The sequence below is a fragment of the Kitasatospora sp. NPDC001175 genome (assembly GCF_053598215.1).
This window is the reverse complement of record NZ_JBSFJU010000002.1, coordinates 1-56978: the sequence shown is the minus strand read 5'-3', so window position 1 is coordinate 56978 and position 56978 is coordinate 1. Positions and strand designations below refer to the sequence as shown.

Here is a 56978-nt window from a genome sequence, read left to right as displayed (position 1 = left end):
GCGAGCCGGTCGAGCTCTCCCCCGACGAGGTCATCATCACCGAGACCCCGCGCGAGGGTTGGGCCGTCGCCAACGAGTCCGGTGCCACCGTCGCCCTCGACCTGGCCATCACCCCGGAGCTCAAGCGGCTCGGCGTCGCCCGCGACGCCATCCGCCAGATCCAGGAGGCCCGGAAGAACTCCGGACTGGACGTCGCCGACCGGATCGTCCTCCGCTGGCGCGCGACCAGCGAGGAGACCGCCGAGGCCATCGCCGAGCACGGCCACCTCGTCGCCGAGGAGGTCCTCGCGACCGACTTCGCGGCCGGCGCCGCCGACTGGGAGTCCGAGACCTTCTCCGACGAGAACCTCGGCCTCGCCTTCCAGCTCCGCAAGGCCTGACTCTCCTGAACGGCCGGTGGTCGCCGCCCCCCGGGGTCCGGCGACCACCGGCCGTCCGCTTTCCCGGTTGCGTCACGGGCGTACGGCCCCGGAGGCGCACGGAAGCGCGCGCCTGCCTGTGCACCCGACCGAAGTGCCCAGGAGGCCCGAAATCGCGCTGCTCAGGGGCGTGAGAACCAGGCGGCAGGGCCTGCGGCTTGGCTGCGCGCCAGTCATCCCTCTCCCCGTGCCCCTAGGGTGGTGCGGCCGGTCGAACGGCTCCGCCGCAAGCCACGTCTGGTTGCTCGCCCCAGCTCCGCACGCCCCCGGCTGTCCACTCGCGCCCCGGGCGGACACACGAGGGCGCCCCCGCCGTGACCTGTCGTCACAGTGGGGGCGCCCTCGAAGTGGGTACTGCTCTTAGTTGTCGCCGTCCTCGTCGATGAGGAAGCCGCGCATCGGGGCCGGAGCCTGCTGCATCGGCTGCGGCGGCTGCGGACGGACCGCCGCCATCGGCTGGGTCATCCCGGCGGGCGCCATCTGCGCCGAGCCGGTCGGACCGCCGGCCTGCCCACCGAACGAGGGCTGGCTGCCACTGCCGCCGCCGAAGGAGCTCTGGCCGCCGAACGACTGGCCGTTACCGCCGAAGGACGGCTGGCTGCCGAAGCTCGGCGAGGAGCTGCTCATCGCCGGTGCCGGAGCCGGGGTCATCGACGACGCGGCCGGCGGCAGCGAGGCGGTGGCCGGGAGCCGCGGCGGGGCCAGCGAGTCGTCGGCCTGCGACTCCAGCTGACGCAGCTGGGTCTCCAGGTACGACTTCAGGCGGGTGCGGTACTCACGCTCGAAGGCCCGCAGGTCCTCGACCTTGCGCTCCAGCGTCGCGCGGGCGGACTCCAGCGAGCCCATCGCCACGCGGTGCTTCTCCTGCGCGTCCCGCTCCAGCGCGTCGGCCTTGGCGCGGGCGTCCCGCTCCAGACCCTCGGCCCGGCTGCGCGCCTCACCGACGATCTTGTTGGCCTCGGAACGGGCCTCGGAGATCGCCTGGTCGGCGGTCTGCTGGGCAAGCGCGAGCACACGGGCGGCGCTGTCGCCACCGGGCCCCTGCTGCTGACCCATCGGGCCGCCCAGCGGGCCGCCCAGCTGGGGCTGCTGCCCCATCGGAGCACCCATCGGCTGCACCAGCTGCTGCTGGCCGCCCATGGTCTGGCCCATCTGCTGCTGCGGGCCGCCGAGCTGGGGCTGCTGCCCCATCGGGGCACCCAGCGGCTGCAGCATCTGCCCGCCCATCGGCTGCACCAGCTGCTGCTGGCCGCCCATGGTCTGGCCCATCTGCTGCTGACCCATCTGCTGCTGACCCATGGGGGCACCCTGGCCGGCCGGGAGCTGCGGGGCACCGGACGGCAGGCCGAGCGGCTGGTTGCCCATCTGCTGCTGCGGGCCACCCAGCTGGGGCTGTCCGCCCATCGGCTGACCGCCCATCTGCGGGCCGCCGTTCTGCTGGCCAGGAACCGCCGGCGGGCCGGATATGGCGGCGGGCACGGGAGCACCGGGCCGGGCGTCCTGCGGCGGCGGCTCCTTGCGCATGTTCGCCTGGTTCTGCGCGGCGGCCCGAGTCGCAGCGGCCAGCTTGGCCCGCAGGTCCTCGTTCTCGCGGAGCAGACGGGTCAGTTCGGCTTCGACCTCGTCGAGGAAGGCATCGACCTCGTCCTCGTCATAGCCTTCACGCAGCCGGACGGTCGTGAACTGCTTGTTCCGAACGTCCTCGGGGGTCAATGGCATCTCTTCACCTCAACGTGATCGTCGGCACACCGGCATCCTGTCGCAGCGCTCAAGACGGCAGAGTCAGCACGAGCGATCTCAGGACAAACACAATGATCATCAGTACGAAGAAGGACAGGTCGAGCGCCACGCCCCCGAGACGCAACGGCGGGATGAATCGCCGAAGAAGCTTGAGTGGCGGATCCGTGACAGTGTACGTGGCCTCGAGGACCACGACCATGGCCTTCCCCGGCCGCCACGAGCGGGCGAACTGGAAGACCCAGTCCATGACGAGCCGGAACAGCAGGAACAGCAGGAAGACGGTCAGCACGTAGTAGAGCACCTCCCACACGATCCCCATCGCGTCTCCCTCTCCCCGACTGACCTGCCGTCAGTCACCACTCACTGTCGTTGAACCCACACATAAAGTCGTGGTCGGGTCAGCTCTGGTTGAAGAACCCACCCTCGGCGATCCGAGCCTTGTCCTCCGCCGTTACATCGACGTTAGCAGGAGACAGCAGGAACACCTTCTGCGTCACTCGCTCGATACTGCCGTGAAGACCGAAGACGAGTCCAGCCGCGAAGTCTACGAGCCGCTTGGCGTCGGTGTCGTCCATCTCGGTCAGATTCATGATCACCGGGGTGCCCCCGCGGAACTGCTCGCCGATTGTGCGGGCCTCGTTGTAGGTTCGCGGGTGGAGTGTGGTGATGCGGTACGGCTCTCGCTCGTTGACGACCTTGGGCATGATCACCGGGGCGCTCTTCTCCAGGTTGTGGCGGCGTTCGGGTGTGATGGACGACACGGGAGCCATCCTCGGGGCCTCCTGCCGGATCGGCACGGCGCCAGCCGGGACCGGCTGCGGCGCGATGTGCGCGACGGGCGCCGGGGTGGGCACCGAGGCCGGCCGTTGCAGATCCTCGGTCCGGTCCGCCCTGATCGGCTCGGGGTCCGCGTCGTAGTCGTCGTCGGGGTCGTACCCCTGGCCGTCATACGTCTCGTCCTCCACGAGGCCGAGGTAGACCGCCATTTTGCGCATTGCGCCGGCCATGCTCCTGTCTCCTCCGCTCTGTGGTGGATCGTCACCTGCCGGCCCGAGTCCTGACCTGTTGGTTTCCCGCCGGCCGCCGACGTAACGTCATATCGGTGACGACCCGTCAATGGTGTGATGGGGCGGCTGCGGGGGATGCGATCCACGGTTCGCTAGCGCTGTGGCAAGCTGCTAGGTTTTATGTCCTGTTTTGTCCTGCAGTCTGATCTACTTACTCGGTGACGTTACCGGAGCGGTGACCGCACTCCGAGTACCGCCGTACCGACGCGTACATGTGTCGCCCCGGCCGCCACGGCCTGCTCCAGGTCACCGCTCATCCCTGCGGACACCATGGTGGCAGCAGGATGGCTCGCCCGTACGGCGCTTGCGATTTCCGCCAGCCGCGCGAATGCCTCGTCCGGCTTTTCGGCCAGCGGTCCGGCCAGCGGTGCGACGGTCATCACACCGGCCAGGCGCAGCCCGGGCGTGTCGGCGATCTTGTCCGCCAGCGCCTCCACGTCGGCCGGCGCGACCCCGGCCCGGTGACCGACCTCGTCCCCCGCGGCGGAGCCGCCGACCGGCACGTCCCTGTCCAACGCAACCTGCACCAGGCAGTCCAGCGGGGCCCGTTCGGCCCTGAGGACGGCCGCGGAGAGCGAGTCCACCAGCCGCGCCCGGTCCACCGAGTGCACCACGTCCGCGTAACGGACCACCGAGCGGACCTTGTTCGTCTGTAGTTGGCCCACGAAGTGCCAGGCCAGCGGGAGTTGGACACAGGTCTCGGCCTTGGGCGCCGCGTCCTGGTCCCGGTTCTCGGCCACGTCCGTCACACCGAGCGCCGCCAACAGCGCGGTGTCCTCGGCCGGGTAGGTCTTGGTGACCACGATCAGGGTGACGTCCTCACGGGGGCGCCCGGCCGCCTCGCACGCGGCGGCGATCCGGCGCTCGACGACCTCCAGGTTGGTGCCGAGCTGCTCGTAGCGGGCGCGCTGCTGCTCCGTCAGGCGGGCAAGGAAGTCCGCCCGACCCGGGAACGGTCCGTAGATGTCATTCGTCATGAGAGTTCAGAGCCCAACCAGACATAGCTCGCGAGACGGCCGGTGCGCTGCTCACGACGGTAGGAGAAGTGATCTGCCGACTCAAGGGTGCAGACAGATGATCGCACTACTTTGGTGATCCCGGCCTCGGCGAGCTGTGCGGCGGCGCCCCCGGGTACGTCCAGTGCGGGCGTGCCCCAGGAGGTCTCGGCGTAGGCGGCGGGCACCTTGGCCGCGACCTCGGCGCGCAGTTCGGCCGGCACTTCGTAGCAGCGACCGCAGACCGCGGGCCCGATCGCGGCCACCATCCGCTCCGCTGACGCCCCCTTGGTGAGCATCGCCGCCACCAGCGCCGGGACGACCCCGGCAGCCAGACCCGGGCGGCCGGCGTGTGCGGCGCCGACGATCCCGGCGACCGGGTCGGCCAGCAGGACGGGCGTGCAGTCCGCGGTCAGCACCGCGAGGGCGAGTGGCCGGTCGGCGACCACCGCGTCCACCGCCGGCGCCTCACCCTGCCGCTGGCGTTCCGTCACCACGGCCACCTCGGCCCCGTGCACCTGGTTCATCCAGACCACATCGGCCGGGTCGATCCCCAGCTCACGGGCGGCGAGCTCGCGGTTCTCCCGGACGGCGGCCGGGTCGTCCCCCACCGCGCCGCCGAGGTTGAGCTCCCCGTACGGCGCGGTGCTCACCCCGCCCCACCGGTCGGTGAAGGCGAAGTGAGCACCGTTGCATTCAGTCGTATCGATCACTTAAGAGTGTTTACTTCAGGAAGTCCGGCACGTCGAGTTCCTCGGCCGGGCTCTCCACGAAGGGCTGCCGGACCGGCTGCACCTGCGGCGGGACCGGCGGAGCGGTCGTGGTGGCCGGAACGTCGGCCGTGCGGGACTCCTCGCGGGAGGTCACCGAGCCGATGGTCCCGTACACGGGCCGGGTGGCCGGCCGCTCGGGCGCGGCCGGCGGGGTGCTCGGCGGGGTCGCCTTGACCACCGGCTCGCGGACGATGGCCGGCGGCTGGCCGCCGTCGAAGCCAGCCGCGATCACGGTGACCCGGACCTCGTCGCCGAGCGCGTCGTCGATGACCGCACCGAAGATGATGTTGGCCTCGGGGTGGGCCGCCTCGCTGACCAGCTGGGCCGCCTCGTTGATCTCGAACAGGCCGAGGTCGGAGCCACCGGAGATGGAGAGCAGCACACCGCGGGCGCCGTCGATGGAGGCCTCAAGCAGCGGCGAGGAGATCGCCATCACGGCGGCGGCCTTGGCGCGGTCCTCGCCCCGGGCGGAGCCGATGCCCATCAGAGCCGAACCGGCGTCCGACATGACCGACTTGACGTCGGCGAAGTCGAGGTTGATCAGACCGGGGGTGGTGATCAGGTCGGTGATGCCCTGGACACCGGAGAGCAGCACCTGGTCGGCGGAGCGGAACGCGTCCAACACGCTGACCTGGCGGTCGGAGATGGACAGCAGCCGGTCGTTCGGGATCACGATCAGGGTGTCGACCTGCTCACGCAGCGACGCGATGCCATCCTCGGCCTGGTTGGCGCGGCGGCGGCCCTCGAAGGTGAACGGGCGGGTGACCACACCGATGGTCAGCGCGCCGAGCGAGCGGGCGATGTTGGCCACCACCGGCGCGCCGCCGGTGCCGGTGCCGCCGCCCTCGCCGGCCGTGACGAAGACCATGTCGGCCCCCTTGAGGACCTCCTCGATCTCCTCGCGGTGGTCCTCGGCGGCCTTTCGGCCGACCTCGGGGTTGGCGCCGGCGCCGAGGCCCCGGGTGAGTTCACGGCCCACATCGAGCTTGACGTCGGCGTCGCTCATCAGGAGGGCCTGCGCATCGGTGTTGATCGCGATGAACTCGACGCCCTTGAGACCGACCTCGATCATCCGGTTGATGGCGTTGACACCACCGCCGCCGATACCGACGACCTTGATGACTGCGAGGTAGTTCTGCGGTGCTGCCACGTCGAAGGCCTCTCGCCTCGAGTTCCGGGGTCGGCTTCCCCCTGTCGTGAAGGCCGACGGATGTCGATGGGTGGGAAGCAGGGTTTCAGCACTGAATGTCCGAAATGCCGACCACCGACCCGTACCCTAAACTTGAGGTTTAGGGTTACCGCTATGCCTGCGTCACATCACCGTGGGACACAGTCCGGTGACACAGGACAGTAGGTCGCATCTGGCCCGTGTTCAACGAACACGCCGAGCTTCCCGTTTTTCTTTTGAGCCTATGTGATCATCGACCGCCCGGTGAAACCGGGGGGTGGACCACCCAGGGTCGAGGCGGAGCTGTGACTGCGTCAACACCACCCTCGGGAAGAGAACTTACCGGATCAAGAGGACACCGCTGGGGCGTCTGGCGCACTCACGTCATAATTCGTCCCCTGCTGCCCGAGCAGCGCGGTGAGCACGACGGCCTTGCGAGCGGTGCGCTCCGGGCTCCCCCAACGGACCGCCGCACCCCCGCTGAGCTGCAGTCGGATGTCATCGTACGAGTGAATCTGAAGCGCGCCCGTCCGCTTGGCGACCTCCGGCGGCAACCCTGCGGCGACCGTCACCGCGGCCCTCAGCAGGGACGTACGGTCGATCACCGCGATGGAGTCGTTCGCCTGCTGACTGAGTGCCAGTTCCAGCAGCGGGATGCCCGCCGGGGGGCTCGGTTCGGTGGCGAAGCTCACTCCGTCGGCGTCCACCTGGGAGAAGCTGCCATTCGGGTTCTTGACCGCCGCGACCGGTTTGCGTTCCACCAGCTTGACCTGGAGGGTGTGCGGCCAGCCCCGCCAGATCTCGGCCCTGGCCACCCGGGGGAGCTTCTCCACCCGGTGCTCGGCCTCGGTCAGGTCGACCCGGGCCAGCGGCCCGTGCTGGAGCCCGCCGAGCGCCTCACGGACCTGGTCGTCGGTCAGCTTGCCGCTCTCCAGGCCCTGGACCGCGACCGAGCGCACGTCCAGGACCGAGGAGAAGAAGACCAGCCAGCCGAACGCCCCCAGCACCAGCACGCCGAGGACGCTCAGCACCACGATGCCCCGCCGGGAGAGCCGGAGTCCGGGGACGGACTCCGGCTCCTCGTCCAGCGGGTCGTGGACCGGGCCGTCAGCCACGGCGGCGGCCGCCCCGGGATGCCTCGATCGCCTCGTAGACCATGCCGACCAACAGCTCGTCCGCGTCCCGGCGGCCGAACTCGGCGGCGGCCCGGCTCATGTCCCAGAGCCGGCGCGGGTCGGTGAGCACCGGCAGGACGTTCTGCAGCACCCAGTCGGGGGTGAGCTCGGCGTCGTCCACCAGCAGGCCACCGCCGGCCTTGACCATCGGCTGGGCGTTCAGCCGCTGCTCGCCGTTGCCGATCGGCAGCGGGACGAAGGCAGCGGGCAGGCCGACCGCGGCCAGCTCGGCGACGGTCATCGCGCCGGCCCGGCAGAGCATCATGTCGGCGGCGGCATAGGCGAGGTCCATCCGGTCCAGGTACGGCACCGGCCGGTACGGCGGCATCCCGGGGATGTCGTCGACGTGCGGCAGCTCGTTCTTGGGGCCGACGGCGTGCAGGATCTGCACGCCGTACTGCTGCAGGCGCGGGGCGATCGCCTGCACGGTCTCGTTCAGGCGGCGGGCGCCCTGCGAGCCGCCTGAGACCAGCAGGGTGGGCAGCCGCTGGTCGAGGCCGAAGTAGTGCCGGGCCTCGGGACGGACTGCGTTGCGGTCCAGGGTGGCGATGGTGCGGCGCAGCGGGATGCCGATGTAGCGGGAGTCCCGGAGCTTGGAGTCGGGCGTGGAGACCGCGACGAAGTCCGTGTAGCGGGCGCCGATCTTGTTGGCCAGACCGGGGCGCGCGTTGGCCTCGTGCACCACGATCGGCACACCGGCTCGCTTGGCGGCCAGATAGGCGGGCATGGCGACATAGCCGCCGAAGCCGACCACCGCGTCGGCCTGGACCCTCTCGATGATGTCCTGGGCTGCGCGGACCGTCCCGCGCAGTCGGCCCGGGACGGTGATCAGCTCGGGGGTGGGCTTGCGTGGCAGCGGGACGGCCGGGATCAGCGCGAGCTCGTAGCCGCGTTCGGGGACCAGCCTGGTCTCCAGTCCGCGCTCGGTGCCCAGAGCGGTGATCCCGCAGGTCGGGTCGTGCCTGCGGAGGGCGTCCGCGAGGGCGAGGGCCGGCTCGATGTGACCGGCGGTCCCGCCGCCGGCGAGTACGACATGCACCGAAATTCACCGCTCCCTGCGCGCCGGCCGGGGAGCAGGGCGCGCTGTGGTTCGTCGTCGTGGCAGCACCCGGGCCAGGAGTGCCCTGGACCGGGAGTTCTTGCTCCGGGCGGCCAGAGCCGCCTTCGCCCCCGGGGTGTTGCGTGCGAAGCAGAGCAGCACCCCGATGGCGCACATGGCCGACAGCATGGCGGAGCCGCCGTAGGAGAACAGCGGGAGCGGGACGCCCGCGATGGGCAGGAGTCCCAGCGCCGACCCCAGGTTGATCATGGCCTGCGCCATGATCCACGTGGTGGCGGCACCCGCCGCGTACCTGACGAAGGGGTCCTTCGTACCGAGGGCCACACGGATACCCGCATACCCTAGTGCCGCGAAGAGGCCCAGTACTGACAGCGTCCCCACCAGGCCCAGCTCCTCACCGGTCGCGGCGAAGATGAAGTCGGTGTGCGCCTCGGGTAGTTGACCCCATTTTTCCACGCCCGCGCCCAGTCCGGATCCGAACGGGCCGCCGGCCGCGAAGGCGTACAGTCCGTGCAGCGCCTGGTAGCAGTCGACGTTTGAGTCCGGCGGCGGGCTGGTGACGCCGACGCAGGCCAGCCGGTCGAGCCGGTGCGGCACCGTGATCACCAGCGCGGTGCAGGCGACCACGGCGATGCCCAGGGTCGCGCCGAACAGCCGCAGCGGGGCCCCGACCATCCAGAGCAGGCCGAAGAGCATCGCGATAAGGATCATCGTGGTACCCATGTCGCCGCCGAGCATGATCAGCAGCATCAGCAGCACGGTACCGGGAACCAGCGGCACCAGCAGGTGCTTCCACTGGTCCAGCAGCTTGCCCTTCTGCTTGCGGGCGAGCAGGTCGGCGCCCCAGAGCACCAGCGCCAGCTTGGCGAACTCGGAGGGCTGGATCTGGAAGAAGCCCAGGTTGATCCAGTTCCGGTTGCCGTTGACCTCCATGCCGATGCCCGGGATGGCGACCAGCACCAGCGCCCCGATCACGCAGATCAGCAGCGGGTAGACCAACCTGCGCTGGAGCTTCGCCGGCATCCGGGCCAGCAGCACCGCCAGCACCACCCCGAGCAGGGCGGCGATCAGCTGCTTGCGGAAGAAGAAGGTGATCGGCAGGTGCCGCTGCATCACCAGGATCTGCGAGGAGGAGAACACCATCACCAGGCCGAGCACCATCAGCAGCAGCGTCGAGCCGAGGATCAGGTAGTACGGCGTCAGCGGCCGCCCCATGGTGTAGCGGAAGCGGTCCCTGAAGGCCCGCAGCCGGGCGATCGGGCCCGCAGACTTGAAGGTGGTGGTGGTCGCCGAGATCAGCCGCAGGCGGGAGCCCGTGCGCACGGGTGGAGCGGCTGTACCGGCCCTGCCCTCACCCGCCACGGCGGTTCCCCCTCACACCACCCGTGGGCGACGAGCCGCGGGTACCGTCAACGGCACCCGCGGCTCGCGCGCCCTACTTCCGCAGATCCTGTACGGCCGCGGCGAACAGATCGCCGCGCTCGCCGTAGTTGGTGAACATGTCCATCGAGGCGCAGGCCGGAGCCAGCAGGACGGTGTCACCTGATCGGGCGAGTTTGGCGGCCTCGCGGACCACCTCGGTCATCGCCACCGCGCCAGTCTGGCCCGTGGCCGCCTCGATCACCGGGACATCCGGCGCGTGTCGCGCCAGCGCCTCGCGGATCAGCCCCCGGTCGGCGCCCATCAGGACCACCGCGCGCAGCCGCGGTACCGCGCCCTGAACCAGCTCCTCGAAGGTCGCCCCCTTGGCCAGGCCGCCGGCGATCCAGACGATCGGCTCGTAGGCGGCCAGCGAGGCGGCTGCCGCGTGGGTGTTGGTGGCCTTGGAGTCGTCGATGTACGTGACCCCGTCCACCACCGCCACCTCGGCGATCCGGTGGGCGTCCGGACGGAAGGCCCGCAGGCCGTCCCGGACGGCCTTGGTGTCCACCCCGTAGGCCCGGGCCAGGGCCGCGGCCGCGAGGGCGTTGGCGACGTTGTGCGGGGCGGGCGGGTTGACGTCCCCGACCGAACCGATCTCGGCGGCGTTCTTCTGCCGGTCGGGCACGAAGGCCCGGTCCACCAGCAGGTCGTCCACCACGCCGAACTGCGACAGGCCCGGCGAGCCCAGCCCGAAGCCGATCGCCCGGCAGCCCTCCTCGACGTCGGCCTCGCGGACCAGCGCCTCGGTGGCGGGGTCCGCCAGGTTGTAGACGCAGGCGACCTGGTTGCCCCGGTAGATCCGGCCCTTGTCGGCGGCGTACGCCTCCATCGAGCCGTGCCAGTCCAGGTGGTCGGGTGCCAGGTTGAGCACGACGGCCGAGTGCGGGCGCAGCGAGGGCGCCCAGTGCAGCTGGTAGCTGGAGAGCTCCACCGCGAGGACGTCGTACGGCTCCTCGGCGAGCACCGCGTCCAGCACCGAGACGCCGACGTTGCCGACGGCGGCGGTGCGCTTCCCGGCCGCGGTCAGGATGGACGCCAGCATCTGGACGGTGGTGGTCTTGCCGTTGGTGCCGGTGACGGCCAGCCAGGGGGCGGGCTCTCCGGTGGACGGCAGCGGCCGGCGCAGGTGCCAGGCCAGCTCGACGTCGCCCCAGATCTCGACGCCCGCTTCGGCGGCGGCCAGGAACAGCGGGCTGTTGGGCGGCCAGCCGGGCGAGGTGACGATCAGCCGGGTCCCCTCGGGCAGGCTGCCGCCGTCGCCGAGCCGGACCCTGACGCCCAGCCGCTCCAGCTCGGCGGCGCGGGCGCGCAGGCCCTCGCCGTCGCCGCCGTCGACCACCGTGACCTCGGCGCCCAGGTCGCGCAGCACCCGGGCCGCGCTGATCCCGGAGACGCCCAGGCCGGCGACGGTGACCGGCAGGCCGTCCCAGACGTATTCGGTCATCCGGTCACCCATCCCGCGTAGAAGAGGCCGAGGCCGACCGCCACGCAGAGGCCCTGGATGATCCAGAACCGGACCACGATCAGCACCTCGCTCCAGCCCTTGAGCTCGAAGTGGTGCTGCAGCGGGGCCATCTTGAAGACACGCTTGCCGGTGAGCCGGAACGAGCCGACCTGGATGATCACCGACAGGGTGATGATCACGAAGAGGCCGCCGAGCAGCGCCAGCAGCATCTCGGTGCGGGAGCAGATCGCCAGACCGGCCAGCGCGCCACCCAGGGCCAGCGAGCCGGTGTCACCCATGAAGATCTTGGCGGGCGAGGTGTTCCACCACAGGAAGCCGAAGCAGGAACCCATCAGGGCGGCGGCCACCACGGCGAGGTCCAGTGGATCGCGGACGTCGTAGCAGTTGGCGGTGGCGGTGATCATCGAGGCGCAGCGCTGGCCGTACTGCCAGACGCCGATGAAGGTGTAGGCACCGAAGACCATCACCGAGGCACCGGTGGCCAGACCGTCCAAGCCGTCGGTGAGGTTCACGCCGTTGGACATCGCAGCGATCATGAAGTAGGCCCAGATGACGAACAGCACCGGGCCGACCGACCAGCTGAAGTCCCGGACGAAGGACAGGTGGGTCGAGGCCGGGGTGAGCCCCCGGTCGTCCTTGAACTGCAGCGCCAGGATCGCGAAGGCGAGACCCACGAAGGACTGGCCGAGCAGCTTCGCCTTGGCCCGCAGGCCCAGCGAACGGCGCTTGACCACCTTGATGTAGTCGTCCAGGAAGCCCACCACGCCGAGTCCCGCGGTCAGGAACAGCACCAGCAGACCGGAGTAGCTGGGCTTCTCGCCCGTTATCGCCTTGGTGGCGAAGTAGGCGATCAGCGTCGCCAGGATGAAGGCGATGCCGCCCATGGTGGGCGTGCCCTTCTTGCTGTGGTGCGCCTTGGGGCCGTCGTCGCGGATGTACTGCCCGTAGCCGTTCTTGGCCAGCAGTTTGATCAGCGCGGGGGTGCCGAGCAGGGACAGCACCAGGCCGATCATGCCCGCGAACAGGATCTGCTTCATCATCGGGCGTCACCGTCCGCGAGCAGCGCCTCGGCGACCCTCTCCAACCCCACCGAACGCGATGCCTTCACCAGCACCACGTCCCCTGGTTGCAGCCCCGCCCGCAGCAGCTCGATCGCCGCGTCCGCGTCGGACACCAGCACCGACTCCTCACCCCACGAACCTTCGTTCCTCGCGCCGAGTTCCATACACGCCGCGTCGCGTCCGCCGACCGCCACCAGCTTGGTGACGTCCAGCCGGACCGCGAGCCGCCCGATGGCGTCGTGCTCGTCGAGGCTGTCCTCGCCGAGCTCCCGCATCTCGCCGAGCACCGCCCAGGTACGGCGGCGCTCCGGGCCTCGGCCACCGATCGACACCAGAGCCCGCAGCGCGGCCCTCATGGACTCGGGGTTCGCGTTGTAGGCGTCGTTGACGACGGTGACTCCGTCGGCCCGGTCGACGACCTCCATGCGCCAGCGGGACAGCGCACCCGCCTCGCCCAGGGCGGCGGCGGTGTCGTCGACGGACATTCCGAGCGCCACCGCCACCGCAGCGGCGGCGAGGGCGTTCGAGACGTGGTGCTCACCGTACAGGCGCAGCTGAACACTTGCGGAACCGGCCGGGGTGATCAGCGTGAACGATGGACGCCCGGTGGAGTCCAGACGAACGTCCGCCGCCCGGACATCGGCCTCCGGGTGCTCACCGAAGAACAGCACCCGGGCCTCGGTGCGCTCGGCCATCGGCCGCACCATGGGGTCGTCGGCGTTGAGCACCGCGACGCCTTCGGGGGCGAGTGCCTCCACCAGTTCACCCTTGGCCTCGGCGATCGCGGCCTTGGATCCGAACTCGCCCAGGTGCGCGGTGCCGATGTTGAGCACCACGCCGATCCGCGGCGGCACGATCCCGGTCAGGTAGTCGATGTGGCCCTTGCCGCGGGCGCCCATCTCCAGCACCAGGTGCCGGGTGGAGTCCTCGACCCGCAGCGCGGTCAGCGGCATGCCGATCTCGTTGTTGAACGATCCCGGGGGGAACACCGTCTCGCCCCGGCGCCGGAGCACCTGGGCGATCAGGTCCTTGGTGCTGGTCTTGCCGGCCGAGCCGGTGATCGCCACCACCTCGGTGCCCTCGGCCCGGTCCATCACCGCGCGGGCCAGTCGGCCGAGGGCCGCCACCACGTCGTCCACCAGCACGGCCGGGACGCCGACCTGACGGGTCGACAGCACCGCGACGGCTCCGGCGGCCACCGCCTGCTCGGCGTAGTCGTGGCCGTCCACGTGCTCGCCGAGGATGGCCGCGAACAGTCCGCCGGGGCGCAGCTGCCGGGAGTCCACCTCGACCGGGCCGGTCACCAGGGCCTGCGGATCGGCGGCGTCCAGGGTGCCGCCGACGGCGGTGGCGATCTCTGCCAGGGTCAGTGCGATCACTGCTGCTCCACTCCGTTACTCGCCCGCTCGCCTCCGGGCGCTCCTGCCCCGGTGTCGGCGCTCTTCGCTTCGGCGCTCGTTCCCCGCTCGCCGCTCGCCGCTCCGGCAGGGCCGATCAGCGGCTCCGCCGCGGTCGCCGCGCCCTTGGGCTCGGGGCGGGTGGCGTGCACGATGGCCTCGCGCAGCACCTCGCGGTCGTCGAAGGGACGGATCTCGTCCCGCACGTACTGGCCCAGCTCATGGCCCTTGCCGGCCACCAGGACGGTGTCCCCGGCGTGGGCGCGGGCGACGGCGTCCGCGATGGCCTCGGCCCGGTCCGGGACGACCAGCACCTCGCCGCGCTCGGCCTCGGGCACGCCCGCAGCGCCGGTCAGCATGGTGGCGAGGATCGCCAGCGGGTCCTCGGAGCGCGGGTTGTCGCTGGTCAGGACGGCGGTGTCGGCGAGCCGGGCGGCGATGGCGCCCATCGGGCCGCGCTTGTGCGGGTCGCGGTCACCACCGCAGCCGACCACCACGTGCAGCCGGCCCTTGGTGATCTCGCGCAGCGACTTCAGGACGGCCTCCAGGGCGTCCGGCTTGTGCGCGTAGTCGACCACGGCGACGTACGGCTGGCCGGCGTCCACCCGCTCCAGACGGCCGGGCACGCCCGCGATCGAGGCCACCCCGGCGACAGCCGCCTCCAGCGGCACCCCGGCGGTGACCAGGGCGGTGATCGCCCCGAGCGCGTTGGCGACGTTGAACGGCCCCGGCAGCGGCACCGAGGCGTCGGCGGCGGCGCCGTCCGGGCCCAGCACCCGGAAGGTCGAGCCGGCCGGGCCGAGCTGGACGTCCACGGCGCGCCAGTCGGCGTCCTGGTCGCCCGCGGCGGAGAAGGTGGTCATCGGGATCGGCGCCTCGCCGGCCAGCCGGCGGCCGTAGGCGTCGTCCAGGTTGGCCACGCCGCGGCGGGCCTTGTCCGGCTGGAAGAGCCGGGCCTTGGCCCGGTAGTAGTCCTCCATGTCCGGGTGGAAGTCCAGGTGCTCGGGCGTGAGGTTGTTGAACAGGGCGACGTCGTAGACGACCCCGTCCACCCGGCCGTAGACCAGCGCGTGGCTGGAGACCTCCATGACCACCGCGTCGGCGCCGCGCTCGCGCATCACGGCGAGGATGGCGTGCAGGTCGGTGGCCTCGGGGGTGGTCCGCTCGCTCTTGATCCGCTCGGTGCCGACCCGCATCTCCACGGTGCCGATCACGCCGGGCACCAGGTCGGCGCCGCGCAGGCCGCCCTCCACCAGGTACGAGGTGGTGGTCTTGCCGTTGGTTCCGGTGAGGCCGATGGTCAGCAGCTGCTCGCTGGGCCGCCCGTAGATCGCGGCGGCCAGTAGGCCCATCACGGCGCGCGGACTGTCCACCACCAGCAGCGGGACGCCGGTTGCGGCGGCCAGCTCGGCGCCGGTGCGGTCGGTCAGCACGGCGACGGCTCCGGCGGCCACCGCCTGGGCGGCGAAGGCCGCGCCGTGGTGGTTGGCACCCGGGAAGGCCACGTACACGTCCCCCGGGCGCACCGCGCGGGAGTCGTGGGTGATGCCGGTGACCAGCGCGCCCTCGACGGGCTCCAGGCCCAGCAGACGGGCGACCTCGGCGAGCTCAGTCGCCGCCGGGCTGGTCGGGCGGGGCGGGGTCACGTTGGTTTGATCGGGTTTCGGCACGGCGGGAAGGCTATCTGCCGATGGGCCCCCAGGGCCAAACCGGGCCGTTCCGTTACATTCGCTCGACCCGCCCCGGGGCGCTTCGAACCGGTCCCGACGCCCGTCGCCTCCGCGCTCCGCGCTCTCGGTGCCGGCGCGCCCTTCGGCTCGCCGGGCACCCACGGCACCCGGCAGGGGCTGCGACGTCGGGTCGGGAAGGGGGTCTGGACGGTGGTTCATCAGGGCTTCCAGTCGACGGGCAGGTTGGGCGGCTCGCTCCCGCTGGGCGCGACGTGCAGGGTCTTCAGAGTGAACTCCATCACCTGCTTGAACACCGGACCGCAGAGCTGGCCGCCGAAGTGGCCGTTGACCGGGTCCTGGATGACGCAGGAGACCGTCACCCTGGGCGCCTCCGCGGGGGCGAAGCCGATGAAGGAGGCGGTGTAGCCGGAGTACTTGCCGGTCTTGGGGTCGACCCGGTTGGCGGTGCCGGTCTTCCCGGCCACCCGGTAGCCCGGGATCTGCGCCGCGCCGCCGGTCCCCTGCTCATCGGAGACGACCGACTCCAGCATCTCGGTGAGGGTCTTGGCGGTCTCCGGCTTGACCACCTGGGTCTGCTCCCCGGCCGGTGCCGGCGTGTACCGGCCGTCGGGTCCGGTGGTTCCGGCGAGCAGGCTGGGGGTCACCCGTACTCCGCCGTTGGCGATGGTGGAGAACACCGAGGTGGCCTGCAGTGCGCTGACCGACAGGCCCTGGCCGAACGGGACGGTGTACTGCTGCGACCCGCTCCAGGTCTCCGGCTTGGCCAGGATGCCCCTGGTCTCGCCGGGGAAGCCGAGCCCGGTGGGCTGGCCGATGCCGAAGCGGTGCAGGTAGTCACCGAGGATCCGGTTGGACTCCTGCTGGGTCTTGCCCAGGTGCTCGGCGGCCTCGATGGTCCCGATGTTGGACGACTTGGCCAGCACCCCGGCCAGCGTCAGGTACCAGGTGGGGTGGTCGATGTCGTCGTGGAAGACCCGGTCGGAGCGCTGCAGCGTGTTGGGCACGGTGACGTGGGTGTCCCACTTCGCCGAGCCGGTGTCCAGCACGGCGGCCATGGTCATCAGCTTGGCGGTGGAGCCCGGCTCGTACGCGTCCTGGACGGCCGCGTTGCCGAGCTGGTCCGCCTTGGCCGCGCGCAGGTTGTTGGGGTCGAAGCCGGGTGAGGTGGCCATGGCCAGGATCTGGCCGGTCTTCACGTCCTGGACGACGACATAGCCCTTCTCCGCACCGGCGTTGGCCACCTGGTCAGTGATCGCCCGCTGCGCCGCCCACTGGATGTCCCGGTTGACGGTCAGCCGCAGGTCCAGCCCGGGCACCGGCAACTGCTGGCTGCCGCCCGCGGAGGTGGGCACCACCCGGCCGGCCCCGGAGGCGTAGGTGACCCGGCCGTCCCTGCCCGCCAGCTCCTTCTGGTACTGGAGCTCCAGGCCGCCGGTGCCGACCCCGTCGGAGTTGACGAAGCCGACCAGGTTGGCGGCCACGCCGCCGGCCGGGTAGACCCGCTGCTTGCTGTCGGTGAAGCCGAGGCCCACCAGCGGGTTGACGCAGGCGCTGTCCAGGTACTGGCGTCCGCCCTGCTCGGCGGGCTTGCCGAGGAGCGCCCGCTGGGCCCGGCACTCCTTGGTGTCGGTCTGCTTGGTGAGCGAGGCCCGCAGATCGGTGATCTGCTTCTTGACTTCGGGGCTCTGCCGGGGGGCGAGCATCACCCACTTGGTCTTCGGGGTGTGCAGGGCCGCGGCCAGCTGGTCCTTGCTGCGGCCGAGGATGGGGGCCAGCAGCGCGGCGGCCTGCTCGGGGGCGTCCGGGATCCTGGTCTTGTCGGGGGGGTAGAAGGTCGGGTCGGCGACGACGTCGTAGGCGTCCACGGTCGTGGCCAGGGCGACGCCGTCCGAGGACGTTATCGATCCGCGCTCGGCGGAGAGCTTGGCGTAGTAGTACTGGTTGGCGCCCGCCGCGACGGCCAGCGTGTCCGAGTCGAGCAACTGGAGCTGGACCAGCCGGCCCGCGAAGATCGAGAAGACCAGGGTCAGCGCGACGGTGATCAGCCGCAGCCGGCGGCGCGAGTCCCCGAGCCTGACCGTACGCGGCTGCGGCCGGCCGGCCGGCCGGCGCGACTGCCCAGCCGATGGACGGCGTTGCTCAGAAGTGCGCTGGCGTGGTGCGCGCGGGCGCTCACCCGGATTGCGCGACGGTGTACGGGCCGCACCGCGCGCCGGGTTGCGGCGCGGATCGCTGGCGGGCGGGCGGGCGCCGGCGGGACGCTGCGGCTTGCGGTCACCGGAGCCGCGCGAGGGCTGACGGGGCGTACTCATCGCGGCGAACCTCCGGCGGGGGATGACGGGGTGGCGGGCGGTGCCGGGTCGATCTGCACCGTGCCGTCCCCGACGGGACTCGGCGAGGGCGAGGGCGAGGGCGACGCGGAGGCGGACGCGGAGGCGGACGGCTGGGCGGTCCGGTTCTGCTGCTGCCACAGCTCGGTGCCGGAACGCTTCACCGGCGGGCTGTCCTGCGCCTGGCCCGACTTGCCGAGAACCTTCCCGTCGTCCTGCAGGAAGGCGGGATCGCCGCCGGGCACCATGCCCAGCTCACGGGCCCGCCGCTCCAGCGCATCCGGTGCCGAGGCCTGGTCGATCTGCTGCTGCAGGGTCTGCTGCTGGTCGGTCTGCTCGGTGGTCTGCTTCTGCAGCCGGGAGAGCTCGAAGGAGCCCTCGTTCAGCGCCGTGTTCAGCATCAGCAGCCCGAGCAGCCCGCCCGAGAGCAGCACCACCAGCAGCACCGCGAACGGTGTCCGCCCCCGCACCGGCCGCCGCCCGGGGCGGACGGTGATCCGCGCTTTCCCACCCTGACCGGGCAGCATCCTGCCTCCCCGGACCCGTCCCTGCCCGCCCACGGGCAGGCGGGGCCCACCACCGGCCACCGGCACCGCACTACTCCCTCGCCGCTCTCCCCCCGGCCGGAATCAGGCCCGAGTCTCCCTGATCCTCTCCGCCACGCGCAGCCGTACGGGCGCGGCGCGCCGGTTCTCCTCGATCTCCTCCTCCGTGGCCAGCTCGGCACCCCGGGTGAGCAGCTTCAGCCAGGGCTGGTGCTCCTCCGGGACGAACGGCAGGCCAGGCGGGGCGGTGCTGGTAGCACCTGCCGCGAAGTACTGCTTGACCAGGCGGTCCTCCAGCGACTGGTACGACATCACCGCGATCCGGCCGCCCAGTGCGAGCACGCCCAGCGCACCGGGGATGGCCCGGTCCAGGACCTCCAGCTCGCCGTTGACCTCGATCCGCAGCGCCTGGAAGGTCCGCTTGGCCGGGTTGCCCCCGGTCCGCCGGGTGGCGGCCGGAATGGCGTTGCGCACCAACTCCACCAGACGCGCGCTGGTGGAGAACGGTTCCTTCTCCCGCTCCCGCACGATCACCGAGGCGATCTTCCCGGCGAACCGCTCCTCGCCGTAGACCTTGAGGATGCGGGCCAGCTCGCCGTGGCTGTAGGTGTTCAGCACCTCGGCGGCGCTCAGGCCGCGGGACTGGTCCATCCGCATGTCCAGCGGCGCGTCCTGCGCGTAGGCGAAGCCACGGTCGGCCTCGTCCAGCTGCATCGAGGAGACGCCGAGGTCGAACAGGATGCCCTGCACCTCGGAGATCCCGAGTTCCGCCAGCACCCGCGGGATCTCGTCGTACACCGCGTGCACCAGGGTGGCCCGGTCGCCGAAGCGGGCCAGCCGTTCGGCGGAGAGCTTCAGGGCGACCGGATCGCGGTCCACGGCCACCAGCCGGACCTCGGGGAACTGTGTGAGCAGCGCCTCGCTGTGCCCGCCGAGGCCGAGGGTCGCATCCACCACCACGGCACCTGGGGTGGAGATCGCGGGTGCCAGCGCGTCCATACAGCGCTGGAGCATCACCGGGACGTGCTTGGGTGCCGAGTTCTCGCTGCTCATCCCACCATTCTGGACCACCGGGCGAGAACGACACGCACGCCGCCCCTGGTCCCCGCCCGCTCGCCTGGGGAAGGAGTGCCGCCCGGCACCGGGGAAGGTGCGCCAGGAGGCACGGAGCGGGTGGAGGCCACAGGCGGCGTACGGAGCGCACCGACCGGCCGGAAAGGCACGGTTGACGGAGCGTGACACCGGTGCTTCACTTCGCCGCAACTCTATCGCGCCGAGGTGGTCAGTCAATCGTCCTCGACGGCGCACCACCCGGCCGGAGGTATCGGTTCTCCGCAGGTCGGCGGGGGTGCGACCGGCTTCGCGCGCGGTGGACCGGCACCCCCGGCGAGATGCACGCCGCGCCCGGCGCGCGCCGGACAGAACGGGACAGAACCGGCTGAGTCACCCGAATGGTCGAGCGCATTCCGCTATGCCCTCTATCACACCGCCCAAGAAGCGGCAGTCCTCTTCCACCATCGGGTGGGAAATCCTATTACCGTCGTCGGCATGACAGTGACCCCTGACCGGCCCAAGCCGTCCGCCGCTGCCGAGCCCGCCCCCACCGTCACCGACCGCTTCGTCGAGGCCAACCGCGCCTACGCGGTCACCTACCGCGACGGCGGTATGGACGCCCGGCCCGTGCAGAAGGTCACCGTGGTGGCCTGCATGGACGCCCGGCTCGACCTGTTCGCCGCGCTCGGCCTGGAACTCGGCGACGCGCACGTGATCCGCAACGCCGGCGGCGTCGTCACCGACGACACCATCCGCTCGCTGACCATCAGCCAGCGTGCGCTCGGCACCCGCTCGATCGTGCTGATCCACCACACCGGCTGTGGCCTGCTCGCCCTCACCGAGGACTTCCGCCGCGAGCTGGAGCTGGAGGTCGGCCAGCGCCCGCAGTGGGCCGTCGAGGCCTTCGTCGACCTGGACGGCGACGTCCGCCAGTCGATGCAGCGGGTGCGCACCTCCCCGTTCCTGCTGCACACCGACGACGTCCGGGGCTTCGTCTTCGACGTCCACACCGGCCTGCTGCGCGAAGTCCACTAGCCCGGCCGCTCCCGCCGGCCCGGGCCGGCGGGAGCGCGCTCGCCCCGGGGACGAACCGGGACAGTGCTCGCGTCTCGCCCTCCCGAGTGACTTTCAGCCGTCCGGCAGGGAAGAATGCGCCTGCAGGCTGCCCCGCACCACCTGGGGCTGCCTGACCGCGCCACCGGCCCGCACCGGTTCTTGGGCTGGTCCTCCAGGTCCCAAGGTCCTTTCCGGAACCGCACCGGAACCGAAGTGGCGGCAGGCCGCGTGATCGGGGTGGGGCCGGACCCGGAACGAGGTCCGGCGACTGGGCCATGGGAGCTTACGGGTGACGACCTATAACGGACAGACCTCCACCGTCCGCGCGGAGGCCCCGCGTCCGGCCGGACTGCACGAGCTGGGTGCGGTGGCGGATCGGGTCCGCGCCTCGGTGGAGAGCGTCATCGACGGCAAGCCGGAGGCGGTCCGGATCGCGCTGACCGTGCTGCTGGCCGAGGGGCACCTGCTGCTGGAGGACGTCCCCGGCGTCGGCAAGACCATGCTCGCCAAGACGCTCGCCCGCTCGCTCGACTGCTCGGTCCGCCGGATCCAGTTCACACCCGACCTGCTGCCCTCCGATGTGACCGGCACCAGCATCTTCGACCAGCAGCGAATGGACTTCGAGTTCCGCCCGGGCGCCATCTTCGCCCAGATCGTGGTCGGCGACGAGATCAACCGGGCCTCTCCCAAGACCCAGTCCGCGCTGCTGGAGTCGATGGAGGAGCGCCAGGTCACCATCGACGGCACCAGCTACGAGCTGCCCTCCCCGTTCATGGTGATCGCCACCCAGAACCCGGTCGAGATGGAGGGCACCTACACCCTGCCCGAGGCCCAGCGCGACCGCTTCATGGCCCGGATCTCGATCGGCTACCCCAGCCCCGAGGCCGAGTTCGCCATGCTCGACCACCACGCCGGCGCCAACCCGCTGGACGACCTGCGGCCGGTCGCGCACGCCGACGACATCCTCAAGCTGATCGACCTGGTCCGCACGGTGCACCTGGCCGACCCGGTCCGCCGCTACGCCGTCGACCTGGTCGCCGCCACCCGCAACCACCCGGAACTGCGCCTCGGGGCCTCCCCCCGGGCCACCCTGCACCTGGTCCGCGCCGCCCGGGCGGCCGCCGCGCTGGACGGCCGCGAGTACGTGCTGCCGGACGACATCCAGGCACTCGCCGTCCCCGTCCTGGCCCACCGTCTGCTGCCCACCGCCGAGGCCCAGCTGGGCCGTCGCAGCGCCGAGCAGATCGTCCTCGACCTGGTGGCCCGGCTGCCGATCCCGCGTCCGCAGGGGCGCGGCTGAGGTGTCGAAGGCCGACAAGCCGTCAGGCCTGCGCACCGGCCTGCAGGGTCTGACCACCAGGGGCCGCTCCTTCCTGGCCGCCGGGATCACCTCCGTCGTGTGCGCGTACGTCTTCGGACAGGAGACCCTGCTCCAGGTGGGCGTCCTGCTGGCCGCGCTGCCGCTGTGCGCCGCCGCCCTGCTGCTCCGCACCCGCTACCGGGTCGCCGGCGGTCGGCGGCTCTCCCCGCACCGCGCCACGGCAGGCCAGGAGGCCCGGGTGCACCTGCGGCTGGACAACGTCTCCCGGGTCCCCACCGGACTGCTGCTGCTGGAGGACCAGGTCCCGTACGTGCTCGGGCCGCGCCCCCGCTTCGTGCTGGACCGGGTCGAGCCGCACGGCTTCCGGGAGGTCTCCTACCGTGTCCGCTCGGACCTGCGCGGACGCTACCCGCTCGGACCGCTCCAGCTGCGGGTCGCCGACCCGTTCGGGATGTGCGAGCTGATCAGGTCCTTCGTCGCCTCGGACATCCTCACGGTGGTGCCTCAGGTACAGCCGCTGCCCCCCGTACGGCTGGCCGGCGAGTCGGCCGGCCGGGGTGAGAGCAACACCCACACCCTCGCGCTGGCCGGTGACGACGACGTCATCCCGCGCGAGTACCGGCACGGCGACGACCTGCGCCGGGTGCACTGGAAGTCCACCGCCCGGTACGGCGAGCTGATGGTCCGCCGGGAGGAGCAGCCGCTCAGGGCCCGCGCCACCGTGCTGCTGGACACCCGGGAGTTCGCGCACCGGGGCAGCGGCCCCGCCTCCTCCTTCGAGTGGGCCGTCGGCTGCGCCGCCTCGGTCGGCGTCCACCTGCTGGAGCTCGGCTACCGGACCCGGTTGCTCACCGATACCGGCAGCTCCGTCGCCGGCGCCGAGAGCTCCGCGGCCACGGTCGGCGAGTCGGCCGGGCTGCTGCTGGACGCGCTGGCCGTGGTCGAGCACTCCGACGGCGGCGGTTTCAGCCGCGCCGAGGACGTGCTGCGGTTCGGCGGCGAGGGCCTGCTGGTGGCCGTCCTCGGCGACCTGGACGAGGACCAACTCACCCGGCTCTGCAAGCTCCGCCGCCGGACGGGTTCCGCGATCGCCTTCGTGCTGGCCGTCGAGACCTGGTCCGGGCTGCGGGCGATCCTGCCCAACGCCCCCGACGACCGGACCGCCCGGCGGATCCGGCTGCTCCGCGAAGCCGGCTGGACCGTCCTGCCCGCCGTGTCCGGCGACTCGGTGCCCGACCTCTGGCGCCTCGCCGACCGCTTTGCCCAGGGCTCCCCGGCACGGGGCCCCTACCGAGACGAGGTCGGTTCGTGACCACCCGGGCCAAGTTGACGCTCCACTCGGCGCTGGCCGTCTCGCTGACGACACTCTGCCTGACCCCGTTGGTCAACCAGAGCGCCTGGTACCTCGCCGCGCTCGTGCAGATCGCCGCGGTCGCCGCGGTCGGCGCCGGTCTGCGCCGCCTCGCCCTCTCCCGGGCGCTGGTGGTGCCGCTCCAGTTGCTGGCCGTGCTGTACCTGCTGATGTTCGTCACCGTCGCGTCCTCGTTCACGGCCGGTGTGCTACCGGGTCCCAAGGCGATCGATGCGGTCGGCACATTGGTGGCCGACGGGGTCTCGACGATCCGGGAGTACACGATCCCGGCGCCCTCCTCGCCCGGGCTCCGGCTGATCCTGGTCGGCTCGGTCACGCTGATCGCCGTCCTGGTGGACGCGCTCGCGGTGACCTTCCGGCGGGCCGCCGCCGCCGGCCTGCCGCTGCTCGCGCTCTACTCGGTCGGGACCGGTCTGAACCCCACCGGGCACTCCTGGTTCTGGTTCCTGCCGGCGGCCGCCGGCTACCTGCTGCTGCTGCTCTCCGAGGGCCAGGACCGGCTGTCCCGCTGGGGCCGGGTCTTCCGCGGCAGCGGGCGGGGCGACGGCCGTCCGCTGTCCCACAACGGCCACCGGGTCGGGCTGCTCGCCCTGGTGTGCGCGCTGGTCCTCCCGGTGTTCGTCCCGCAGGGCAGCCTCGGCCTGATCGGCAAGAACCCGGGGGCGGGCAACGGCCCCGGCGGCGCCGGACGGATCACCTCGCTCAACCCGGTGGTCACCCTGACCGCCAGCCTCAACCGGCCGGACAACGTCGAGATGTTCAGCTACACCTCGGACGCCAGCAACGCGAACCAGATGTACCTGCGGATCAACTCACTGGACGACTTCGACGGCGTCGAGTGGAAGTACTCCGAGCAGCCGCTGCAGCCCCTTCCCAGGCCGTTCCCCACACCCGAGGGCCTCGGGCCGGCCGTACCCACCACCCCCGTCTCCACCACCGTCACGATCTCCGACAGCCTCAGCACCGACACCCTGCCGATGCCCTACCCGGCCGACACGATCACGGTGCCGGGCCGCTGGCGGTACGAGCCCGGCACCCGCACGGTGGTCGCCGACACCGGCCAGCAGAGCAACGGTCTGAAGTACCAGGTCGACAGTCTGGACATCGAGCCGAGCCCGACACAGCTGCGGTCGGCGGGACCGGCGCCCGCCGACTTCGCGCAGAAGTACCTCCAACTGCCGCCGGGCCTTCCGGCCGTGGTCGCCGAGACCGCCTGGAAAGTCACCGCCGGGAAGACCAACGCCTACGACCGCGCGGTGGCCCTGCAGAACTGGTTCAACTCCCCTGAGTTCCACTACAACCTGCAGGTTCCCGCCGCCACCGGCAGTGACGCCATCGTACGGTTCCTGCGGGACAAGACCGGCTTCTGCGTCCACTTCGCGGCCACCATGGCCGCCATGGCCCGCACGCTCGGCATTCCCGCCCGGGTCGCCGTCGGGTTCGTCCCCGGCAGCGACCAGGGCAACGGCCACTACGTGGTGCACGCGCAGGACTACCACGCCTGGCCCGAGCTGTACTTCCACGGCGCCGGCTGGCTCCGGTTCGAGCCGACTCCCAGCCGGGGCGGCGCCCCGGGCTACTCCCAGGAGCAGACCGCACCCGCGTCCAGCGCCCCGTCCGACCGGCCCTCCGCCGAACCGACCGCCAGCGCCTCGGCCTCGCCCAGCACCAGCAGCGCCTGCAACGCGCTGCAGCGCCGCGCCGGGGACTGCGCGGACCGGAGCAAGACCGCGCCGCGCACCGCGGCGGCCACCTCGTGGTGGCTCGGCTGGCAGGCCCTGGCCTCCTTCGCGGCGGGTCTGCTGGTCCTCACCCTGCTGGCCACGCCGATGCTCTGGCGCCTGAGGCAGCGCCGCCGCCGCCTCGGCGCCGGCCGGCACCTGCCCGGCGGCCCGTCCGCCGAGCCGACCGAGCAGCAGGTGCTGGCCGCCTGGGAGGAGTTGATCGACACCGCCTGGGACCTGGGGATCCCGCCCGACGAGACGCGCACCCCGCGTCGCGCGGTCGAGCGGATCGCCGAGACCGGGCGGCTGGACGGGACCGCCGCGGCCGCCGCCGGCCGGGTCGCCCTGGCCACCGAGCAGGTGCTCTACGCTCGTCTTCCGCAGCCCCGGTCCGCGGTGGGGGCGGACGTACGGACCGCCGCGGCGGGCCTGCGGGCCGCCGCCGGGCGGCGCGACCGGGCCAGGGCCGTCCTGCTGCCGCCGTCCTCGGCGCGCCTGGGCTGGCGGTTCCAGGACCGGGCCGCCGCCGTCCGGGACGCCGTCGGACGAGTCTCCGACCGCCTGATGGCGCCGTTGCGCAGGCGGTAGTACCGGAACGGGTGAGGGCGGGCAGTCCACCGACTGCCCGCCCTCACCCGTATGTCCAGATCACCGACCGGCTAGATGCCGTTGTGCTCATCCCTGCGGCGCTGCCAGCGCTGCTCCATCCGGTCCATCACACCGGCCTTCCGGCGCGGAGCCGGAGCCGCCTTCGGGCCCGCTCCGTGCCCGCCGGGGCTACGCCTCCACCAGGTGACGGCGAGGACCGCGCAGCCCAGCATCACCAGGAACCCGACGACGCCCACCCAGACGTACTGAGCGACCATGCCCCCCATCAGGAGGCCGACACCCACGACGAACCCCGCGGCGGCCAGGTAGACCTTCCGACGGGTGTAGGTGCGCAGCCCGGTTCCCTCGAGCGCTGACGCGAACTTGGGATCTTCTGCGTACAGCGCTCGCTCCATCTGCTCGAGCAGTCGCTGCTCGTGCTCCGAGAGCGGCACGGAGTCCTCCTACTCGTCGGTCGCGGGGCGACCGGTCCGCCACCCCTGGCTCGGCCCTGTGTGGTCCATATGCCCCATGGTTCTGGCTGTCATGCTTTCCGGCTTTACCCAGATCATACGGTCCCAGGGGCCGGGTACGGGACGGTCGGGCGCACGTGGCTCCGGCCGCGTACGCGTGTGCCTCCCGTACGGTGCCCAACGGCGCAGCGCCTGGACAAGTGCCCGGAACGAAGGAATCCTTCGCGGTTGCGGTCGAATGGTCAGGCGAGCGAGGCGAGAAGGTGCAGCTGGGTGGCCACGGCGTGGAACGCGGGCTCCCCGGCCGCAGCCTGCTCCAGCTTGAGCAGCGCCTCCATCGCGCCGGGCTCGGTGTCCACCAGGACCCCGGGGACCAGGTCGGCGAAGACCCGTACGCCGTGCACCGAGTCCACCCGCAGGCCGGCGGCGCGGGCCAGCCGGCCGAGCTCCTCGGCGCTGAAGCGGCGCGGCATCGGGTCCTGCTCGCCCCAGCGGCCGTCGGCGGCGTCCAGGGCGGCCCTGGCCTCGGTGAAGTGCCCGCCCAGGGCACGGGCCAGCACGGCGCCGTTGCGGTTGGCCGCGAGCAGGCTCACCAGTCCACCCTTGCGCAGCGTCGCGGTGAGGTTGCCGAGCGCCTCGGCCGGGTCGTCCACCATCTCCAGGACGCCGTGGCAGAGCACCACGTCCACACTGGCCGGGTCGACCACCTCGGGGAGGGTCTGGGTGTCGCCCTGGACGGCGCGGACCAGGTCGGTGACGCCCGCCTCGGCGGCCCGGCGCTCCAGCGCGAAGAGCGCGTCCGGGCTCGGGTCGACCACCGTCACGCGGTGGCCCAGCCGGGCCACCGGCACGGCGAAGTTGCCGGTGCCACCGCCCGTGTCGAGCACGTCCAGCACCGGCTGGTCCAGTTCGGCGGCCCGGCCTTCCAGGGCCGTCTTCACCACCTCCCACACCACGGCGGTACGCAGGGCGCTGCGGGGACGCGTCGGGTACAAGACTGGAGCTCCTCGTGGCGGGGGTTCGCTGATGCCCCCACCTTAGTCCGCCCGGCCCCTGCGCAATCCCGTCCCACCCCGGCCACATCGGCTGCACGAGGCGTCCGCGGCGCGGACCCGCCCACGACCAGCTAGCGCCGCGTGTCGTCCTCCTTCGCGGCGGCGCGGCGGTCGAGGTTCGGCGGCCGGGCCGGCGGCTCGGGGTACAGGCCCAGCAGGCGCTGCACGATGCGGTGGTAGAGCGCGGTGTTGCGGATCAGGTCGTCCGCGTCGCGCGGGCCGGCCGCACCCCGGATACCCGCCTCGGCGGCGGCCCGGCGGCGGGCACCGGCCGCGAAGTACACGGCCCACTCGGCGAGTTCGGGGGCGACCTCGGGCAGCACGTCCCAGGCGCTGCGGATGGCCCGCCGGCGGCGCGGGTTCTTCTCCGGCCGCCCGCGCACGGCGAGCACGGCCGCGGTGGCGCGCAGCGCGGCCAGGTGCGCGGCGGCGTACCGCTCCAGCGGGTCCTCGTACTGGCGGGCACGGACGAGGGTCAGGTCCGCCTGGCGCAGCAGGTCCAGGGCGGCGGGCGGGGCGGCGGCCCGGCGCAGTACCGGGTGGATGTCGGCGCCCCGACCCTGCGCTGCGGGGCTCTGTGGCGCGGGGCTCTGGGCCGGAGGGTTCTGGGGCGCGGGGCTACGAGGGTCGGCGGCTGGGCGGTGGGTGATGGTCTCAGGACGGCTGATGGTCATGGCATCCCCCGGTCCGAAGCGGGTGGCGCGGGCCGGGTGGCCCGTGCGATTCCATCCTGAACGGCACCACTGACAATCCGTCTGCCGTTTCGTCCGCACAGGCTCCGCCGGGTCCCCGAGGAGCGCACGGATCCGGTCACCACCCGCGGCCCGGCGGACAACGGCAAGGGCGGTCCCGCCCGGCCGCCCCGACTCCCCCGTCGGCCTGCCGTGCGGAACCGCCCGCCCGTCAACCGGACGCACCCGGCGCTACGGCCCGGCACTGCCCGGTACTCCCCCCCGGCACTCCCCCCACCGGCCGCCCTCCCCACGACCCCGCTCCGCCGCCCCGTACCGGCGGTGCGCGGCCGTCGTCCGGCCGGTTCACACGGCTCCGCAGCGGGCCGCATCGTTGCCCCACACGGCCGATGGACCCGGAACCGCCACCGGGCGCCGCCTGTTCGAAGGCCGTCGTCCCGATGCCGTAACTATGCCGGTTTCCGCAGGTCGGAGGCCATCCGATCGGGTACTCAAGTCGGGAACTGAGTATCCGTACTCAATTCCCGGCGACCGCCCGGCGGGCTGGAACCGGCCGGCACCCGGCGGCGTCCTGAGAACCCGGGCCGTCCGTGCGTCCCGATACGGTGTGGCCCGAACGTCGGACATGGGTTCCAAGGGGGATCGCGAAAGTGGGCATCGTCCCGTTGATCTTCACCAGCGGCTGGGCGAGCGGGATCAACGCCTACGCCGTGGTGATGCTGCTCGGCCTGCTCGGACGCTTCGCCGGGGCGGAGTCGGTGCCGCCGGTGCTGGAGCGCACCGATGTACTCGTCGCCGCGACCGCGCTGTTCCTCTGCGAGGCGGTCGCCGACAAGATCCCGTACGTGGACACGGTGTGGGACGCGATCCACACCGTGATCCGCCCGATCGCCGGTGCGACCGTGGCCGCGCTGCTGGCCAGCGCCCACCCGGGTTCGCTCGGCGAGGTGGCGGCCGGTGCGGTGGGCGGTACGACGGCGCTGGTCAGTCATCTCATCAAGGCCTCACTGCGGATGGCCGTCAACACCTCTCCGGAGCCCGCCAGCAACATCGCCGTCAGCCTGGTCGAGGATCTCTCGGTGGCCGGCCTGGTCACCCTGGCGATCTTCCACCCGTGGTTCGCCGCGTCCATCGCCGCGGTCCTGCTGGTGGTCGGCGTGGTGCTGGTCTGGTTCGCCGTCTCCCGGATCCGCGCATTCCGCCAGCGGCGCCGTGAGCGAAAGGCACAGCGGACCGCCGCGCGGCAGCCCCAGCCGCTCGGCGCGGGACGCCCCTGAACCGCCCGGCCACCGACCGCCGAGGGACGGAGCCGGAAGGAGCCGCCGGGCAAGACCTAGGATCAGGTCCCATGGCACGGATCGTCATCATCGGCGCAGGAATCAGCGGACTGGCCGCCGCCGCCCGGCTGGCCACCCTCGGACACCGAGTGACGGTCTGTGAGGCGAGCGGGACGTACGGGGGGATGCTCGGCCGCTACGAGCGGGACGGCTTCTCCTTCGACACCGGCCCCGGGCTGCTCACGCTGCCCGCCGTCTACCGCGACCTCGCGCTGAAGTCCGGCCGCGAGCCGCTGGAGCAGCTGGTCGATCTGGCGCCGGTGGCACCGGAGAGCCGGCACCTCTTCCCGGACGGTACGGACCTGCTGCTGCCCAACGCCTCGCGCGGCGGGGTCGCCCAGGCCCTGGACGAGGCCTTCGGCCCGGGGTCGGGCGAGCGCTGGGGCGAGGTGATGAACCGGGCCCGCACGGTCTGGGAGGCCACCCGGCGGCCACTGCTGGAGGAGCCGTTGCCGGCCGACCCCGGTCCGCTGCGCACCGATCCGTACCCGGCGCCGCCGCGCCGCGGACTGGCCCGCTTCTCCCGCCGCACCAGCACCCTCGCCGACGTCGCCCAACGCGAGCTCGGCGGTCACCCCGGGCTGACCGCGCTGCTGTACGAGTACGCACTGCGCTTCGGCCTCTCCCCCGACGAGGCGCCGGCCGGGGCCAGCGTGCTGCCGTACATGGAGCAGTCCTTCGGCGTCTGGTACGTCACCGGCGGCAACCGGGCGCTGGCCGAGGCGGTGTACCGGCGGTGCGAGCAGCGCGGGGTGGAGTTCCACTTCGACACTCCGGTCACCGAGGTGCTGGTGGCTGACGGCAGTGCCCGCGGGGTCGCGGCCGGGGAGCGCCGTTTCGAGGCGGATCTGGTGCTCTCGGCGGTCGACGCCCGTACCCTGGCCCGGTGCGGCATCGTGCCCGGCCTCGACCCCAAGTTCGGCGAGGGCCCCTCCACCGGCCGGCTCACCGTTCTGCTGGCCCTGCGGGGCGCGCGCCCGGCCGGCACGGCGTACCGCACGGTGGTGCACGCCCGGGACCTGGAGCGCGAACTGGACCGGGTCTTCGAGCGCCCCGGGCTGCCCGAGTACCCCACGGTGCAGGTGCACCGGCCCGACGATCCGACGCTGCGCCCGGACGACGCGCACGAGGCCGCCACGCTCACCGTCACCGTGCCCGATCCGGACGAACTCGCCGAGCTAGCACCGGACTTCGAGGCGTACGCCGACCATCTGCTGGACCACCTGGCGGCCACCGGAATCGATCTGCGCGAACGGGTGCTGTGGCGCGAGGTGCTGCCGCCGACCGCCGCCCTGCTCCCCCCGTCGCTGGCCGGGGCCGACGGGCGGTTCCTCAACCCGCCGAACGACTCCGGCATCCCGGGCCTGTACCTGATCGGCGCCACCGTCCACCCCGGCGGGGGCCTGGCCAGGGCCGGGATGTCCGCCTCGATCACGGCCGCCGGGATCGGCCCGGCCTGACGGCACACGCCCCGGCACCGGCGCCCGGGCTCACGGAGGCGGCTGTTCGGCGGCCCGCTTGAGGCCGGCCGCCTCGATGGCCAGGTAGCGGCGGGTCAGCGGCCCGTAGACCACGCCGATCACCGGGGCCGCCGGACCGAACTGGCCGAGAGTCAGCGTGACGTCCGCACCGCCGGCCGTCCGCGGGTCGATCCGGTGCTCGGCTACGGTCAGTACACCCGGGGCACCGCTCTGCCAGACGAAGCAGCGGCCGACCTCGTACACCGTCACCTGCCAGACGGCCGGGCGGAGCCTGGGCTGCCGGATCCGCACCGTGCTGCCGACGCCGAACGGACCCTCCTCCAGCCGGCGCACCTCCGAGACGGTGGCGGTCCACGAGGGCCAGCGCTCGACGTCCGCCAGCACCTGCCAGACCCGCGCGGGCGAAGCCGCGACCTCGACCGTGACGGCATGGGACACAGGCACCCCCGGCGCATGACTGACGATGCGTCAACCCGACCAGCCTACGGCCCGACCACCCGATCGGTCACGGGTTCGTCGTCAGGGGAGCCGAACGGTTCGGACGGGGGGCAGGACGGCACTCCCCGAACGACCCCGGCCTCAGCCCTGCTGCTGGTAACCCCAGGGATTGTGGCCGTAGCCGGACTGCTCCACGGCCTGCGGCTGCTGGTACTCCCAGGGCTGGGCGTACTGCTGCTGGCCGTCCTGGTACTGGTGCTGCTGGCCGTCCTGGTACTGGGGCTGCTGGTGCTGCTGGCCGTACGGATCCTGATATGCCTGGTACGCCTGGTAGGACTGGTCGTACCCGTACCCGGGCTGCTGCGGCCAGTGCTGGTCGGCGTACGGGGCAGGCTCGGCGGGCTGCGGCTGGTAGGCGCCGACCGGGTACGGTTCGGTCGGCTGGAAGGGCTCGACGTACACGCTGGCGTCGCCGATCTCCTGCATCTGCCCGTACGGCGAGTACGCGGCCGACTGTCCGTAGGGATCGAAGGGGTCCGGATCGAAGGGGTCCGGATCGGACGGTACCGATTCGAACGGGCTCGGGTCGCGGGGCGCGGGCACCGGCGCGAGCGGGGCGGCCTCCTCGATCGGCCCGACCTCGCCCACCTGCTGCACCGCCGCGGCGGCGGCCACGGCGGCACCGCCGGTGGCGGCGCTGAGCAGCGGGATCCGGGCGAGCGGGCCCGGCAGAGCACCGTCCTTGCCGCGCAGCGACCAGGCCGAGACGCTGCCCTGCTTGACCGCACGGGTGACGAAGACCTGGCCGAGGGCGAAGGCCGCCGCACCGGCTCCGATCACCACCACCGAACCGAGCCGCATCCCGGCGACCACGCCCAGGAAACCGACCAGCGCGAGGGCCCGCCAGTGCAGCGGCGCGCGGCTCTGCAGCAGCAGCTCGGCGAGCAACCAGAGCGCCACCAGCGCCAGCGCGACGTACAGCACCAGATATCCGATGCCCATCCGCTACCTCCAGTCGCGAACCGCGCGTGTGCGGGCGACTGTACCTGCTCGGCGGCCCCGGACCCACATCGCCGGGACCGGCCGAGGGCGGCCGGCTCAGCGCTGGTGGAGACCGAGGTTCTGGTAGATCTCCAGGGTCGAGGTGGAGTGGTTCAGGGTGATGAAGTGCAGGCCGGGAGCGCCCTCGGCGAGCAGCCGCTCCGACATCGCGGTGGCGTGCTCGATACCGATGGCGCGCACCGCCTCCCGGTCGTCGGCGACGGCCTCGAAGCGGCGCTTCAGGTCCTCCGGGAAGTCCGACCCGGACAGCTGCGGGAAGCGCTCCAGCTGCCGGATGTTGGTGACCGGCATGATCTCCGGGATGATCGGCACCCCGCAGCCGGCCGCGGCGACCCGGTCGCGCAGCCGCAGGTAGTCCTCGACCTCGAAGAACATCTGGGTGATCGCGTAGTCGGCGCCCGCGCGGACCTTGTGGACGAAGTGCCGGATGTCGTCGTCCCAGCTGTCCGAGCGCGGGTGCATCTGCGGGAACGCGGCCACGCCGACGCAGAAGTCGCCGATGCCCTTGATCAGCTCGACCAGCTCGTACGCGTAGGTGACGCCCTCCGGGTGGCGGACCCACTCGCCCTGCGGGTCGCCGGGCGGGTCGCCCCGGACGGCGAGGACGTTGCGGACGCCCTGGTCCGCGTAGTGGCCGATGATGTTGCGCAGCTCGGCCAGCGAGTGGTCGACGGCGGTGAGGTGGGCGACCGGGGTCAGGGTGGTCTCGGTGGCGATCCGGCCGACCATGTCGACGGTGCGGCCCCGGGAGGAGCCGCCGGCGCCGTAGGTCATGCAGACGAAGTTGGGGTTGAGCGGTTCCAAGCGGCGGATCGCGTCCCACAGGCGGCGCTCGGCGTCCTCGCTGCGCGGGGGCATGAACTCGAAGGAGAACGAACGATCCCCGGCCGCCAGCAGGTCGTGGACCGTCTGGGCGCGGTCGGTCCTGGTGGAGGAGATGCCAAGTGCCATGCTGGCAGGTTAGCGGGCGCGGCGAAGGGCCTGACAGTTTTTGTCCACCAACTGAGACGCCGGTCGGAAAGGCGGGGGAAGCCCTTGATGGCGGGCTCGGGCGGTCCTCCCGTTAGTCTGATTGTCACCCCAGTGATCCGGAGTTCCTCGTGCCCTCGTCCAGCAGCCAGTCGGTCGACCCCATAGCCGTGGAGGCCGTCCGCGAGCGCGTCAACGCGGCCCTCGCGGAGTTCATGGACGGGCAGTCCGCACTGCTCTCCGGGATCTCCGCCCAGCTGCTGCCCGTCACCGAGGCGCTGCGCGAGTTCCTGCTGGACGGCGGCAAGCGGTTGCGGCCGGCCTTCTGCTACTGGGGCTGGCGCGGCGCGGGCGGCGCATCTGAGGACCCGTCCATCGCGCGGGCGGCCGCCGCGCTGGAGCTGCTCCAGGCCAGCGCCCTGGTGCACGACGACCTGATGGACCGCAGCGACACCCGGCGCGGCCTGCCCTCGGTGCACCGCCGCTTCGAGGCCCTGCACCGCAGCAGCGGCTGGCGCGGCGACCGCGAGCAGTACGGCGCCTCGGCGGCGGTGCTGCTCGGCGACCTGCTGCTGATCTGGTGCGACGAGCTCTTCCTGCGCTCCGGACTGCCCTCGATGCGGGTGCTGGCGGCCAAGCCGGTCTTCGACCTGATGCGCACCGAGGTGATGGTCGGTCAGTACTTGGACGTGCTGGAGCCGGTCGCCGGGGACTCCACGGACGAGGGCGCGCTGGCCCGCACCCGGACCGTACTGCACTACAAGTCGGCCAAGTACACCATCGAGCGCCCGCTCCAGATCGGTGCCCTGCTGGCCGGGGCCGGACCCGAAGTGCTCACCGCGTACTCGGAGTTCGGGCTGCCGCTGGGTGAGGCGTTCCAGCTCCGCGACGACCTGCTCGGCGTCTTCGGCGACCCGGCGGTCACCGGCAAGCCGGCCGGTGACGACCTGCGCGAGGGCAAGCGGACGCTGCTGATCGCGCACGCGATGCGCGGTCTCGGCGCCGCGGACGCCCGCCGGCTGGACCGGCGCCTCGGCGCTCCCGACCTGACCGCCGAGGAGATCCCCGAACTGCGCCGGCTGGTCGAGCGCAGCGGCGCGGCCGAGCTGGTCGAGGACCGGATCGCGGAGCTGATGCGGCAGTCCCTCGACGCCCTCGACGCCGCCCCGCTGTCCGGCGGCCCGGCCCGCGCCGCCCTGCTCGCCCTGGCCGAGGCGGCCACCGTCCGCAAGTACTGACGCCGCCGGGGCGGCGCGGGCTGTCGGGCACGCCCCGGAGGCGGGGCCGGCGGGCACCGCGTGCCCCGCCGGCCCGAAGGACGTCAGGCCACCCGGATGCGGCGGGCCAGCTCCGCCGCCGCCGCGCCCGGGTCCTCGGCGGCCGTGATCGCCCGGACCACCACGATCCGCCGGGCGCCGGCCGCGAGCACCTCGTCCAGGTTGGACAGGTCGATACCGCCGATCGCGAACCACGGGCGGTCGGTGACGGCCTTGGCCGCGTACGAGACCAGGCCGAGCCCGGGGGCGGGACGGCCGGGCTTGGTGGGGGTGGGCCAGACCGGGCCGGTGCAGAAGTAGTCCACGCCCGGCTCGACGATCGCCGCGTCCACCTCGGACTCGGCGTGGCAGGACCGTCCGATCACCACCTCGTCGCCGAGGATCGCCCGCGCCGCCGGTACCGGTAGGTCGTCCTGCCCGAGGTGCAGCACGTGCGGGCGGGCGGCGTGCGCGACGTCGGCGCGGTCGTTGACCGCGAAGAGCCTGCCGTGCCGCCGGGCGGCGTCGGCGATGATCTCCAGGCACTCCAGCTCCTGCCGGGCCTCCAGGCCCTTGTCGCGGAGCTGGACGATGTCCACGCCGCCCGCCAGTACCGCGTCCAGGAACTCTGGCAGGTCACCCTGCTCGCGCCGGGCGTCGGTGCACAGGTAGAGACGGGCGTCCGCCAGCCGGGTACGGACGTCCGCCATCAGAGCGCCATCGCCTGGGCGCGGCGCTTGACCTCGGTGCCCCGGTTCTCCCGCAGGGCCTGGATCGGGCTGCCGGGCAGCGACGGGTCCTCGGTGAACATCCACTCGAGGATCTCCTCGTCGTTGAACCCGCAGTCCCGCAGCACGGTCAGGGTGCCGACCAGGTGCTTGACCGGGCCGTCGGTGTCGATGAACGCGGCGGGCACCTGGAGCGCCTTGTTCTCGCCGCGCCGGACCGCCACCAGGTGGCCCGCCTTCACCTGGTTGCGGACCTCGGTGACCAGGACACCCCACTGCTCGGAGATGTCGGGCAGGTACATCCAGGCGGGGACCAGGGCTTCAATCTTCGGATCGATCTCACTCACGGCACCAGACTCTCACCTCTCGGCGCCCCCGCGCACCTACCTCCGCCCCGGCACCGCCGCCCGTCCCGCTCAGGTCGGAGCCTTCAGGCCACCGCCGCCTTGAGCTGGAGCGACGCATCCGCCGCCTTCGCCGGATCGAGGACGGCGCCTGTGGCGATCAGTCGCCGGGCCTGGGTGACGTCACGCGGACGGTCCACCGCGAGCATCCCGACCAGCCGGTCCTCCCGCAGCCAGAGCACCGCCCAGGCCGGGTCCTGCGCCGAGCCCCGCCACACCAGCCGGTCCGCGCCGGCGTGCCGCCCGACGTACTGGACCATCCGGCCGAACTGCTCCGACCAGAAGTACGGCACCGGGTCGTACGGCTCAGCGGGCTCCTGCCCGAGTGCCGTGGCCAGCACCGAGGCGGCCACGGCACGGCCGGACTGCAGCGCGTGGTCCCAGTGCTGGACGGCCAGCCGGGTACCGAATCGGGCCGAGGGGTACGAGACGCAGTCGCCGGCCGCCCAGACGTGCTCCGCGCCGGTGCGCAGCCGCTCGTCCACCAGGATCGCGCCGGACGCGTCCAGCCCGACGCCGCTGCCCGCGAGCCAGCCGGTGGCCGGGCGGGCGCCGATGCCGACCACGACCAGGTCGGCGGGCAGCCGGGTGCCGTCGGTGAGCTCGACCGCGTCCGGCTCGACGGCCGCGACGCCGGTGCCGCAGCGCAGTTCCGCCCCGGCGGCGGCGTACCAGTCGGCCATCAGCGCGCCGAGCTCGGTGGGCAGGGCACCGGCCAGCGGGGCCGGGCCCGCCTCGACCACCGTCACCTCGCATCCCAGTTGCCGCGCCACCGTCGCGGTCTCGGCTCCGATCCAGCCCGCCCCGACCAGGACCAGCCGCGCTCCGGGCACCAGCTCGGCCCGCAGCGCGAGCGCGTCGTCCACGGTGCGCAGCACCCGCGCGCCGTCCGAGCCCGGCAGGGCGATCGGTGCGGCACCGGTGGCGATCACCAGGCCGCCGTACGGGAGCTCACCGGCGTCGGTGTGCAGGACGCCCGGCGCCACGGCGGTGGCCCGGCGGCCGGGCAGCAGCTCCACGCCCAGGTCCTGCCAGTCGATGTCCAGTTCGGTGGAGTCGCGCTTGCCCAGCAGGACGTCCTTCGACAGCGGCGGCCGGTCGTACGGCGGGTGCCGTTCCTCGCCGACCAGGGCTATCGGCCCGCGCCAGCCCCCCTGCCGCAGCGCGAGCGCCGCCTGCGCCCCCGCCATCCCGGCCCCCACGACGACCATCGGATCCGTGATGCTCAGCTCTGCCACCCGGCCACCCTACCGAGCCGGGCGACGGCATCCGGGGGCCTGTCCGCAATCCGTGGGCGCATTCGGCCCGGGCCGGGCCCGGCGTTATGGTGGTTGGACCATCACGGGAGCCCGGCGCACCGGGCTGAGAGGCGGGCTGCGGCGGCCCGCGACCGTCCGAACCTGATCCGGGTCATGCCGGCGAAGGGAGAAGAGCAGCTTTGACACGCGTTGTGAGCGGGTCGGGCACCGACGTGCTGGTGATCGGTGGCGGTGTCATCGGGTTGGGCGTGGCCTGGCGTGCCGCCCAGCGGGGGTTCGCGGTCGTGGTGGTCGATCCGGCCCACGGCGGCGGGGCGGCGCAGGTGGCGGCCGGGATGCTGGCGCCCGTCACCGAGCTCCAGTACGGCGAGGAGCCGCTGCTGCGGCTCGGTATGGCCTCCAACGAACGGTACGCGGCCTTCACCGCCGAGCTGTCCGAGCTCACCGGCCTGGACACCGGCTACCGGCGGACCGGCACCCTGGCGGTGGCGCTGGACTCCGACGACCGCGAGGAGCTGCGCGAACTGCACGCCTTCCAGCAGCGGCTCGGCCTGGAGTCGCACTGGCTGACCGGCCGCGAGTGCCGCAGGCTGGAGCCGATGCTGGCGCCCGGTGCGCGCGGCGGACTGCAGGTGACGGGCGATCACCAGGTGGACCCCCGGCGGCTCTCCACCGCCCTGGTGCGGGCCTGCGAGCGGGCCGGAGCTCAGCTGCTCCCCGCCGAGGCGACCGAGCTGCTGGTCGAGGGCGACCGGGTGGCGGGCGTGCGCCTGTCCACCGGCGAACTGCTGCGCGCGGAGCGCATCGTGCTCGCCGCGGGCTGCCGCAGCCACCTGCTGCCGGGTCTGCCCGAGGGCGTGCTGCCGGCCATCCGGCCGGTCAAGGGCCAGGTGCTGCGACTGAGGATCCCGCGGCCGTACGCACCGTTCCTCTCCCGCAACGTCCGCGCGGTGGTGCGCGGGAAGCACGTCTACTTGGTGCCGCGCGCCGACGGCGAGTTGGTGATCGGCGCGACCACCGAGGAGCAGGGCTACGACACCACGGTCACCGCCGGCGGGGTGTACGAACTGCTGAGGGACGCACACGAGTTGGTCCCGGGGCTCACCGAACTGCCGCTGGTGGAGACCGGTGCGGGGCTGCGGCCGGGCTCACCGGACAACGCCCCGCTGCTCGGTCCGACCGCCCTTCCCGGGCTGGTGGCGGCCACCGGCCACTACCGCAACGGCGTCCTGCTCGCCCCGGTGACGGGCGACCTGCTCGCCGAGTACCTGACCACCGGCACCGTCCCCGAACTCGCCGTCCCCTTCTCCCCCAGCCGCTTCGGCACGAAGGTCCCCGCATGAACGAGATCGCCCTCACCGTCAACGGCGAACCGCGCCGGATTCCGTCCGCGACCACGCTCGCCGAGGTGGTGGCCGCGCTGAGCAAGGCGCCGACCGGAGTGGCCGCCGCGCTGAACGAGACCGTCGTCCCGCGCAGCGCGTGGGCCGACACCGTGCTCGACTCGGGTGACCGCGTCGAGATCCTCACCGCCGTACAGGGAGGCTGACGCCGCCATGGCCGACACCCGACTCGACGACGAGAAGGACCGGTTCACCATCGCCGGCACCACCTTCGACTCCCGTCTGATCATGGGCACCGGCGGTGCGCCGAGCCTGGAGGTCCTGGAGCAGGCGCTGCGCGCCTCGGGTACCGAGCTGACCACCGTCGCGATGCGCCGGGTCGACCCGAACACCCACGGTTCGGTCCTGGACGTCCTGACCCGCAACGGCATTCGCATCCTTCCCAACACCGCAGGCTGCTTCACCGCCGGAGAGGCCGTGCTGACCGCCCGGCTGGCCCGCGAGGCGCTCGGCACCGACTGGGTCAAGCTCGAAGTCATCGCGGACGAGCGCACCCTGCTCCCCGACCCGATCGAACTCCTGGACGCGGCCGAGACCTTGGTGGACGACGGCTTCACCGTACTTCCGTACACCAACGACGACCCGGTGCTGGCACGGAAGTTGGAGGACGTCGGCTGTGCGGCGATCATGCCGCTGGGCTCGCCGATCGGCTCCGGGCTGGGCATCCGCAACCCGCACAACTTCCAGCTGATCGTGGAGAGTGCGGGCGTCCCGGTGATCCTGGACGCGGGTGCGGGCACCGCCTCCGACGTGGCGCTGGCGATGGAACTCGGCTGCGCCGCCGTCATGCTGGCCTCCGCGGTCACCCGGGCCCAGGAGCCGGTGCTGATGGCCGAGGCGATGCGGCACGCCACCGAGGCCGGCCGGCTCGCCTACCGGGCGGGCCGCATCCCGCGCCGCTTCCACGCCGAGGCCTCCTCCGCCATGGCCGGCCGCGCCGACCTCGACCACCGCGAACGGCCCGCCTTCTAGCGGCGGCCACCGCGGCCCGGCACGCCCCCGGGAGTGGGGGCGTGCCCGCCTCCCCGACAGGGTTCGCGCGCACCGCGGCGAATTCGCGTGCAGCACGGCAAATACGTGACCCCCTAGACTCCTCTGGTGGACACAACGCTGCACGATCCCCTGATCGGTACTCTGCTCGACGGCCGGTACCGGGTCGAGCAGCGCATCGCGGCCGGCGGCATGGCCACCGTCTACCGGGGCACCGACACCAGGCTCGACCGGGTGGTCGCGCTCAAGGTGATGCACCCGTCCCTGGTGGACGACCCCGACTTCACCGCCCGGTTCATCCGCGAGGCCAAGGCCGTCGCCCGGCTGACCCACTCCAACGTGGTCAACGTCTTCGACCAGGGGGCGGACGGCCGCACGGTCTTCCTGGCCATGGAGTACGTGCCCGGCTGCACCCTGCGCGACCTGCTGCGCGAGCGCGGCGCGCTGAGTGCCCGGGCCGCCCTGGACGTCCTGGAGCCGGTGCTGGCCGCCCTCGGCGCCGCACACCGGGCCGGCCTGGTGCACCGGGACGTGAAGCCGGAGAACGTCCTGATCACCGACAGCGGCCTGGTGAAGGTGGCCGACTTCGGCCTGGTCCGGGTGCTCTCCGGCGGGGACGGCGCGGTCACCAACACCACCTCGGCCACCACCGTGCTCGGCACGGTCTCGTACCTCGCCCCCGAGCAGATCCAGCCCGGTGCGCCGACCGACCAGCGGGTCGACGTCTACGCGGCCGGCATCCTGCTGTACGAGATGCTCACCGGCGGCAAGCCGCACATCGGCGACAACCCGATGCAGGTGATCTACCGCCATCTGCACGAGGACGTCCCGCCGCCCTCGCAGGTGGCGCCCAACGTCGCTCCGGGGCTCGACGCCATCGTGGCGGCGGCCACCGCCCGCGATCCCCAGGCCCGCCCCTACGACGCCGTCGAGCTGCTGGCCACCCTCCAGCGGGCCCGCCGCTCGCTCACGCCCGAGCAGTTGGACACCGAACCCCCGGCCTCGTCCAGGACCACCCCGCAGTACCCCACCGGCGAGGTGACCGCAGTGGTCGAGCGGCAGGTGGAGCGCACCAGTGTGCTCGACCTCCCCACACTCGACTTCGCCCACCCGCGCCCGTACGACGAACCCCAGGACGTACCTCCCGCCCGGCCGCGCCGCTCGCGCAAGCCACTGGTGTGGACGGCGGTGGTGGCCGTGCTGCTCGCCCTGGTCGGCGGTGCGACGTACTTCCTCTCCAGCGCCGTGTACGCGACGGTGCCGAGCGTGCTGGGACAGACCCGGGCGCAGGCGGTGCAGACCCTGGACAAGGCCGGGCTGCAGGGCGTGTTCAGTCAGCAGTTCAGCGAGAGCGTCCCGGCCGGGCAGGTGGTCTCCTCCGACCCGGGTGTCGGACAGCGGGCGCGCAAGAGCGATCCGGTGAAGGTGACGCTCTCCAAGGGCCCGCAGCGGATCGCCGTGCCCGATCTGGCCGGTAAGCCGCTGGACCAGGCCCGCAAGGCGCTGACCGATGTCGGTCTCGTACCGGGCACCGTCACCGAGACGTACAACGACACGGTGCCCCAGGGCTCGGTGATCAGCTTCACCCCGGCCGCGGGCGGGCAGGTGGCACTGAACACCCCGGTGGCGCTGGTGGTCTCCAAGGGCATGGTTCCGGTTCCGAACGTGGTCGGCCTGACGAAGGAGGCGGCCACCAAGGCGCTGACCGCCGCCGGTTTCCAGGGCCAGACCAGTGGCCTCGACTTCTTCGGCACCGGCAAGGTCATCAGCCAGAGCCCGGCCGCCGGCACGCCCGCCCCTCAGGGCACCGCGGTCACCCTGAAGCTGCCGGCCTTCTGAGCCCTCCGGGACGCGGGCCCCGGGGACCCGCCCGCGGCCACCGCACGGCCGGTCAGCGCAGCGGTCCGTCGCCGGGCTTCTCCTGGTACGAGTAGCGCTGCTCGGCCCACGGGTCGGCCAGGTTGTGGTAGCCGCGCTCCTCCCAGAAGCCCCGGCGGTCGGCGCGCATGTACTCGACCGCACGCACCCACTTCGGCCCCTTCCAGGCGTACAGGTGCGGCACGACCAGGCGCACCGGGAAGCCGTGCTCCACGGTGAGCGGCTCGCCGTTGTGGTGGGTGGCGAAGACCGTCCGCGAGTCCGCGAAGTCCGCGAGCCGGAGGTTGGCGCTGTAGCCGTACTCCGCCCAGACCATCACATGCGTGGTGTCGGGGCTCGGCGGCACCAGGTCGAGGATGGTGCCGGCCGCCACGCCGCTCCACTCGCTGTCGAGCATCGAGAACCTGGTCACGCAGTGGAAGTCGCCGCGCACGGTGGTCCTGGGCAGTTCGTGGAAGCCCTCGAAGTCCCAGCGGTGCTTCTCGGCCGAGGCGGTGGCCCCGAAGACCTGGAAGTCCCAGGTCAGCGGCTTGAACCGGGGAACGGGCCCGTAGTGCAGCACCGGCCAGCCGCGTTGCAGCCGCTGGCCGGGAGGGAGCCTGGGGTCAGACGGCTGAAGCTCTTCTCGTTCGTGCTGACCCATGGCTCCATGGTGACAGACAGCGGACCGGACGCCGCGGGCGGCCCTGGTGGGAGGCCCTGCCATCCACATAGCGGACAAATCGGACGTTCCACCACATCTGCCACTAAGTGTGAACTAACTGGAATTCTCACCCAAGAGGGTGTCACGATGCGGTCACAGCCGTGGGTTTCGCGTGCGACGCATGAGCAGGAAGGCACCGCCATGAAGGGCGACTCAGAGGTCATCGAGTTCCTGAACGAGCAGCTCACCGCCGAGCTGACCGCCATCAACCAGTACTTCCTGCACGCCAAGATGCAGGAGAGCTTGGGCTGGACGAAGCTCGCGAAGCACACCCGGCACGAGTCCTTCGACGAGATGAAGCACGCCGAGGTGCTCACCGACCGGATCCTCTTCCTCGACGGCCTGCCGAACTACCAGCGACTGTTCCACGTCCGGATCGGCCAGACGGTCAAGGAGATGTTCGAGGCCGACCGCCAGATCGAGGTCGAGGCCATCGACCGGCTGAAGCGCGGGATCGTGCTGATGCGGGCCAAGAACGACATCACCTCGGCCAACATCTTCGAGGACATCCTGGCCGACGAGGAGGACCACATCGACTACCTCGACACCCAGCTCGAGCTGGTGGAGAAACTCGGCGAGGCCCTCTACATCGCCCAGGTGATCGAGCAGCCCGAGTCCTGACCCGCCCGGCTGCTCAGGCCGCACGCAGCGGCTCGACCAGCCCGGTCTCCGGCTCGGCCAGTCCCAGCCTGGCGGCCAGCCGGGCGGTCGGACACGGGCGCGCGCCGTGCTCACCCAGCAGCGCCTGGATCCGCCGCACGCAGGAGCCGCAGTCGGTGCCGGCCTTGCAGCCCTTGGCTATCTGGCGCGGGGTGTTGGCCCCGCCGTCGATCTGCTGCTTGACCTCGTCCTCGGTGACCGCATGGCACATGCAGACGTACATCGCGGTCTCTCCCGGGGGTCGTGCTCATGGAACAGAGCCAAGGCTTGCCTTAGCTCACTTAGCCTCACCTTACCCAATGGACCGGGGACGAAGAAGCCCCTCCGCTCCCGGATTCACCGAAAACGGAGGGGCCTTCGTCACACTCGCCCGGTCAGTCGCCCACTCGCCTCCGGGCGCTCCGATCCGATGCCGACGCTCCTCGCTCCCGCACTCTCCCCCAGCCTCCGGCCGGGGGTGCCCCCTTCGCTCGCTTCTCGCTCGTCGCTTTCGGCATCGGCGCGCCCTTCGACTCGGGGCGGAGGGCCGGCGTCAGTTGCCGCGGTACATCTCCGCGACCAGGAACGCCAGGTCCAGCGACTGGCTGCGGTTGAGCCGCGGGTCGCAGGCCGTCTCGTAGCGCTGGTGCAGGTCGTCCACCTGGACCTCGTCACCGCCGCCGACGCACTCGGTGACGTCGTCACCGGTCAGCTCGACGTGGATGCCGCCCGGGTGGGTGCCCAGCGCGCGGTGCACCTCGAAGAAGCCCTTGACCTCGTCGAGCACGTCGTCGAAGCTGCGGGTCTTGTGGCCGGTGGCGGCCTCGAAGGTGTTGCCGTGCATCGGGTCACAGATCCAGACCACCTGGGCACCGGTCGCGGTGACCTTCTCCACCAGGGCGGGCAGGTGCTCGCGGATCCTGCCGGCGCCCATCCGGGTGATGAAGGTGAGCCGGCCCGGCTCACGCTCCGGGTCGAGCCGGTCGATCAGGGTGAGCGCCTCGTCGACCGTGGTGGTCGGACCGAGCTTCACGCCGATCGGGTTGCGGATCTTGGATGCGAACTCGATGTGCGCGTGGTCCAGCTGCCGGGTGCGCTCACCGATCCACACCATGTGGCCGGACACGTCGTACAGGTGGCCGGTCCGCGAGTCGGTACGGGTCAGCGCGGTCTCGTAGTCGAGCACCAGCGCCTCGTGCGAGGAGAAGAACTCGACCGTCTTGAACTCCTCCGGAGCCACCCCGCACGCCTTCATGAAGGCCAGCGCGTTGTCGATCTCCTTGGCCAGCCGCTCGTAGCGCTGCCCCGCGGGCGAGTTGCGGACGAAGTCCTGGTTCCAGGCGTGCACCTGGCGCAGGTCGGCGTAACCACCGGTGGTGAAGGCGCGGACCAGGTTGAGCGTCGCGGCGGAGGCGTTGTACATCCGCTTCAGGCGCTCCGGGTCCGGGATGCGGGCCTCGGGGGTGAAATCGAAGCCGTTCACCGAGTCGCCCCGGTACACCGGGAGGGTCACGCCGTCCCGGGTCTCGACGGACTTGGAACGCGGCTTGGAGTACTGGCCGGCGATCCGGCCGACCTTGACCACGGGCACCGAGGCCGCGTAGGTCAGCACCGCGGCCATCTGCAGCAGCGTCTTCAGCTTGTTGCGGATCTGGTCGGCGGACACGGCGTCGAACGCCTCGGCGCAGTCGCCGCCCTGCAGCAGGAATGCCTCACCGCGCGCGACGGCACCGAGCCGGGCGCGCAGCTGGTCACACTCGCCGGCGAAGACGAGCGGCGGATACGAGGCGAGCTCCGCAAGTACCTTGCGCAGAGCCTCTTGGTCCGGCCATTCAGGCTGCTGCGCCGCGGGAAGGGACTGCCAGCTGTGCTGGCCGGTCCCGTTTGTCTCAGTTGTCACGGTCACGGGTCAAGGCTACGGGGTCGCGCAAACGATTTGGGCACGCTGCCCGATGGATGAGACGAGATCTGGACATTCCCGGTGATCGCCATCACCTCCGGAGCCGATCCGCTACCCTCGTCCCATGACCGCGCCGCACACCCTCTGCTGGTGGTGGGCCGACCCTCCGGGTGGCCCACAGCTCGCGCGTCCCTAGACGACACGACGGCCGCCCCTCGGGGCGGCCGTCGGCGTATCGCACGAAGGCCCTCCGGGAAGAGCGGACCAGCCACCGCCCTGCCGACCACCGGAAGGAAGCCGTACCGTGCACCTCGACGACCTGCTCACCCGCCTCACCGACCCCGCCGCCCCGGCCTTCGCCCTGCTGCACCGCCGCACGCCCCGGCTGGCCCCCGACACCGTCGAGGTCCTGCTGGGCGAGGTCGGCGCGTACACGACCTTGGCCGAGCTTCCCGTGCCCTCCGGAGTGCCCGACGGCGGACCGCGCCACGACCTGCTGGCCCTCGTCCCGTACCGGCAGATCCGCGAACGGGGGTTCGAGGCCCACGACGACGGCACCCCGCTGCAGGCGGTCCGCGTCCAGGAGCAGTACGCCTTCCCGCTCGCCGAGCTGCGCCAGGCACTGCCGCAGCTGCCGGTCGCACTCTCCGACGGCGGTTTCGACGTCGACGACGCCGAGTACGCGCGGATCGTCCACCGGGTGGTCCGGGACGAGATCGGGCGCGGCGAGGGCGCCAACTTCGTGATCCGGCGCGAGTTCCGGGCGCGGCTGGAGGACTTCGGCCCGGCCCTCGCGCTCTCGCTGTTCCGGCGGCTGCTGGAGCAGGAGCGCGGTGCCTACTGGACGTACCTGGTGCACACCGGGGACCGGGTTCTGGTGGGCGCCTCGCCCGAGGTCCACGTCCGGCAGAGCGGCGGCACGGTGGTGATGAACCCGATCTCCGGCACCTACCGCTACCCGGCCGGCGGCGCCGACATCGACTCGCTGCTCGCCTTCCTGGACGATCCCAAGGAGCTGGAGGAGCTCACCATGGTGGTCGACGAGGAGCTCAAGATGATGTGCACCGTCGGCGACCTCGGCGGCCAGGTGCTCGGCCCCCGGCTGAAGGAGATGTCCCACCTCGCGCACACCGAGTACGAGCTGCGCGGACGCACCTCGCTGGACGTCCGGGAGGTGCTGCGGGAGACCATGTTCGCGGCCACCGTCACCGGCAGCCCGGTGCAGAACGCCACCCGGGTGATCCGCCGCTACGAGACCGGCGGGCGCGGCTACTACTCGGGCGCGCTGGCGCTGATCGGGCGCTCGGCCGGCGGCGCCCAGCAGCTGGACTCGCCGATCTGCATCCGCACCGCCGACATCGACCCGGCCACCGGACGGCTGCGGGTCGGAGTCGGGGCCACCCTGGTCCGCCACTCCGTGCCAGAGTCCGAGGTCGCCGAGACCCACGCCAAGGCGGCCGGGGTACTCGCCGCGATCGGCGCCCGCCCGGCCCCCGCCCGCCGCACCAGCGGCTCCGAGGGGCCCCGGCTGGCCGACGACCACCGGGTCCAGCGCGCCCTCGACGCCCGGCGCCGGGGCCTCGCCGCGTTCTGGCTGCGGATGCAGCAGCCCGCTCAGGTCACCGAGGCGCTGGAGACCCTGGTGGTGGACGGCGAGGACACCTTCACCGCGATGCTCGCCCATCTGCTCACCGCGCTCGGCCACCGGGTCACCGTCCGGCGCTTCGACACCCCCGGGCTGCGGTCGCTGGTCGCGGCCCACCCGGGGCCGCTGGTGCTCGGCCCGGGCCCGGGCGACCCGGCCGATCCCGCCGACCCCAAGATTGCGCTGCTGCGACCGATCGTCGCGGACGCACTGGCCGCCGTCCGGGCGGGCACCAGGACGGCTCCGCTGCTCGCCGTCTGCCTCAGCCACCAGCTGCTCGCCGCCGAGCTCGGGCTGCCGCTCGCCCGCAAGGCCGTCCCGTACCAGGGCGCCCAGGAGACCGTCGACCTCTTCGGCACCCGGCGGACGGTCGGCTTCTACAACACCTTCACCGCCCGCTGCACCGAGGCCGAGGCCGGCCGGCTGGCCGCCCGGGGCGTCGAGGTCGCCCGCGACCCCCGCACCGGGGACGTCCACGCCCTGCGCGGCCCCGGCTTCGCGGGCCTGCAGTTCCACCCCGAGTCGGTGCTCACCCGCGAGGGCGTGGCCATCGTCACCGACCTCCTGCGCGGCGCCCGGGAGCACGGGGAGCCGCGCGCTGAGGTGAACCCGGTCGTGTGAGCCGCACCGCCCGGGGGCTGGGGAACCGCGCGGGCGACCCGCCGCGCACTTCCCCGGGCCCCTGGCCGGTACGGTCAGATCTCGTCGTCCAGCCCCTGCTCGATCGCGTAGCGCACCAGCTCGACGCGGTTGTGCAACTGCAGCTTGCCGAGCGTGTTCTGGACGTGGTTCTGCACCGTGCGGTGCGACAGCACCAACCGGTCGGCGATCTGACGGTACGACAGTCCCTTGGCGACCAGCCGGAGCACCTCGGTCTCCCGGGCGGTCAGCTGGGGGACGGCCGAAGATGCGGCGGCCGCGGCGGGTTCGGCGGCCAGGCGGCGGAACTCGCCCAGTACCAGGCCGGCGAGCCCGGGGGTGAACACCGGGTCCCCCAGTGCCGTCCGGCGGACCGCGTCCAGCAGTTCCTCACGCCCGGCCGACTTGACCAGGTAGCCGGTGGCGCCGGACTTGACGGCCTCCAGCACGTCCGCGTGCTCACCGCTCGCGGAGAGCATCAGGATCCGCACCGACGGGTCGTACCCCAGCACCTGGCGGCAGACCTCGACACCGGACAGGCCCGGCAGGTTGAGGTCGAGGACCAGGACCTGCGGGGTGGAGGCGCGGGCCCGGCGGACCGCCTCCTCGCCGTCCCCGGCGGTGGCGACCACGGCCATACCGGCCTCGGTGAGGTCCCGGGAGACCGCGTCCCGCCACATCGGGTGGTCGTCCACCACCATGACGCGGATCTGATCGACGGTCACTCGCCCTCCCTGGGCACTCGCAGTTCCACCTCGACGCCCTCGCCGGGCACCGAGTACAGCTCGGCGGTGCCGCCGAGATCCAGCAGCCGTCCCCGGATCGACTGGGCCACCCCGAGCCGGCCGGACCGCTCGGCCTCGCCGAGCCGCCCGGCCGGGAAGCCGGGACCGTCGTCCCTGATGCTCACGGTGACGGCCTCCGGCTCGTCCTCGACCAGGATCCAGGCGCTGGCCTGCTCGCCCGCGTGGCGGTGCACGTTGTCGACGGCCGCGCCGACGGCGGCGGCCAGTTCGCCGGCCACCCGGCCGGGCAGCCGTACCGGGGTCGCCGGTGCCGCGAGGGTGACCCGGTCGTCCGCGTACGGGGCGAGCAGCGCCCGCAGGTCCGCTTCGGCGTCCGAGGACTGCCGGGGCAACGGCGCACCGGTCATCAGGGTGCGCAGCGCGCGCTCCTGCTCGCCGGCCAGCCGACTGAGGTCGCCCAGGTCGCCCTCCTGGCGCTGCACCAGCGCGAGCACCTGGAGCACCCCGTCGTGGATGTCACGGGAGAGCCGCTCGCGCTCGCGGGTGGCCGCCTCCACCTGGAGGGCCCGCACCAGGACCGCCTCGCTGGCCCGGGCGAGTTCCATCACGTAACCGACGGCGCAACCGGCCACCAGCAGCAGCACGATGTTGTGCACGTTGTCGCCGGTGAGGCCACCGTGGCCGGCGAAGTTCGCCACGCCGATCACACTGCCGGCGAAGGCCGCGGCCCGCCAGCCGCCCTTGCCCGCGAAGCCGAGGACCGTGCCCGCTGCCCAGATGGTCGGCAGGGTCAGCGCACCGGCGTGGATCCGGGCGGGGGTGTCGATGACGCCGCTCATCACGACGCCGGTGACGGTGGCGGCCAGATCGGTGGCGAGCACGTACCGGGTGCAGCGGTTCGGGTCGGCGAAGGCGCGGGTGCTGGCGAGCGTCCAGAGGGTCAGCGCGCCGAGGTAGATCCAGCCGGAGACCGGGTGGAGGTAGTGCAGGTAGGAGTGGAAGTAGCGGATGACCGCGTAGCCGAGGGCCAGGATGCGGAAGAGGGAGATGGCGCGCCAGACGGGCATCTCGACCGACATGCCGCCCGCGGTGATCGCCCTGCCGGGACCGGACGTGTGTCCGGTGCCGGGTCTGTGGTCCGCCATCTTCCCCCCTGCCGTGCTTTCTCCGCTATTCCGCGTCCTTCTCCATTTCGGCCCGGTCCTTTTCGGCCTGGGCCTTCTCGGCCTCCTGCTGGGCTTTCAGGGCTTTCTGCTCCGCCTTGCGCTCCGCCTCGGCGCGCTTCTTGTCCTCGGCGATCTGCCGCTTGGCGGCGGTCGCGTAAATGTCCACGTACTCCTGGCCGGAGAGCCGCATGATCTCGTACATCACCTCGTCGGTGACGGAACGGAGAATGAAACGGTCGTTCTCCATGCCCTGGTAGCGGGAGAAGTCGAGCGGGCGGCCGATCCGGATGCCGGGCCGGATACCGAAGTTGGGGATCACCTGGCCGGGGGGCTGCACCTTCTCGGTGTCGATCATCGCGACCGGGATCACCGGGGCGCCGGTGGCCAGCGCGACCCGGGCCAGGCCGCCGACCTTGCCGCGGTAGAGCTTGCCGTCGGGCGAGCGGGTCCCCTCGGGGTAGACGCCGAAGAGCTCGCCGCGCTCGATCACCGCGATGGCGCTGCGGATCGCCGCCTCGCCGGCGCCGCGGACGCCGGAGCGGTCCACCGGCAGCTGGCCGACGCCCTTGAAGAACGCGGCGGTGAGCCTGCCCTTGACGCCCGGCGTGGTGAAGTACTCCGCCTTGGCGATGAAGGTGACCCGGCGCTTCATCAGCGCGGGCAGGAAGAAGGAGTCCGAGAAGGAGAGGTGGTTGCTCGCGATGATCGCGGCCCCCTCCTCGGGGATGTTCTCCGCGCCCTCCATCCACGGCCGGAAGAAGATCCGCAGCAGCGGTGCGACGATCATCTTCATCAGTCGGTAGAACAACCCGGGCCTCCTGTTATACGGACCGGACGATCCTAATGCTTTCGGCCTGCGCAATGTGCACCCGCGCCGGGGCCGTAACTCGCCCGCTCGCCTCCGGACGCTCCCCCGCGGCGCGCTTCGGCTCGGGGGCCGGGCCCGCCCGGGCTGCGGGCCTGTACGGCGGCGGTGGCCGCGTGCAAGGATTCGGATCCCAGTGCTGCCCGCGAAGGAGCCCGCAGATGCCGGTGTCACCACTGCTGCCCGGTGCCGAACCGTTTCACCGGCCGGGCGGGCGGACGGGAGTACTGCTCGTGCACGGTTTCACCGGCTCCCCCCAGTCGATGCGGCCGTGGGCCGAGCGGCTGGCCGCCGCCGGGCTGACCGTCTCGGTGCCGCTGCTGCCCGGCCACGGCACCCGCTGGCAGGACATGCAGGTGACCCGCTGGGAGGACTGGTACGCCGAGGCCGACCGCGGGTTTCGCGAACTGGCCGAGCACTGCGACCGGGTGTTCGTCTGCGCGCTCTCGATGGGCGGTGCGCTCGCCCTGCGCCTGGCCGCCCAGCACGGCCCGGCCGTCGCCGGACTGGTGCTCGTCAACCCGTCCGTCCGCTCCGACAACCCCTCGAGCGTGCTGCTGCCGGTGCTGCGGCACCTGGTGCCGAGCGTTCCCGGGATCGCGGGCGACATCGCGCTCGACGGCGCCGTCGAGGTCGGCTACGACCGTACGCCGCTGCACGCCGCCTGGTCGCTGAGCCGGCTGTGGCGGACGGTGCAGGCCGACCTGCCCCGGGTACGGCAACCGGTGCTGCTGCTGCACAGCCCGCAGGACCATGTCGTCTCCCCCGCCAACTCCGCACTGGTGCTCGCCCGGATATCCTCGACCGACGTGACCGAGCTGCTCTGCGAGCGCAGCTTCCACGTGGCGACGCTGGACCACGACGCCGAGTTGATCTTCGAGGCGAGCCTCGACTTCATCCGGCGGCTGGCACCCCTGGCGACCGCCGAGGCCGTGAACCACCTGGGCTGAAGGGCTGGTTGTGCAGAAGAGGCAGTACCGATGAGCACGGCGGCGGGCGGCGACGAGGAGCTGCCACGGGACGGAGAGGCCAAGGGGGACTCCCCCAAGGAGCCGGAGGCGCCCCGACGCCCGGCGGCGGGCAGCCAGGCCGAGCAGGACGCGATCTTCGCGGCCCTGGTCGCCCAGTTCGACGACCCGGTGGACCTCACCGACCCCGACTGGCCGGAGATCGAGAACCTCCGCGCCAAGGGCGAGACCGGCGCCGGGGCGGCCACCCCGCCGGAACTGGCCGAGTTCACCCCCCAGCCGCGCCCCCGCCCGGCGGGCGGCTCGGGGCCGCGCGACTACGGCCTCGCCGAGGCGGAGGACGAGGGCCACTTCGTACAGCCCGACCCGCCGCTGCCCAAGGCGGACACCGCGGCCAAGTTCGCCTGGCTCGCGGTGCTCGGCGGCCCGGCGCTGCTGCTCTTCGACGCGCTGGTCTGGCGCGAGGTCTCCGGCTGGCCGGCCTGGGTCGGCGTCACCGCCTTCCTCGGCGGCTTCGTCACCCTGATCGCCCGGATGAAGGACCGCGACGAGGACGAGCCACCGGACCCGAACGGCGGCGCGGTCGTCTGACTCACCCCTGCGCCGGCGGTACCCGCAGGACCGCCAGCACGGGCAGGTGGTCGGTGGCCGCCAGCAGGTCGGCCGGGGCGACGCCCGGCAGACCGTGCGGGACGCCGCAGGCCAGCACCTCGATGCCCGGGGAGGCGAAGACCGCGTCGATGCGCTGGTACGGGTTCTCGGGGACCGACGTCCAGCTACCACCCCAGGGGGCGGTGGCATGGGCGTCCTGGAAGTCGGCGGCCAGGCGCCGCCAGCCCGCATCGTCCGGGTGCTCGTTGAAGTCGCCCGCGATGACGCCGAGTTCACCCGGCGAGAGCTGACCGGGGAGCAGTCCGAACTGCCGGTAGCGCTCCTCGGGGTCGAGGCTGAGGTGGCAGCTGGTCACCACCAGCGGGGCCGCGCCGCCGAGGCGTACCACGGCGGTGGCGAAGCCCCGGGCGTGCAGCCCCCGGGTCTTGGGGAGCAGCCGGTCCCTGGTCTCGGTCACCCGGACGCCGGGTCGGCCCAGCAACAGCGGTCCGGCGGCGATCCGTCCGCCCCCGGCGAGGATCACGGTGCCCGTCCGCCGGGCCAGCCAGGCCGCCTGGCCGCCGGGGCGCCAGTAACGGGGGGACTCCTGAAGGCAGATCAGGTCGGGCTCGCAGGCGCGGATCACCCGGACCAGGGCCCGGCGGTCGTCCCGCAGCGAACGGATGTTGTAGCTCAGCAGGCGGACGCGCCGACCGCCGTCGGGCTCGTCCCCGGAGGCGGGCAGCGGAGGAAGCGGCATGCCTCCATGATCGGCCACCGCCCGGGGGCGCACCAGGGGCACCCGGTCGGCGGTCCGGCGTCAGAGAACGCGAACCGCGCGAGCGGCCGCGTACGGCTGCTCGCGCGGTTCCCGCGGATTCGAGGCCCTCTCGGCGGGCCCGGCCCCAAGCGTCAGATCCGCGCCAGGTCGGCCGCACCGGCGATGCCGGCGGCGGAGCCCATCGAGGCCAGCACGACCTCGGCGCGCGGGCGGTGCACCCCGCCCGTCAGGTACTTCTCGAACGCCTTGGCGACCGGGTCGAGCAGCAGCCGGCCGGAGTCGGAGACCCCGCCGCCGAGGACGAAGACCGCCGGGTCGAAGAGTGCGGCCAGGTCGGCCATGCCCCGACCCAGCCAGTCGGCGAGCTCCTCGTAGCACTCCAGAGCGAGCGGGTCGCCCCCCTCGGCGGCCTCGGTGATGTGGATGCCGCGGATGGTCTCGGCAACCCCGTCGTTGAGGTCGAGCATCCACTTGCCCCGCACCCGGTCGGCGGCGGCGCGCTCCCGTCCGTACCGGCGCAGCGCGCGCCCGGAGCCGTACTGCTCCCAGCAGCCCTTGCCGCCGCAGCCGCAGGACAGGCCGTCCGGGACCATGTTGAGGTGACCGATCTCGCCGGCCACGCCGAAGCGGCCGCGGTGCAGGCGACCGTCCAGCACGATGCCACCGCCGATACCGGTGCCGACGGTGATCAGGACCATGTCCTCGTACGCGGCCGCGGCGCCGAAGCGGAACTCGGCCCAGGCGGCGCAGTTGGCGTCGTTCTCGACCACCGCGCGCAGGCCGGTGAGCTCCTCGATCCGGCCCCGCAGGGGCTCGTTCTCCCAGGCGATGTTCGGAGCGAAGATCACCGTGGAGCGGTCGCGGTCGACGAAGCCGGGGGCACCGACACCGACGGCGGTCACGTCCGGGTGCTGGTCCTTGAGTTCACGGACGGCCTGGGCGATGGCATCGACCGCCCACTGGGGGTCGGCAGGGGTGGGTACCCGGGTCCGGGCGAGGATCTCGCCGTTCTCGTCGACCACGCCGGCCGCGATCTTGGTGCCGCCGACATCGACGCCGATGGTCAGAGCCATGTGTCCCTCAGCTATTCACTCGTTCCCGCTGCCTCGAACGGTACCCGGACAACGGTGCTCGCGTACACCGCGCTGCATACATTATCCGAAGACATTTTCCTGGGATCTCGGCTGTGCGCTTTCAAAAGTCGTACGTTATGCCCCGGTCGGTAACGTTACGAAGCCGAGCCATCACCGGTTATGACCCGCGTTTTCACTAATTGTCCGATGGGCCGTCGAGGTCGATGCGCTCCGAGTCCGGCTGCCCGGGGGCGGACCAGCGGCGCTCGTGGCCCGAGACGGCGGCCCGGTAGGCGGCGAGCAGTTCGCCGCCCGCGGCGGCCAGGTGTCCGTACACCTCGGGGTTCTGCTCCCGCAGCCGGCTGCCGACCTCCTGGGCCTTCTCCCCCACCGCGACGGCGAACCGGCGGACCTCCTCGACCAGCGGGCCGAACTCACCGGTGAAGGGCTGGTCGGTCTTCTCCTCGGCCATCGGGCGCCTCTCTGCTGGGGCGGCCACCGCGGCCACCGTGCCCGAGACGCTACCCGATGCCCTGGGACCAGCCGGTCGGCCAGAGCGCCGGGTCCGGCGCGAAGCGGATCGAGAGCACGCCCTCGGCCATTCCGGCGCCCTGCACGGTGCAGCGGCGCAGCGCGGAGGGCAGCGGCAGGATCCGCCGGTAGCCACCCAGACCGATCACCAACTCGTCACCACGGCGGACGAGTTCCAGCTCGGAGCGGTCGGCGCCGGGCAGCACGAGACGCCAGACCAGCAGGCCCTCCTCGGCCAGCCGGTCCACGACCTGCCAGGAGGTGTCGTACGGGACCAACTCCCGCTCGCCGTACAGCTGCGCGGCCACCCCCTCCAAGGTGGGCTCGGGCCGGCGGCCCACCAGCAGCGGCAAGTCGCCGAGCTCCCGGGCCAGTTCGGCGAGCCGGTCGCGCTCACGGGCGGCCTCGGCGGCAAGCCAGGGGTCGGGCGACTCCAACACGGCGGCGGGCAGCGCACGGTGGGCGACCACGGCGTCCAATCGCTGGCCGTACAGCGCGAACCCGGCTCGGATCCGGCGCAGTTCGTCAAGGCTGTGGTGGCCGGCGTCCACCACCAGGCGGACGGAGGTGCCCGGGTGCTCCACCGCGGCACGGGCCTCGGCGAGCACGGCGGCGGCCTTGGCCCGGGCCTCGAAGAGCCAGTCGGCGGGCATCGGCACCCCGGCGACGGCCGCCAGCAGCGGACGCAGCGCGCGGGCGGCCTGGCGCTGCTCGGGCAGCAGCCGGTCGAGATAGCGGGCGAGCTGTTCGGGCAGTGCCAGGGTGGCGATCAGCTCCGCCGGGGCGGAGGCGGCGACCACCAGCACCTCGGCGTCGGCGGAGCGCAGTGCGCGCAGCAGGGCGAGCCGGCCGGTACCCGGGAGCGGGGTGAGCTCCTCGGGGTCGAGCGGGGCGGCGCCGATCAGGTCGAGCGCGGGACCGAGGCGGCCGCCGAAGCCGTCCAGCGCGGCCCGGAAGGTCTCCTGCTCGTCGACCCGGGCGACGGCGAGGTGCTCGGCGTACGGGGTGGGCAGCCCGGTGAGCCGGACGCCGAGGGCGGCGTCCAGGGTGCGGTGCGGGTCGTCGGCGGCGAGCAGCAGGGTGCGCCGGCCCTGGCCGGCGGCGTGCAGGGCGGTGGCCGCGGCGATCAGTGCCGAGCCGTCTCCGCTGACCAGGATCGTCCGCACCGCCGCCGCCTCAGTCCTCGACGCGCTTCTTCAGTCCGGCGAGCGCCCGGTCGATGATGACCTTCTCCGCCTTGCGCTTGATCATGCCGAGCATCGGGATCTTGACATCCACGGCGAGCTGGTAGGTGACCTCGGTGCCGCCCCTGACCGGAGCCAGGGTGTAGGAGCCGTCCAGGGCGCGCAGCATCTGGCTCTTGACCAGCGTCCAGGACACCTCGCGGTCGTCGTCCCAGGTGTAGGCGAGGACGTGCTCGTCGCGGATCGCCCCGGCGTCGAGCAGCAGGCGGACCTGGGTGGCGCGGCCGTCCTCGGCGCTCTCCAGGACCTCGATCTCCTTGACCTCTCCGGTCCACGCCGGGTAGGCGGCGAAGTCCGCGATCACGGCCATCACCTCGGCCGGGGTCGCGGCGATGGTGATGCTCGACCTGGTGTGTTCCGCCATGGAACGGTCCTCCGCGTCTCTTCCGATGTGCGCCCAGGGCAGGTTATCGCGCCGTACCGGCGCTCCTGCGCCGCGGGGCTCCGGGCCGGCCGCACGGATCCCGGCTACCGGCGGGTCACATCGACGCTGTCGTATGGTGCGTGTCGAAACCTCCCGGTTCGCCCGCGGCAGCGGACCGGATCCCGCCAGACCTGGCCGAACGGTGTGACTCTCGGAACAACCGGACCGACACCCCTGGTCGAATCCACATACCGGGCAGTAACGTCCTGCCGTCCCGCAGCGTCGCAGACGAGGAGCAGTCTTGCTCGAGTTCAGCCTTCCGGCCCGATACCAGGTACCGAGTACCGGTAACCTCGCCGACCTCGTCCACCAGAACGCCGAGCGGCATCCGGGCGTGGCAGTGATCAGCCGTAAGGTCGAGGGCCGGTGGGCCGATCTGACGGCCGTGCAGTTCCTCGCCGAGGTGCACAGCGCCGCCAAGGGCCTGATCGCCTCCGGCGTGCAGCCGGGCGACCGGGTCGCCGTCATGTCCCGCACCCGGTACGAGTGGACGCTGCTGGACTTCGCGATCTGGACCGCGGGCGCGATCACCGTGCCGGTCTACGAGACCTCCTCCGCCGAGCAGGTGGAGTGGATCCTCGGCGATTCCGGGGCCGTCGCCGTGATCACCGAGACCGACGGCCACGCGGCCGTGGTGGACGGCATCCGCGAGCGGCTGCCGGAGCTGAAGCACACCTGGCAGATCGAGACGGGCGCCATCGCCGCGCTCGCCGAGGCCGGTGCCGGGGTCGACGACGACACCGTCACCGAGCGCCGCACCGTCGCGAACGCCGACTCGATCGCCACCATCGTCTACACCTCGGGCACCACCGGGCGTCCCAAGGGCTGCCAGCTGACGCACGCCAACTTCCTCGCCGAGCTGGGCAATGTGACGGCCCGTCTGACGCCGCTGTTCCGGACCGGCGACGCCTCGGTGCTGCTCTTCCTCCCGCTGGCGCACGTACTGGGCCGGATCGCCGAGATCGCCGCCGCCATCGCGCCGATCAAGATCGGCCACGTCTCCGACATCAGGGACGTCACCAATGAGCTGGCCTCCTTCCGCCCGACCCTGATCCTGGGCGTGCCCCGGGTCTTCGAGAAGGTGTACAACACCGCGCGGACCAAGGCGCAGGCCGAGGGCAAGGGCAAGATCTTCGACCAGGCCGCCGACACCGCCATCGCCTACAGCCGGGCGCTGGACCAGGGCGGCCCGGGCCTGATCCTCAGACTCAAGCACGCGCTCTTCGACAAGCTGGTCTACAGCAAGCTGCGCGCCGCGCTCGGCGGCCGGGCCACCCACGCCATCTCCGGCGGCGCCCCGCTCGGCGAGCGGCTCGGCCACTTCTACCGGGGCATCGGCTTCACCGTCCTGGAGGGCTACGGCCTGACCGAGACCTGCGCGGCCACCGCCTTCAACCCGCACGACAAGCCGAAGATCGGTACGGTCGGCCAGCCGCTGCCCGGTTCCTCGGTCAGGATCGCCGAGGACGGCGAGGTGCTGCTCAAGGGCCCGCAGGTGTTCACCGGCTACTGGAACAACCCGGCCGCCACCGCCGAGGCCCTGCGCGAGGGCTGGTTCGCCACCGGCGACCTCGGCTCCCTGGACGACGAGGGCTACCTCACCATCACCGGCCGGAAGAAGGAGATCATCGTCACCGCGGGCGGCAAGAACGTCGCCCCCGCCGTGATCGAGGACCGGATCCGCGCCCACGCCCTGATCGGCGAGGTGATGGTGGTCGGCGACCGCAAGCCCTTCATCTCCTGTCTGATCACCGTCGACGAGGACTTCTTCCCCAAGTGGAAGGAGCTCAACGGCAAGCCCGCCGAGGCCACCCTCGCCGAGCTCCGCGAGGACCCCGACCTGCTGGCGGCCGTCCAGTCTGCCGTGGACGACGGCAACCTGGCCGTCTCGCACGCCGAGGCCGTGAAGAAGTTCCGCATCCTCGACACCGTCTTCTCCGAGGCCAGCGGCTACCTGACCCCCTCGCTCAAGCTGAAGCGCAACGTCGTCCTCAAGGACTTCGCCGCCGACGTCGAGGCCCTCTACCAGCGCTGAGAGAGCGCCCCCGGGGGCGGCGGGGAGGCTGCCGCACCCCAGGCGCACTCGGCTGAGCGGACAGGGGCATGCCCCTTGCTCCCGGAGGTGACTTTCGGCGCGTCCAGCACGGGCACGGCGGCGAGGTCACCGTGCAGTTGATCTCGGCACGACTCCGGTGAGACCGCGCAAGCACGGCCGA

At 72.3% G+C, this 56978-nt stretch carries 53 protein-coding genes and 1 riboswitch (1 of these 54 running past the window's edge); of the genes, 17 read left to right on the top strand and 36 right to left on the bottom strand.

Annotation, left to right across the window (positions count from 1 at the left end; all coding sequences use genetic code 11):
- Window positions 1-380, top strand: the 3' portion of a protein-coding gene (ileS, locus tag ACWDAK_RS02200; protein ID WP_344634071.1) for an isoleucine--tRNA ligase. The gene continues 2821 nt to the left of window position 1, outside the view; the window shows 380 of its 3201 coding nt (coding positions 2822-3201); its start codon lies beyond the left edge, outside the window; it ends in the stop codon at window positions 378-380.
- Window positions 381-779: 399 nt separating this feature from the next.
- On the opposite strand, the gene ACWDAK_RS02195 is transcribed toward ileS, so the two are convergent.
- The 16 genes from ACWDAK_RS02195 to rsmH form a co-directional block, all read right to left on the bottom strand.
- Window positions 780-2138 (bottom strand): DivIVA domain-containing protein, encoded by a 1359-nt coding sequence (locus ACWDAK_RS02195; protein WP_344634072.1) that lies wholly within the window; start codon window positions 2136-2138, stop codon window positions 780-782.
- A gap of 49 nt (window positions 2139-2187) precedes the next feature.
- A complete protein-coding gene (locus tag ACWDAK_RS02190; RefSeq protein WP_427393187.1) occupies window positions 2188-2478 on the bottom strand; it encodes a YggT family protein in 291 nt (96 codons plus the stop codon).
- 79 nt (window positions 2479-2557) lie between these two features.
- Entirely contained in the window at window positions 2558-3166 is a 609-nt protein-coding gene (locus ACWDAK_RS02185) for a cell division protein SepF (protein ID WP_427393188.1), read from the bottom strand.
- A 224-nt stretch (window positions 3167-3390) separates the two neighbouring features.
- Window positions 3391-4203: a YggS family pyridoxal phosphate-dependent enzyme gene (locus ACWDAK_RS02180; RefSeq protein ID WP_344634075.1), complete on the bottom strand. Its 813-nt coding sequence runs from the start codon at window positions 4201-4203 to the stop codon at window positions 3391-3393.
- Entirely contained in the window at window positions 4200-4934 is a 735-nt protein-coding gene (pgeF, locus tag ACWDAK_RS02175; RefSeq protein ID WP_425557497.1) for a peptidoglycan editing factor PgeF, read from the bottom strand. The genes ACWDAK_RS02180 and pgeF overlap by 4 nt, the downstream gene beginning before the upstream one ends.
- Before the next feature lie 10 nt (window positions 4935-4944).
- Window positions 4945-6144, bottom strand: coding sequence for a cell division protein FtsZ (gene ftsZ, locus ACWDAK_RS02170; RefSeq protein ID WP_427393189.1), 1200 nt, complete (start codon window positions 6142-6144; stop codon window positions 4945-4947).
- A gap of 365 nt (window positions 6145-6509) precedes the next feature.
- A complete protein-coding gene (locus ACWDAK_RS02165) occupies window positions 6510-7277 on the bottom strand; it encodes a cell division protein FtsQ/DivIB (RefSeq protein WP_344634077.1) in 768 nt (255 codons plus the stop codon).
- Complete coding sequence (murG, locus tag ACWDAK_RS02160; RefSeq protein WP_344634078.1) at window positions 7270-8376, bottom strand: undecaprenyldiphospho-muramoylpentapeptide beta-N-acetylglucosaminyltransferase; 1107 nt, start codon at window positions 8374-8376, stop codon at window positions 7270-7272. Before murG ends, ACWDAK_RS02165 begins: the two co-directional genes overlap by 8 nt.
- A gap of 6 nt (window positions 8377-8382) precedes the next feature.
- Entirely contained in the window at window positions 8383-9759 is a 1377-nt protein-coding gene (gene ftsW, locus ACWDAK_RS02155; protein ID WP_425557498.1) for a putative lipid II flippase FtsW, read from the bottom strand.
- A gap of 73 nt (window positions 9760-9832) precedes the next feature.
- Entirely contained in the window at window positions 9833-11263 is a 1431-nt protein-coding gene (gene murD, locus ACWDAK_RS02150) for a UDP-N-acetylmuramoyl-L-alanine--D-glutamate ligase (RefSeq protein WP_427393190.1), read from the bottom strand.
- Window positions 11260-12321 carry a phospho-N-acetylmuramoyl-pentapeptide-transferase gene (gene mraY, locus ACWDAK_RS02145; RefSeq protein WP_344634397.1) on the bottom strand — a complete coding sequence of 354 codons (1062 nt, stop codon included), beginning with the start codon at window positions 12319-12321 and terminating at the stop codon, window positions 11260-11262. The genes murD and mraY overlap by 4 nt, the downstream gene beginning before the upstream one ends.
- Window positions 12321-13724: a UDP-N-acetylmuramoyl-tripeptide--D-alanyl-D-alanine ligase gene (locus tag ACWDAK_RS02140; RefSeq protein ID WP_344634080.1), complete on the bottom strand. Its 1404-nt coding sequence runs from the start codon at window positions 13722-13724 to the stop codon at window positions 12321-12323. The genes mraY and ACWDAK_RS02140 overlap by 1 nt, the downstream gene beginning before the upstream one ends.
- On the bottom strand, window positions 13721-15412 hold the full coding sequence (locus ACWDAK_RS02135) for a UDP-N-acetylmuramoyl-L-alanyl-D-glutamate--2,6-diaminopimelate ligase (protein ID WP_344634081.1): 1692 nt from the start codon (window positions 15410-15412) through the stop codon (window positions 13721-13723). Before ACWDAK_RS02135 ends, ACWDAK_RS02140 begins: the two co-directional genes overlap by 4 nt.
- 218 nt (window positions 15413-15630) lie before the next feature.
- Window positions 15631-17745 carry a peptidoglycan D,D-transpeptidase FtsI family protein gene (locus ACWDAK_RS02130; RefSeq protein WP_427393191.1) on the bottom strand — a complete coding sequence of 705 codons (2115 nt, stop codon included), beginning with the start codon at window positions 17743-17745 and terminating at the stop codon, window positions 15631-15633.
- A complete protein-coding gene (locus ACWDAK_RS02125) occupies window positions 17742-18290 on the bottom strand; it encodes a septum formation initiator family protein (protein WP_427393192.1) in 549 nt (182 codons plus the stop codon). Before ACWDAK_RS02125 ends, ACWDAK_RS02130 begins: the two co-directional genes overlap by 4 nt.
- Window positions 18291-18392: 102 nt before the next feature.
- Window positions 18393-19361 carry a 16S rRNA (cytosine(1402)-N(4))-methyltransferase RsmH gene (gene rsmH / locus ACWDAK_RS02120; RefSeq protein ID WP_344634084.1) on the bottom strand — a complete coding sequence of 323 codons (969 nt, stop codon included), beginning with the start codon at window positions 19359-19361 and terminating at the stop codon, window positions 18393-18395.
- Window positions 19362-19856: 495 nt separating this feature from the next.
- Between rsmH and ACWDAK_RS02115 the strand changes: the two genes are divergently transcribed.
- The 4 genes from ACWDAK_RS02115 (at window position 19857) to ACWDAK_RS02100 (ending at window position 25422) form a co-directional block, all read left to right on the top strand.
- Window positions 19857-20396, top strand: a complete 540-nt coding sequence (locus ACWDAK_RS02115) for a beta-class carbonic anhydrase (RefSeq protein ID WP_344634085.1) — start codon at window positions 19857-19859, stop codon at window positions 20394-20396.
- A 370-nt stretch (window positions 20397-20766) separates the two neighbouring features.
- A complete protein-coding gene (locus tag ACWDAK_RS02110) occupies window positions 20767-21717 on the top strand; it encodes an AAA family ATPase (protein ID WP_344634398.1) in 951 nt (316 codons plus the stop codon).
- A gap of 1 nt (window position 21718) precedes the next feature.
- Window positions 21719-23050 (top strand): DUF58 domain-containing protein, encoded by a 1332-nt coding sequence (locus ACWDAK_RS02105; protein WP_427393193.1) that lies wholly within the window; start codon window positions 21719-21721, stop codon window positions 23048-23050.
- Window positions 23047-25422, top strand: a complete 2376-nt coding sequence (locus tag ACWDAK_RS02100) for a transglutaminase family protein (RefSeq protein ID WP_427393194.1) — start codon at window positions 23047-23049, stop codon at window positions 25420-25422. The genes ACWDAK_RS02105 and ACWDAK_RS02100 overlap by 4 nt, the downstream gene beginning before the upstream one ends.
- A gap of 71 nt (window positions 25423-25493) precedes the next feature.
- Here ACWDAK_RS02100 and ACWDAK_RS02095 read toward each other — a convergent pair whose 3' ends face one another.
- The 3 genes from ACWDAK_RS02095 to ACWDAK_RS02085 all read right to left on the bottom strand — a co-directional run bounded on the left by ACWDAK_RS02095 (window position 25494) and on the right by ACWDAK_RS02085 (window position 27624).
- Entirely contained in the window at window positions 25494-25877 is a 384-nt protein-coding gene (locus ACWDAK_RS02095; protein WP_344634088.1) for a DUF3040 domain-containing protein, read from the bottom strand.
- 260 nt (window positions 25878-26137) lie between these two features.
- On the bottom strand, window positions 26138-26890 hold the full coding sequence (locus tag ACWDAK_RS02090; RefSeq protein WP_427393195.1) for a methyltransferase domain-containing protein: 753 nt from the start codon (window positions 26888-26890) through the stop codon (window positions 26138-26140).
- A gap of 131 nt (window positions 26891-27021) precedes the next feature.
- Window positions 27022-27624: an SAV_6107 family HEPN domain-containing protein gene (locus ACWDAK_RS02085; protein ID WP_344634090.1), complete on the bottom strand. Its 603-nt coding sequence runs from the start codon at window positions 27622-27624 to the stop codon at window positions 27022-27024.
- A gap of 668 nt (window positions 27625-28292) precedes the next feature.
- Here ACWDAK_RS02085 and ACWDAK_RS02080 point away from each other — a divergent pair.
- Both ACWDAK_RS02080 and ACWDAK_RS02075 read left to right on the top strand, forming a co-directional pair.
- Complete coding sequence (locus ACWDAK_RS02080) at window positions 28293-28919, top strand: DUF4126 domain-containing protein (RefSeq protein ID WP_427393196.1); 627 nt, start codon at window positions 28293-28295, stop codon at window positions 28917-28919.
- A 71-nt stretch (window positions 28920-28990) separates the two neighbouring features.
- Window positions 28991-30439, top strand: a complete 1449-nt coding sequence (locus ACWDAK_RS02075) for a phytoene desaturase family protein (protein WP_427393197.1) — start codon at window positions 28991-28993, stop codon at window positions 30437-30439.
- A 30-nt stretch (window positions 30440-30469) separates the two neighbouring features.
- Here ACWDAK_RS02075 and ACWDAK_RS02070 read toward each other — a convergent pair whose 3' ends face one another.
- The 3 genes from ACWDAK_RS02070 to metF all read right to left on the bottom strand — a co-directional run bounded on the left by ACWDAK_RS02070 (window position 30470) and on the right by metF (window position 32911).
- A complete protein-coding gene (locus tag ACWDAK_RS02070; protein WP_427393198.1) occupies window positions 30470-30904 on the bottom strand; it encodes an SRPBCC family protein in 435 nt (144 codons plus the stop codon).
- A gap of 135 nt (window positions 30905-31039) precedes the next feature.
- On the bottom strand, window positions 31040-31900 hold the full coding sequence (locus ACWDAK_RS02065; RefSeq protein WP_427393199.1) for a hypothetical protein: 861 nt from the start codon (window positions 31898-31900) through the stop codon (window positions 31040-31042).
- A 96-nt stretch (window positions 31901-31996) separates the two neighbouring features.
- Window positions 31997-32911: a methylenetetrahydrofolate reductase [NAD(P)H] gene (gene metF / locus ACWDAK_RS02060; protein WP_344634095.1), complete on the bottom strand. Its 915-nt coding sequence runs from the start codon at window positions 32909-32911 to the stop codon at window positions 31997-31999.
- 149 nt (window positions 32912-33060) lie between these two features.
- Between metF and ACWDAK_RS02055 the strand changes: the two genes are divergently transcribed.
- Window positions 33061-34167, top strand: a complete 1107-nt coding sequence (locus tag ACWDAK_RS02055) for a polyprenyl synthetase family protein (RefSeq protein WP_344634096.1) — start codon at window positions 33061-33063, stop codon at window positions 34165-34167.
- 83 nt (window positions 34168-34250) lie between these two features.
- Here the strand turns inward: ACWDAK_RS02055 and thiE are convergent, their stop codons facing one another.
- From thiE to ACWDAK_RS02040, 3 genes are all read right to left on the bottom strand, one after another.
- Window positions 34251-34895: a thiamine phosphate synthase gene (gene thiE, locus ACWDAK_RS02050; protein WP_427393200.1), complete on the bottom strand. Its 645-nt coding sequence runs from the start codon at window positions 34893-34895 to the stop codon at window positions 34251-34253.
- Entirely contained in the window at window positions 34895-35260 is a 366-nt protein-coding gene (locus ACWDAK_RS02045) for an Rv2175c family DNA-binding protein (RefSeq protein ID WP_344634098.1), read from the bottom strand. Before ACWDAK_RS02045 ends, thiE begins: the two co-directional genes overlap by 1 nt.
- An 83-nt stretch (window positions 35261-35343) precedes the next feature.
- Window positions 35344-36528, bottom strand: coding sequence for an NAD(P)/FAD-dependent oxidoreductase (locus ACWDAK_RS02040; protein WP_344634399.1), 1185 nt, complete (start codon window positions 36526-36528; stop codon window positions 35344-35346).
- A 120-nt stretch (window positions 36529-36648) separates the two neighbouring features.
- Window positions 36649-36761, top strand: a riboswitch (TPP riboswitch).
- Here ACWDAK_RS02040 and thiO point away from each other — a divergent pair.
- The 4 genes from thiO to pknB all read left to right on the top strand — a co-directional run bounded on the left by thiO (window position 36756) and on the right by pknB (window position 40808).
- Window positions 36756-37919, top strand: coding sequence for a glycine oxidase ThiO (thiO, locus tag ACWDAK_RS02035; protein WP_427393201.1), 1164 nt, complete (start codon window positions 36756-36758; stop codon window positions 37917-37919). It overlaps the preceding riboswitch by 6 nt.
- Window positions 37916-38125 (top strand): sulfur carrier protein ThiS, encoded by a 210-nt coding sequence (gene thiS, locus ACWDAK_RS02030; RefSeq protein ID WP_344634100.1) that lies wholly within the window; start codon window positions 37916-37918, stop codon window positions 38123-38125. Before thiO ends, thiS begins: the two co-directional genes overlap by 4 nt.
- A gap of 7 nt (window positions 38126-38132) precedes the next feature.
- Window positions 38133-38951 (top strand): thiazole synthase, encoded by an 819-nt coding sequence (locus ACWDAK_RS02025; protein ID WP_344634101.1) that lies wholly within the window; start codon window positions 38133-38135, stop codon window positions 38949-38951.
- A gap of 126 nt (window positions 38952-39077) precedes the next feature.
- Window positions 39078-40808, top strand: coding sequence for a Stk1 family PASTA domain-containing Ser/Thr kinase (gene pknB, locus ACWDAK_RS02020; RefSeq protein ID WP_427393202.1), 1731 nt, complete (start codon window positions 39078-39080; stop codon window positions 40806-40808).
- Between the two features lie 52 nt (window positions 40809-40860).
- Here the strand turns inward: pknB and ACWDAK_RS02015 are convergent, their stop codons facing one another.
- Window positions 40861-41490: a sulfite oxidase-like oxidoreductase gene (locus ACWDAK_RS02015; protein ID WP_427393203.1), complete on the bottom strand. Its 630-nt coding sequence runs from the start codon at window positions 41488-41490 to the stop codon at window positions 40861-40863.
- A 201-nt stretch (window positions 41491-41691) separates the two neighbouring features.
- On the opposite strand from ACWDAK_RS02015, the gene bfr reads away from it, so the two are divergent.
- On the top strand, window positions 41692-42171 hold the full coding sequence (gene bfr, locus ACWDAK_RS02010; RefSeq protein WP_344634104.1) for a bacterioferritin: 480 nt from the start codon (window positions 41692-41694) through the stop codon (window positions 42169-42171).
- Window positions 42172-42184: 13 nt separating this feature from the next.
- Here bfr and ACWDAK_RS02005 read toward each other — a convergent pair whose 3' ends face one another.
- Window positions 42185-42433 (bottom strand): (2Fe-2S)-binding protein, encoded by a 249-nt coding sequence (locus ACWDAK_RS02005; protein ID WP_344634105.1) that lies wholly within the window; start codon window positions 42431-42433, stop codon window positions 42185-42187.
- A 309-nt stretch (window positions 42434-42742) separates the two neighbouring features.
- The gene (locus ACWDAK_RS02000; protein ID WP_425557508.1) at window positions 42743-44089 is read right to left on the bottom strand and encodes a class II 3-deoxy-7-phosphoheptulonate synthase; all 1347 of its coding nucleotides are present in this window, start codon (window positions 44087-44089) and stop codon (window positions 42743-42745) included.
- A gap of 304 nt (window positions 44090-44393) precedes the next feature.
- On the opposite strand from ACWDAK_RS02000, the gene ACWDAK_RS01995 reads away from it, so the two are divergent.
- Window positions 44394-46355: an anthranilate synthase family protein gene (locus tag ACWDAK_RS01995; protein WP_427393204.1), complete on the top strand. Its 1962-nt coding sequence runs from the start codon at window positions 44394-44396 to the stop codon at window positions 46353-46355.
- Window positions 46356-46429: 74 nt separating this feature from the next.
- Here ACWDAK_RS01995 and ACWDAK_RS01990 read toward each other — a convergent pair whose 3' ends face one another.
- Genes ACWDAK_RS01990 through ACWDAK_RS01980 form a run of 3 tightly spaced genes read right to left on the bottom strand, consistent with a single transcriptional unit; the run spans window position 46430 to window position 49078 of the window.
- Entirely contained in the window at window positions 46430-47074 is a 645-nt protein-coding gene (locus tag ACWDAK_RS01990; RefSeq protein ID WP_344634400.1) for a response regulator transcription factor, read from the bottom strand.
- 20 nt (window positions 47075-47094) lie between these two features.
- On the bottom strand, window positions 47095-48264 hold the full coding sequence (gene macS / locus ACWDAK_RS01985; protein WP_344634108.1) for a MacS family sensor histidine kinase: 1170 nt from the start codon (window positions 48262-48264) through the stop codon (window positions 47095-47097).
- Between the two features lie 25 nt (window positions 48265-48289).
- Window positions 48290-49078 (bottom strand): lysophospholipid acyltransferase family protein, encoded by a 789-nt coding sequence (locus ACWDAK_RS01980; RefSeq protein WP_427393211.1) that lies wholly within the window; start codon window positions 49076-49078, stop codon window positions 48290-48292.
- Window positions 49079-49311: 233 nt separating this feature from the next.
- On the opposite strand from ACWDAK_RS01980, the gene ACWDAK_RS01975 reads away from it, so the two are divergent.
- Window positions 49312-50100 (top strand): alpha/beta hydrolase, encoded by a 789-nt coding sequence (locus tag ACWDAK_RS01975; protein ID WP_344634109.1) that lies wholly within the window; start codon window positions 49312-49314, stop codon window positions 50098-50100.
- Between the two features lie 30 nt (window positions 50101-50130).
- On the top strand, window positions 50131-50709 hold the full coding sequence (locus tag ACWDAK_RS01970) for a hypothetical protein (RefSeq protein ID WP_427393205.1): 579 nt from the start codon (window positions 50131-50133) through the stop codon (window positions 50707-50709).
- 1 nt (window position 50710) lies between these two features.
- On the opposite strand, the gene ACWDAK_RS01965 is transcribed toward ACWDAK_RS01970, so the two are convergent.
- The 5 genes from ACWDAK_RS01965 to ACWDAK_RS01945 form a co-directional block, all read right to left on the bottom strand.
- The gene (locus ACWDAK_RS01965; RefSeq protein ID WP_344634111.1) at window positions 50711-51469 is read right to left on the bottom strand and encodes an endonuclease/exonuclease/phosphatase family protein; all 759 of its coding nucleotides are present in this window, start codon (window positions 51467-51469) and stop codon (window positions 50711-50713) included.
- A 152-nt stretch (window positions 51470-51621) separates the two neighbouring features.
- Window positions 51622-52563, bottom strand: coding sequence for an ROK family glucokinase (locus ACWDAK_RS01960; RefSeq protein ID WP_344634112.1), 942 nt, complete (start codon window positions 52561-52563; stop codon window positions 51622-51624).
- 196 nt (window positions 52564-52759) lie between these two features.
- Complete coding sequence (locus ACWDAK_RS01955) at window positions 52760-53062, bottom strand: DUF5304 family protein (RefSeq protein WP_344634113.1); 303 nt, start codon at window positions 53060-53062, stop codon at window positions 52760-52762.
- A 22-nt stretch (window positions 53063-53084) separates the two neighbouring features.
- Window positions 53085-54260: an ArsA family ATPase gene (locus ACWDAK_RS01950; protein ID WP_427393206.1), complete on the bottom strand. Its 1176-nt coding sequence runs from the start codon at window positions 54258-54260 to the stop codon at window positions 53085-53087.
- Window positions 54261-54270: 10 nt separating this feature from the next.
- Window positions 54271-54702 carry an SRPBCC family protein gene (locus ACWDAK_RS01945; protein ID WP_427393207.1) on the bottom strand — a complete coding sequence of 144 codons (432 nt, stop codon included), beginning with the start codon at window positions 54700-54702 and terminating at the stop codon, window positions 54271-54273.
- Between the two features lie 301 nt (window positions 54703-55003).
- Here ACWDAK_RS01945 and ACWDAK_RS01940 point away from each other — a divergent pair, with 301 nt between their 5' ends.
- Window positions 55004-56797, top strand: a complete 1794-nt coding sequence (locus tag ACWDAK_RS01940) for an AMP-dependent synthetase/ligase (RefSeq protein ID WP_344634116.1) — start codon at window positions 55004-55006, stop codon at window positions 56795-56797.
- The last annotated feature ends 181 nt before the right edge of the window (window positions 56798-56978 follow it).

Bases quoted from the DNA above. Each gene is read 5' to 3' on its own strand.
- ACWDAK_RS02115 (WP_344634085.1), top strand. From the start codon at position 19,857: ATGACAGTGACCCCTGACCGGCCCAAGCCGTCCGCCGCTGCCGAGCCC.
- ACWDAK_RS02085 (WP_344634090.1), bottom strand. From the start codon at position 27,624: ATGACCATCAGCCGTCCTGAGACCATCACCCACCGCCCAGCCGCCGAC.
- thiS (WP_344634100.1), top strand. From the start codon at position 37,916: ATGAACGAGATCGCCCTCACCGTCAACGGCGAACCGCGCCGGATTCCG.
- ACWDAK_RS02190 (WP_427393187.1), bottom strand. From the start codon at position 2,478: ATGGGGATCGTGTGGGAGGTGCTCTACTACGTGCTGACCGTCTTCCTG.
- metF (WP_344634095.1), bottom strand. From the start codon at position 32,911: ATGGCACTTGGCATCTCCTCCACCAGGACCGACCGCGCCCAGACGGTC.
- ACWDAK_RS02130 (WP_427393191.1), bottom strand. From the start codon at position 17,745: ATGAGTACGCCCCGTCAGCCCTCGCGCGGCTCCGGTGACCGCAAGCCG.
- ACWDAK_RS01965 (WP_344634111.1), bottom strand. From the start codon at position 51,469: ATGCCGCTTCCTCCGCTGCCCGCCTCCGGGGACGAGCCCGACGGCGGT.
- ACWDAK_RS02005 (WP_344634105.1), bottom strand. From the start codon at position 42,433: ATGTACGTCTGCATGTGCCATGCGGTCACCGAGGACGAGGTCAAGCAG.
- macS (WP_344634108.1), bottom strand. From the start codon at position 48,264: ATGGCGGACCACAGACCCGGCACCGGACACACGTCCGGTCCCGGCAGG.
- ACWDAK_RS02025 (WP_344634101.1), top strand. From the start codon at position 38,133: ATGGCCGACACCCGACTCGACGACGAGAAGGACCGGTTCACCATCGCC.
- ACWDAK_RS01980 (WP_427393211.1), bottom strand. From the start codon at position 49,078: ATGAAGATGATCGTCGCACCGCTGCTGCGGATCTTCTTCCGGCCGTGG.
- ACWDAK_RS02185 (WP_427393188.1), bottom strand. From the start codon at position 3,166: ATGGCCGGCGCAATGCGCAAAATGGCGGTCTACCTCGGCCTCGTGGAG.
- ACWDAK_RS01970 (WP_427393205.1), top strand. From the start codon at position 50,131: ATGAGCACGGCGGCGGGCGGCGACGAGGAGCTGCCACGGGACGGAGAG.
- ACWDAK_RS02065 (WP_427393199.1), bottom strand. From the start codon at position 31,900: ATGGGCATCGGATATCTGGTGCTGTACGTCGCGCTGGCGCTGGTGGCG.
- bfr (WP_344634104.1), top strand. From the start codon at position 41,692: ATGAAGGGCGACTCAGAGGTCATCGAGTTCCTGAACGAGCAGCTCACC.
- ACWDAK_RS02075 (WP_427393197.1), top strand. From the start codon at position 28,991: ATGGCACGGATCGTCATCATCGGCGCAGGAATCAGCGGACTGGCCGCC.
- mraY (WP_344634397.1), bottom strand. From the start codon at position 12,321: ATGAAGCAGATCCTGTTCGCGGGCATGATCGGCCTGGTGCTGTCCCTG.
- ACWDAK_RS02015 (WP_427393203.1), bottom strand. From the start codon at position 41,490: ATGGGTCAGCACGAACGAGAAGAGCTTCAGCCGTCTGACCCCAGGCTC.
- murD (WP_427393190.1), bottom strand. From the start codon at position 11,263: ATGACCGAATACGTCTGGGACGGCCTGCCGGTCACCGTCGCCGGCCTG.
- ACWDAK_RS01945 (WP_427393207.1), bottom strand. From the start codon at position 54,702: ATGGCGGAACACACCAGGTCGAGCATCACCATCGCCGCGACCCCGGCC.
- ACWDAK_RS02180 (WP_344634075.1), bottom strand. From the start codon at position 4,203: ATGACGAATGACATCTACGGACCGTTCCCGGGTCGGGCGGACTTCCTT.
- thiE (WP_427393200.1), bottom strand. From the start codon at position 34,895: ATGGCGGACGTCCGTACCCGGCTGGCGGACGCCCGTCTCTACCTGTGC.
- ACWDAK_RS01960 (WP_344634112.1), bottom strand. From the start codon at position 52,563: ATGGCTCTGACCATCGGCGTCGATGTCGGCGGCACCAAGATCGCGGCC.
- ACWDAK_RS01975 (WP_344634109.1), top strand. From the start codon at position 49,312: ATGCCGGTGTCACCACTGCTGCCCGGTGCCGAACCGTTTCACCGGCCG.
- ACWDAK_RS02040 (WP_344634399.1), bottom strand. From the start codon at position 36,528: ATGGTCGTCGTGGGGGCCGGGATGGCGGGGGCGCAGGCGGCGCTCGCG.
- rsmH (WP_344634084.1), bottom strand. From the start codon at position 19,361: ATGAGCAGCGAGAACTCGGCACCCAAGCACGTCCCGGTGATGCTCCAG.
- ACWDAK_RS02195 (WP_344634072.1), bottom strand. From the start codon at position 2,138: ATGCCATTGACCCCCGAGGACGTTCGGAACAAGCAGTTCACGACCGTC.
- ACWDAK_RS02125 (WP_427393192.1), bottom strand. From the start codon at position 18,290: ATGCTGCCCGGTCAGGGTGGGAAAGCGCGGATCACCGTCCGCCCCGGG.
- ACWDAK_RS01990 (WP_344634400.1), bottom strand. From the start codon at position 47,074: ATGGTGGTGGACGACCACCCGATGTGGCGGGACGCGGTCTCCCGGGAC.